The sequence below is a fragment of the Empedobacter sp. UBA5924 genome, assembly GCF_002431085.1.
Classification (GTDB): Bacteria; Bacteroidota; Bacteroidia; order Flavobacteriales; family Weeksellaceae; genus Empedobacter; species Empedobacter falsenii_B.
Map to the genome: position 1 here is coordinate 1 of NZ_DJDM01000033.1, position 57671 is coordinate 57671.

Annotated in this window: 50 protein-coding genes, 1 pseudogene and 1 riboswitch (1 of these 52 running past the window's edge); of the genes and pseudogenes, 24 read left to right on the top strand and 27 right to left on the bottom strand. The window is 31.1% G+C overall.

The features are described from left to right. The first annotated feature begins 27 nt into the window (after positions 1–27). Positions 28–96: riboswitch (Fluoride riboswitch) on the top strand. 29 nt (positions 97–125) lie between these two features. Both B3792_RS09085 and B3792_RS09090 read left to right on the top strand, forming a co-directional pair. Beyond that, complete coding sequence (locus tag B3792_RS09085) at positions 126–1433, top strand: voltage-gated chloride channel family protein (protein WP_291069419.1); 1308 nt, start codon at positions 126–128, stop codon at positions 1431–1433. A 10-nt stretch (positions 1434–1443) separates the two neighbouring features. Beyond that, entirely contained in the window at positions 1444–1797 is a 354-nt protein-coding gene (locus B3792_RS09090) for a DUF190 domain-containing protein (RefSeq protein ID WP_291048897.1), read from the top strand. Positions 1798–2022: 225 nt separating this feature from the next. Here B3792_RS09090 and B3792_RS09095 read toward each other — a convergent pair. Beyond that, positions 2023–2283: pseudogene (locus B3792_RS09095) on the bottom strand (transposase); the annotation flags it as partial. Positions 2284–2501: 218 nt separating this feature from the next. Here B3792_RS09095 and B3792_RS09100 point away from each other — a divergent pair. Further along, a complete protein-coding gene (locus tag B3792_RS09100; protein WP_291069421.1) occupies positions 2502–3317 on the top strand; it encodes an HAD family hydrolase in 816 nt (271 codons plus the stop codon). Positions 3318–3396: 79 nt separating this feature from the next. Further along, on the top strand, positions 3397–4302 hold the full coding sequence (locus tag B3792_RS09105; RefSeq protein ID WP_291069423.1) for a polysaccharide deacetylase family protein: 906 nt from the start codon (positions 3397–3399) through the stop codon (positions 4300–4302). A 50-nt stretch (positions 4303–4352) separates the two neighbouring features. Here the strand turns inward: B3792_RS09105 and B3792_RS09110 are convergent, their stop codons facing one another. The 4 genes from B3792_RS09110 to porU all read right to left on the bottom strand — a co-directional run bounded on the left by B3792_RS09110 (position 4353) and on the right by porU (position 10885). Then, positions 4353–4754, bottom strand: a complete 402-nt coding sequence (locus B3792_RS09110) for an OsmC family protein (RefSeq protein WP_221855955.1) — start codon at positions 4752–4754, stop codon at positions 4353–4355. 7 nt (positions 4755–4761) lie between these two features. Then, positions 4762–5667 carry a pirin family protein gene (locus tag B3792_RS09115; protein WP_291069425.1) on the bottom strand — a complete coding sequence of 302 codons (906 nt, stop codon included), beginning with the start codon at positions 5665–5667 and terminating at the stop codon, positions 4762–4764. Positions 5668–5793: 126 nt separating this feature from the next. After that, entirely contained in the window at positions 5794–6984 is a 1191-nt protein-coding gene (porV, locus tag B3792_RS09120; protein WP_286495786.1) for a type IX secretion system outer membrane channel protein PorV, read from the bottom strand. A 37-nt stretch (positions 6985–7021) separates the two neighbouring features. Continuing rightward, the gene (gene porU / locus B3792_RS09125; protein WP_291048908.1) at positions 7022–10885 is read right to left on the bottom strand and encodes a type IX secretion system sortase PorU; all 3864 of its coding nucleotides are present in this window, start codon (positions 10883–10885) and stop codon (positions 7022–7024) included. Between the two features lie 164 nt (positions 10886–11049). Here porU and gldJ point away from each other — a divergent pair, with 164 nt between their 5' ends. Continuing rightward, positions 11050–12678, top strand: coding sequence for a gliding motility lipoprotein GldJ (gldJ, locus tag B3792_RS09130; RefSeq protein WP_291048993.1), 1629 nt, complete (start codon positions 11050–11052; stop codon positions 12676–12678). Positions 12679–12752: 74 nt separating this feature from the next. On the opposite strand, the gene B3792_RS09135 is transcribed toward gldJ, so the two are convergent. After that, positions 12753–13280 carry a GNAT family N-acetyltransferase gene (locus tag B3792_RS09135; RefSeq protein ID WP_291069427.1) on the bottom strand — a complete coding sequence of 176 codons (528 nt, stop codon included), beginning with the start codon at positions 13278–13280 and terminating at the stop codon, positions 12753–12755. Between the two features lie 221 nt (positions 13281–13501). Here B3792_RS09135 and B3792_RS09140 point away from each other — a divergent pair, with 221 nt between their 5' ends. The 3 genes from B3792_RS09140 (at position 13502) to B3792_RS09150 (ending at position 16523) form a co-directional block, all read left to right on the top strand. Then, on the top strand, positions 13502–14782 hold the full coding sequence (locus B3792_RS09140; RefSeq protein ID WP_291048912.1) for a UDP-N-acetylmuramoyl-tripeptide--D-alanyl-D-alanine ligase: 1281 nt from the start codon (positions 13502–13504) through the stop codon (positions 14780–14782). A gap of 111 nt (positions 14783–14893) precedes the next feature. Then, positions 14894–15328: a hypothetical protein gene (locus B3792_RS09145; protein WP_291048915.1), complete on the top strand. Its 435-nt coding sequence runs from the start codon at positions 14894–14896 to the stop codon at positions 15326–15328. 85 nt (positions 15329–15413) lie between these two features. Continuing rightward, the gene (locus B3792_RS09150; protein WP_291052384.1) at positions 15414–16523 is read left to right on the top strand and encodes an endonuclease; all 1110 of its coding nucleotides are present in this window, start codon (positions 15414–15416) and stop codon (positions 16521–16523) included. 386 nt (positions 16524–16909) lie between these two features. Here B3792_RS09150 and fsa read toward each other — a convergent pair whose 3' ends face one another. Together fsa and B3792_RS09160 are read right to left on the bottom strand one after the other, a co-directional pair. Then, positions 16910–17566 (bottom strand): fructose-6-phosphate aldolase, encoded by a 657-nt coding sequence (gene fsa / locus B3792_RS09155; RefSeq protein ID WP_291069429.1) that lies wholly within the window; start codon positions 17564–17566, stop codon positions 16910–16912. A gap of 83 nt (positions 17567–17649) precedes the next feature. Next, positions 17650–18402 (bottom strand): SDR family NAD(P)-dependent oxidoreductase, encoded by a 753-nt coding sequence (locus B3792_RS09160; RefSeq protein WP_125349843.1) that lies wholly within the window; start codon positions 18400–18402, stop codon positions 17650–17652. A 188-nt stretch (positions 18403–18590) separates the two neighbouring features. On the opposite strand from B3792_RS09160, the gene B3792_RS09165 reads away from it, so the two are divergent. Genes B3792_RS09165 through B3792_RS09175 form a run of 3 tightly spaced genes read left to right on the top strand, consistent with a single transcriptional unit; the run spans position 18591 to position 22197 of the window. Next, on the top strand, positions 18591–19349 hold the full coding sequence (locus B3792_RS09165) for a hypothetical protein (protein WP_291069431.1): 759 nt from the start codon (positions 18591–18593) through the stop codon (positions 19347–19349). 7 nt (positions 19350–19356) lie between these two features. Further along, positions 19357–20118, top strand: a complete 762-nt coding sequence (locus B3792_RS09170) for a hypothetical protein (protein ID WP_291069433.1) — start codon at positions 19357–19359, stop codon at positions 20116–20118. 36 nt (positions 20119–20154) lie between these two features. Continuing rightward, the gene (locus B3792_RS09175) at positions 20155–22197 is read left to right on the top strand and encodes a S9 family peptidase (protein ID WP_291069435.1); all 2043 of its coding nucleotides are present in this window, start codon (positions 20155–20157) and stop codon (positions 22195–22197) included. A gap of 95 nt (positions 22198–22292) precedes the next feature. On the opposite strand, the gene B3792_RS09180 is transcribed toward B3792_RS09175, so the two are convergent. Together B3792_RS09180 and B3792_RS09185 are read right to left on the bottom strand one after the other, a co-directional pair. Beyond that, positions 22293–22598 carry a hypothetical protein gene (locus B3792_RS09180; protein WP_291048935.1) on the bottom strand — a complete coding sequence of 102 codons (306 nt, stop codon included), beginning with the start codon at positions 22596–22598 and terminating at the stop codon, positions 22293–22295. After that, complete coding sequence (locus B3792_RS09185; RefSeq protein WP_291048938.1) at positions 22576–23124, bottom strand: hypothetical protein; 549 nt, start codon at positions 23122–23124, stop codon at positions 22576–22578. Before B3792_RS09185 ends, B3792_RS09180 begins: the two co-directional genes overlap by 23 nt. A 20-nt stretch (positions 23125–23144) precedes the next feature. Between B3792_RS09185 and B3792_RS09190 the strand changes: the two genes are divergently transcribed. The 3 genes from B3792_RS09190 to B3792_RS09200 all read left to right on the top strand — a co-directional run bounded on the left by B3792_RS09190 (position 23145) and on the right by B3792_RS09200 (position 26419). Beyond that, positions 23145–25055 carry a RecQ family ATP-dependent DNA helicase gene (locus B3792_RS09190; protein ID WP_291069437.1) on the top strand — a complete coding sequence of 637 codons (1911 nt, stop codon included), beginning with the start codon at positions 23145–23147 and terminating at the stop codon, positions 25053–25055. 2 nt (positions 25056–25057) lie between these two features. After that, a complete protein-coding gene (gene fmt, locus B3792_RS09195) occupies positions 25058–25999 on the top strand; it encodes a methionyl-tRNA formyltransferase (RefSeq protein ID WP_257468211.1) in 942 nt (313 codons plus the stop codon). Between the two features lie 132 nt (positions 26000–26131). Beyond that, the gene (locus tag B3792_RS09200) at positions 26132–26419 is read left to right on the top strand and encodes an HU family DNA-binding protein (protein ID WP_019975917.1); all 288 of its coding nucleotides are present in this window, start codon (positions 26132–26134) and stop codon (positions 26417–26419) included. 125 nt (positions 26420–26544) lie between these two features. Here the strand turns inward: B3792_RS09200 and B3792_RS09205 are convergent, their stop codons facing one another. The 3 genes from B3792_RS09205 to B3792_RS09215 are packed head-to-tail and all read right to left on the bottom strand — an operon-like array spanning position 26545 to position 29268. Then, positions 26545–27927: an MFS transporter gene (locus B3792_RS09205; protein ID WP_291061634.1), complete on the bottom strand. Its 1383-nt coding sequence runs from the start codon at positions 27925–27927 to the stop codon at positions 26545–26547. A 15-nt stretch (positions 27928–27942) separates the two neighbouring features. Beyond that, positions 27943–28776, bottom strand: coding sequence for a hypothetical protein (locus B3792_RS09210; RefSeq protein ID WP_291069439.1), 834 nt, complete (start codon positions 28774–28776; stop codon positions 27943–27945). 45 nt (positions 28777–28821) lie between these two features. Further along, a complete protein-coding gene (locus B3792_RS09215) occupies positions 28822–29268 on the bottom strand; it encodes a hypothetical protein (RefSeq protein WP_291069441.1) in 447 nt (148 codons plus the stop codon). A 589-nt stretch (positions 29269–29857) separates the two neighbouring features. On the opposite strand from B3792_RS09215, the gene B3792_RS09220 reads away from it, so the two are divergent. Further along, complete coding sequence (locus B3792_RS09220; RefSeq protein ID WP_291061630.1) at positions 29858–30697, top strand: GNAT family N-acetyltransferase; 840 nt, start codon at positions 29858–29860, stop codon at positions 30695–30697. A 51-nt stretch (positions 30698–30748) separates the two neighbouring features. Here the strand turns inward: B3792_RS09220 and B3792_RS09225 are convergent, their stop codons facing one another. Continuing rightward, positions 30749–32557, bottom strand: coding sequence for a chloride channel protein (locus B3792_RS09225; RefSeq protein WP_125349835.1), 1809 nt, complete (start codon positions 32555–32557; stop codon positions 30749–30751). Between the two features lie 163 nt (positions 32558–32720). Between B3792_RS09225 and B3792_RS09230 the strand changes: the two genes are divergently transcribed. Continuing rightward, the gene (locus B3792_RS09230; RefSeq protein WP_291069443.1) at positions 32721–33188 is read left to right on the top strand and encodes a DUF6265 family protein; all 468 of its coding nucleotides are present in this window, start codon (positions 32721–32723) and stop codon (positions 33186–33188) included. Here the strand turns inward: B3792_RS09230 and B3792_RS09235 are convergent, their stop codons facing one another. Further along, positions 33189–34382 (bottom strand): Pycsar system effector family protein, encoded by a 1194-nt coding sequence (locus B3792_RS09235; protein ID WP_280062169.1) that lies wholly within the window; start codon positions 34380–34382, stop codon positions 33189–33191. It lies immediately after the preceding gene. 24 nt (positions 34383–34406) lie between these two features. On the opposite strand from B3792_RS09235, the gene B3792_RS09240 reads away from it, so the two are divergent. Then, positions 34407–38129, top strand: a complete 3723-nt coding sequence (locus B3792_RS09240; protein WP_291069445.1) for a metallophosphoesterase — start codon at positions 34407–34409, stop codon at positions 38127–38129. A 33-nt stretch (positions 38130–38162) separates the two neighbouring features. Here the strand turns inward: B3792_RS09240 and B3792_RS09245 are convergent, their stop codons facing one another. From B3792_RS09245 to B3792_RS09290, 10 genes are all read right to left on the bottom strand, one after another. Next, on the bottom strand, positions 38163–38576 hold the full coding sequence (locus B3792_RS09245) for an SRPBCC family protein (RefSeq protein WP_286495774.1): 414 nt from the start codon (positions 38574–38576) through the stop codon (positions 38163–38165). 3 nt (positions 38577–38579) lie between these two features. Further along, the gene (locus B3792_RS09250) at positions 38580–40898 is read right to left on the bottom strand and encodes a hypothetical protein (protein WP_291069447.1); all 2319 of its coding nucleotides are present in this window, start codon (positions 40896–40898) and stop codon (positions 38580–38582) included. Between the two features lie 65 nt (positions 40899–40963). Beyond that, positions 40964–41719, bottom strand: a complete 756-nt coding sequence (yaaA, locus tag B3792_RS09255) for a peroxide stress protein YaaA (RefSeq protein ID WP_291069449.1) — start codon at positions 41717–41719, stop codon at positions 40964–40966. Positions 41720–41987: 268 nt separating this feature from the next. Then, positions 41988–42407, bottom strand: a complete 420-nt coding sequence (locus tag B3792_RS09260; protein WP_291067515.1) for a GLPGLI family protein — start codon at positions 42405–42407, stop codon at positions 41988–41990. A gap of 21 nt (positions 42408–42428) precedes the next feature. Further along, the gene (locus B3792_RS09265; protein WP_291067517.1) at positions 42429–42737 is read right to left on the bottom strand and encodes a hypothetical protein; all 309 of its coding nucleotides are present in this window, start codon (positions 42735–42737) and stop codon (positions 42429–42431) included. Between the two features lie 14 nt (positions 42738–42751). Further along, the gene (locus B3792_RS09270; protein WP_291048960.1) at positions 42752–43477 is read right to left on the bottom strand and encodes a GLPGLI family protein; all 726 of its coding nucleotides are present in this window, start codon (positions 43475–43477) and stop codon (positions 42752–42754) included. A gap of 6 nt (positions 43478–43483) precedes the next feature. Continuing rightward, on the bottom strand, positions 43484–44236 hold the full coding sequence (locus B3792_RS09275; RefSeq protein ID WP_291048962.1) for a GLPGLI family protein: 753 nt from the start codon (positions 44234–44236) through the stop codon (positions 43484–43486). Between the two features lie 144 nt (positions 44237–44380). Continuing rightward, complete coding sequence (locus tag B3792_RS09280; RefSeq protein WP_291048964.1) at positions 44381–45160, bottom strand: HAD family hydrolase; 780 nt, start codon at positions 45158–45160, stop codon at positions 44381–44383. Positions 45161–45220: 60 nt separating this feature from the next. Beyond that, positions 45221–46510, bottom strand: coding sequence for an L-lysine 6-transaminase (lat, locus tag B3792_RS09285; protein WP_291052399.1), 1290 nt, complete (start codon positions 46508–46510; stop codon positions 45221–45223). 12 nt (positions 46511–46522) lie between these two features. After that, on the bottom strand, positions 46523–48052 hold the full coding sequence (locus tag B3792_RS09290; protein WP_115000947.1) for an aldehyde dehydrogenase family protein: 1530 nt from the start codon (positions 48050–48052) through the stop codon (positions 46523–46525). A 141-nt stretch (positions 48053–48193) separates the two neighbouring features. Between B3792_RS09290 and B3792_RS09295 the strand changes: the two genes are divergently transcribed. Both B3792_RS09295 and B3792_RS09300 read left to right on the top strand, forming a co-directional pair. Then, positions 48194–49360, top strand: a complete 1167-nt coding sequence (locus B3792_RS09295; RefSeq protein WP_291069451.1) for an acyl-CoA dehydrogenase family protein — start codon at positions 48194–48196, stop codon at positions 49358–49360. Between the two features lie 72 nt (positions 49361–49432). Continuing rightward, complete coding sequence (locus tag B3792_RS09300; protein ID WP_291069454.1) at positions 49433–51109, top strand: PNGase F N-terminal domain-containing protein; 1677 nt, start codon at positions 49433–49435, stop codon at positions 51107–51109. Between the two features lie 24 nt (positions 51110–51133). Here the strand turns inward: B3792_RS09300 and B3792_RS09305 are convergent, their stop codons facing one another. Both B3792_RS09305 and B3792_RS09310 read right to left on the bottom strand, forming a co-directional pair. Further along, the gene (locus tag B3792_RS09305) at positions 51134–52060 is read right to left on the bottom strand and encodes an alpha/beta hydrolase (protein ID WP_219034906.1); all 927 of its coding nucleotides are present in this window, start codon (positions 52058–52060) and stop codon (positions 51134–51136) included. 188 nt (positions 52061–52248) lie between these two features. After that, positions 52249–53580, bottom strand: coding sequence for a metal-dependent hydrolase family protein (locus B3792_RS09310; RefSeq protein ID WP_125349824.1), 1332 nt, complete (start codon positions 53578–53580; stop codon positions 52249–52251). Positions 53581–53940: 360 nt separating this feature from the next. Here B3792_RS09310 and B3792_RS09315 point away from each other — a divergent pair, with 360 nt between their 5' ends. The 5 genes in view from B3792_RS09315 to B3792_RS09335 are tightly spaced (at most 54 nt apart) and all read left to right on the top strand, a layout consistent with a single transcriptional unit that may run on beyond the window. Next, positions 53941–54678, top strand: a complete 738-nt coding sequence (locus B3792_RS09315; RefSeq protein ID WP_038336666.1) for a DUF4290 domain-containing protein — start codon at positions 53941–53943, stop codon at positions 54676–54678. Between the two features lie 24 nt (positions 54679–54702). After that, complete coding sequence (gene murA, locus B3792_RS09320; protein WP_115000020.1) at positions 54703–56013, top strand: UDP-N-acetylglucosamine 1-carboxyvinyltransferase; 1311 nt, start codon at positions 54703–54705, stop codon at positions 56011–56013. 10 nt (positions 56014–56023) lie between these two features. Further along, positions 56024–56701, top strand: coding sequence for a VTT domain-containing protein (locus B3792_RS09325; protein ID WP_291048985.1), 678 nt, complete (start codon positions 56024–56026; stop codon positions 56699–56701). Further along, positions 56698–57435 carry a shikimate dehydrogenase family protein gene (locus tag B3792_RS09330; protein WP_219034901.1) on the top strand — a complete coding sequence of 246 codons (738 nt, stop codon included), beginning with the start codon at positions 56698–56700 and terminating at the stop codon, positions 57433–57435. Before B3792_RS09325 ends, B3792_RS09330 begins: the two co-directional genes overlap by 4 nt. A 54-nt stretch (positions 57436–57489) precedes the next feature. Next, a protein-coding gene (locus B3792_RS09335) for a DUF349 domain-containing protein (protein ID WP_286495758.1) crosses the window boundary here: on the top strand, positions 57490–57671 show its 5' portion. It continues 1681 nt past the right edge of the window; only the first 182 of its 1863 coding nucleotides appear in the window; it begins with the start codon at positions 57490–57492; its stop codon lies beyond the right edge, outside the window.

Consider the following 57671-nt stretch of genomic DNA (forward strand, 5'->3'; position numbering starts at 1 on the left):
CGAGGATATGACGTACCCACAGTAGCAGACGAAAAAGGAAATGGTGTTCTTCCTTACCCAACCGCTATAAAAAAAGCTGATGACGCCTGATTAAGTTAAGTGTTTAACATTTAATCAGGTAGTTTATGCAGACAAAACAAAAAAAATCATTCAGCAAAAAAATCAATTTACAACTTTGGTCGTTGTTTAGACGTTATCCAACTATTCCTTACATCCTCAAATGGACATTCATTTGCTTATTTATCGGACTTTGTGTTGGTAGTGCTTCCGCAGGTTTTCTTCAATCATTGGATTGGGTTACGAATTATCGGGAAAATCATTTATGGTTAATTGCATTGTTGCCTATTGGTGGTTTTTTCATTGGCTTACTTTATTATTATTTGGGCAAAGACATTAAACCAGGAAACAATTTACTTCTTGATACCATTCACGACCCTAAACAAATTATTCCCTTCCGTATGGCTCCGTTTGTTTATATCGGAACCGTGGTAACACATTTATTCGGTGGTTCGGCAGGGCGTGAGGGAACAGCTCTACAAATGGCGGGTGCAATTGCCGACCAATTCAGTAAACCTTTCCGACTTTCTGAAAGCGAGCGAAAAATTTTAATCATTTCAGCCATTTCCGCAGGTTTTGGGTCTGTATTTGGTACACCATTGGCAGGTGCAATTTTCGGTTTAGAAGTGTTTTTAATCGGACGATTAAAATACGATGCTATTTTTCCCGCATTTGCAGCCGCTATTTTCGCAGACTTAGTTACGAAACTTTGGCAAACACACCATACTCATTACTACATCAATTTTGTTCCCGACATCTCTTTTTTAAATATCATTTACGCAATCATTGCAGGAATTATTTTTGGATTATGCTCAGCAACATTTAGTAAAACAATACATAAGGCAAGTTCTATTTTCAAATCAAAAATTGAGTATCCACCTTTCCGACCTTTGATAGGCGGTGTTATTGTTGCTCTTGCAGTTTGGGCAATAGGCACAACAAAATACATTGGCTTAGGTATTCCTACAATTGTTCAGTCCTTTGAAGAACAATTACCTATGTATGATTTTGCCTTGAAAATGATTTTTACCATCATCACATTGGCAGCAAGTTTTAAAGGTGGAGAAGTTACTCCACTGTTTTTCATTGGGGCAACTTTAGGTAACGCATTAAGTTATTTCATTCCATTGCCAACAGCACTTTTAGCAGGAATGGGATTTTTTGCCGTTTTTGCAGGAGCAACGAATACGCCATTAGCTTGTAGCATTATGGCAATTGAACTTTTTGGTGCTGATTGCGGAGTGTATGTTGCAATTGCTTGTGTAGTTGCATATTTAGTTTCAGGACATAACAGCATTTACAACAAACAAATGGTTGGCGAACCAAAGCACAAAAGATTTTCGAACCACGAAGGAAAAAGATTAAATGAACTTTAAAATTGTGAATATGAATACAAACAATATAAACGTAATGAGAATTTATTTTGGCTACGGACAAACAGTCAAAGGACAATCTTTATGGCAACGACTTTGGAGCAACAATTTGGGACAATTACTTTTAAAGAAAGCGAAAGAAATGAATATTGAACAAGCCAATATTTTTATTGCAAAAGCTGGTTATTTAGACAACGATAAGATAAGTTTCAATATTTCAGAAATTCCATCTAAAAAAAATCCAGTTTGCCTTGAACTTGTGGACACTGCCGAAAAATTAAAAAATTTTATAGGGCAAAATAGAAAAGAGCTAAACGAAACAAATGTTATTCTACTAAATAATGAATGTTTTAAGATTGACCAATAAAAAAAGGACTTATAAAGCCTGTTGAACCCTTTGATAAACTCAGGATAGGCTGAAAAAAATTGTATCAAGAATAGAATTTTATCTTCAAAAACCTTTTTCTCGATACAAAATTCTTTCAGAATTCCACTCGAAATGACAGGTTTATTGATAAAATTAAAACGGGTTCATAAATTATAAAATAACATTATAACATGTAAACAAACATTATTTAATACCCATCGAGCATTATTCGACAAGATTAATTTTTAGCTTATTACTATTTCTATTTCTATTAAACATAAATTATTTAGATATTGAATAGTGGTTAAAGTTGTAATTTTGGCTAAAATTATGGTTTTAAAACCACCGAAAGTTTTGGCACAATTTCGGTCTAATCATAAACTGATCACAGAGCTGAGAGAATAAGGTTTCGATTCTTTTTCTATATTTTTTGAACGCATAAAATTGTGGTTTATACTCTTTTTGATTAGCTTTTTTAGGTGTTTCTTTACATTAACTTCTTTTTTGTCACTCCTCTACACAAACTTATATTGAATAATACTTAAACTACTCGATAATATCATGGAGAAAAAGTTACACTATTGAACAATTTTCTTATTTTTTTATAAAATTCTAAGCACGTGAACAACGAAGAAGAACAAACCAAAAATTTATAACTAACTTTGAGGTCTCAATTATGAGACCTTTTTATTTAAGAAAAATCAATGCAAAATATAAAATTAATCGTGACAGATATGGACGGAACTCTGTTACGTTCTAATCATTCGTTAAGTCCAGAATTCAATAAAATTTACGAAGAATTAAAAGAAAACAACATCACATTTGTACCTGCAAGTGGTCGTCAATATTATAGTATCATTTCATATTTTGAAAATATAAAAGATGAATTGGCAATTATTGCTGAAAACGGAACTTATGTTACCTACAAAGGTGAGGAAGTTTTTATTGACGAATTGGATTGGTCTGTTGTAAAAGAAATCGTAGAAGAAGTACGTAAAATAGAAGGTGCAAATATTGTTTTGGCTGGCAAAAATGCCGCTTATGTGGAATCGAAAGATGAAACTTTTTTAGAATATTTTAAAAATTATTACGATAAAAATATTTGGGTTGATGATTTAAATAAAATCGAAAATGAACAATTCATTAAAATTGCAGTAAATCACGTTGGTGGAACAGAATTTAATGTATTTCCAAAATTAGTTGATTTTGAAAAATATGGATTAAAAGTTGTGGTTTCTGGCGAAGTTTGGTTAGATGTTATGAATAAAAAATCGAACAAAGGAGTTGCATTACAAGCTTTGATGAATAAATTGGATATTTCTTCTGAAGAAATCATTGTTTTTGGCGATTTTATGAATGATTTGGAGATGTTACACTTGGCAAAATATAGTTTTGCAATGGAAAATGCGCATCAAAATGTAAAAGAAGTAGCGAATTTTAAAGCGCCTTCTAATGATGAAGATGGTGTAATTCAAGTTATTAAGCAATATTTACAACAATTAAAAACCGTAAACACTTAATAATCTGACAAATAACATCAATCATTTAACATTTCAAATCAGATTAAATTATTAATTTCGCACAAAACCTAAACAATCAATGTTAGCTATCAACAAACATCTAAAAAGCTTTCTTGCAATTGGAACTTTACTTTTTGTTTTTTCTTGTAAAAACGAAAATAATCCTATTCAAAATCAAACAACAACTTCTTCTGAGCCAAAAGAAATTTTGCAGAATGATGTTGATTCTATTTATACAGTAAAAATTGACTCATCTACTTTGCAATTAGATACTATTGCAAAAGAAGAAAAGCAAAATCCTATTGATTCGACAAAACAATATGTTTACCTAACTTTTGACGATGGTCCATATAAAGGAAGTAAAAATATCAATAAAATATTAACCGAAGAAAATGTAAAAGGAACGGTTTTCTTAGTTGGTTTTAATGCTTTTACGAAAGATTTGAAACAACATGTAGAAGATTATAAAGCTAATCCAAATGTAGAAATTGCTAACCATACTTTTTCGCATGCGCGTAACAAATACAAAGCTTTTTACAGTGTTCCAGAAAATGTTTATGAAGATATTCGCAAAAATGAGGTGGTATTAGACATACATTCTCGTTGGGTTCGTTTACCTGCACGTAATACATGGCGTTTGAACAAACGCAAAAAAGACGATCCAGTAAAAAATGCAATTCCAGCAGCTGATTTATTGGCTAAAAATCAATACTATATCTATGGCTGGGATTATGAATGGGAAAGAAGTGGAAAAAAATCTGCAACACATCAGCTTTCTTCACCTGAAAAAATTTATGAAGGAATTGTACATCGTTTGGATCAAAATAAAACATTCGAAAAAAATCATTTGGTAATTTTAATGCACGATGATATGTTTAATGAAGATTATAATGCAGAAAAATTAAGACAATTAATTGTTTTATTGAAACGTAATCCGAAAATTGTTATTGAAGGAATTTCGGGATATCCAACCAGGATTAGCTAGATAAAATATTAAGATAAAAAAATCCACTTCATCTGAAGTGGTTTTTTTTATTAAATAAACTCTATCGTTGTTTCTATCTCGTGACCTTTTTCTAATACTTTGTGCACAGGACAAGAATTTGCAACTTTTAGTAATCTTGTTTGTTGTTTCTCATCGAAATCGCCTTCTATGATAACATGACGTTGAAAAGTGATTGGCTCAGTTGTAATCATATCAAAATTGACATCTACCTCAACTTTTTTGTAAGCAAATTCTTTGTGATTCATATACATTTGCAAAGTAATCGAAGTACAAGAAGCTAATGCAGCTCCCAATAATTCGCTTGGTTTTGCAGCCGTATCCAAACCTCCTTTATCTAAAGGTTCATCTACATTAAATTCGTGTTTTCCTGCTTTAATATTCGAAATATAGTTTTTATCTGTCGAAGTTGACGTTACATTAATATCACTCATTATCAATTTATTTTTCGTTTTCTTTTACTTTAGTTTTTTGTTGCGCTTGCGGAATCGGAACATAATCGTCATCACCAGGAACTTTAGGAAAACGATGATTAATCCAATTTTCCTTCGCCGTTTCAATCGTTTCTCTTGAAGAACTTACAAAATTCCAAAAGATAAAATGTTCTTCTGGTAATTCTTCACCTCCAAAAATATAAACGGTAGAACCAGCCGCAATTTCAAACTCACACAAAGTAGCTTCTTTCGCTACTAATAATTGTTTTGTTCCATACGTTTCTCCTCCATCTTTGATAGAACCTTCTAATACATACAAAGCAGATTCTCCATACAAATCCTTACCTAAAGAAACTTTGAAATCATTTTTAGCTTTAATTTCAATAAAATATAAAGGAGAATAAACAGGTACGCCAGAAGTATGTTCACCAAACTTACCAGCAATCAATCTATAATCAGCATTTTCGTCCGACCAATTTGGTAATTTATCTGCTTCAATATGAACAAAACTCGGCTCCATATTTTCTAATTCTTTTGGCAAAGCCACCCAAATTTGTAAACCATGTAATGTTTTTTCTGTTGTACGTAGATATTCTGGAGTTCGCTCAGAATGCACAACACCTTTACCAGCAGTCATCCAATTCACAGCTCCAGGCTGAATTTCTAATTCAGTTCCTAAACTATCGCGATGCATAATCGCTCCTTCAAATAAATAAGTCAAAGTTGATAAACCAATATGTGGGTGCGGTCCTACATCAAGATTTTGATAATCTTTCATTTTTGTTGGTCCCATATGATCGATAAATACAAATGGTCCGACATGTCTTTTTTGACGAAATGGTAATAATCTACCCACCAAAAAATTTCCTATATCAGCAGCTTTTTCTTCTAAAATTAATCCAACGTTAGACATAATTAGTTTAGTTTTTTAATTGATGTAAAATTAGTTTTAACTATTAATTTAAAACTTGATTTAAGTTAATAAATAAAAAAAGGCTAACCAAAAGGTTAGCCAATTATAACTTAATCTTAACGATTTCTAGTAATCGTAACTATTTTGTGTTTCTCCTCCAAAATTCCAAGCAATACCGAAACGTAATGTGTTTTCTAAAGCATTGTTTGTATCTGACATTGGAATTAAGTAAGAAGCATTAAAAGCAAACGCATTGTATTTTAGCCCTAAACCTAATGTCAAATGTTGACGATCACCTTTCATTGGACTTTCGTGAAAATAACCGGCACGGATAAACAAAGCATCATTATAAGAGTACTCTGCACCAACAGAATACATAATTTCTTTTAACTCCTCTTTTCCTCCCCCTGGAGCATCTCCAAATGAACTGAAAATTCCAGACATTACACCTTTATTAGGTATATAACGATTCGTTACATTCCCTTCTTCATCATATTCATATTGAGGTGTAGGAACTAACAATTTAGAAAATTCTGTTGTAATACCAACTTTATTGTAATCATCAAATTTGAAATCATATCCAACACCTAAACGTAATGTTGTTGGTAAATATGATGCATTATCTTCTGAGTTTGAATAATCTAATTTTGGACCAATATTAGAGATTTGGAAACCTCCACGTAATTTTCCTTCAAAATTATTTGTATTCATTGTTTCTGATTGATAATATCCAGCAATATCTACAGCAAAAGTGTTTGCTGGTTGAACTGTACCATCACTTACTCCATTGAATAAATCTGAACGAATGAAACGACCTGTCACCGCCATCGAGTAATTATCTGTTAAACGTAAACCATATGATAAATCGATTGAGAATTCATTTGGTTTGGCTACTCCGTCATTAATTATATCGCTTCCATCAATACCGCCTGCTCCAAGTCTATTTAACTGAATTTCGCCCATATTGAAATAATAGATACTTGCTCCTAATGTACTACGTTCATCTTGACCTAAAAACGTATAATAAGTAGCATTCAATAAAAATACATCATTCACCAAAGATCCCATATAAGGTGTATATGAAAAGGCTACACCTGAATAATCAGGAGCAAAAGAATACTTTGCCGCATTCCAAAATTGAGAATAATTATCCGCAGAAGTTGCAACTCCTTGATCTCCCAAACCACCTGCACGTGCATCTGGAGAAATTCTTAAAAATGGAGCTCCTGTCATTATCGGATTATTAACTTCATCTTTATTTTGAGCAAAAGTAAATCCTGATGCTAAAATCAATAAACTTGCTGTAATTTTTTTCATTCGTTATATTATTGATTATATTTTTTCTTTTTGTTTATTATTTTAATATGACAAGTTTTTCAACTGCGGTGGCTGATCCTTTACAAACCGTATCATCAACACCTTTCACATTGACCTTGTAAATATAAACACCTTTTCCTATTTTATCGCCAAAATCATCCAAACCATCCCATTCTATCGCATATTTACCTGTTCGATATCCTTCTCTAAAAGGTTCTGCTGAAACAGTTTTACGAATCGTTTTGACTAATTTTCCTGAAATTGTAAATATCTGAACCATTACATCTAACTCAGAATCACAATTATGTTCAAAATGGAAAAACGTATTCTTTGTAAATGGATTTGGCCAGTTTAACAATTTATCAATATGTAATTGTCCTGTTCCATTTTCCATTACTACAAAGTCTAACGTTACAGTATTCGAATTATTGTTGATATCCCAAAATTTTAAATTCACAGTATGTTGACCAAGTTCAAGATTTTTCAATTGATACATTACTTGTCCTTTCTGATAATCTTCAAAATTCTTATTGATACATGGGTTTGCATCACCTCCATCATAATATTCATTCAACACATAAGCATCTTGCACTTTTCCATCAAGCGTTGCAACAATATCGTGTCCAATACTCGATCCAGTTGCATTAATACCTGAATTATCAGTTAAACAACCAACCAAATAAGGCGAACGATCTGTAATTCCTCCATTCGCAAAATGAAGGTTATTCATATATAATTTTCCTTGCGGACGTTCATCATCATTCAATCCTTCTTCGTTAATTCCTTCAATCGTAATTGTTTTTAAAGTCGATGCGTCTTTACCATCTTTCTCATCCCAAGCATAAAATTTTATTTTACGATTTCCTAATTCATAATTAATATCTTTCGGAACATAAAATTGAATCGTAAATTCACCTTTTTCTACTTTTCCTATTCCTTTATAAATTGTTTTATTTTCTGTTTCGAAAGTTTTTCCAGCCCAATCAGACTCCGATAAAATGGTTTTCGTTTCAGGTTTTTCATACAAACTAATCGCAATTTTCCCATTGAAACTATTATCAATTGAAGTATTAGATAATTGATTTACTTTACCTGTAATCGTTATAAAATCTAATGCTTGCATTTTACCACCAGCAAGGGCATCTACATCTTTTTTATTTTTGATGCTTAATATTTCAATATCTTGTTGTGGACGATGAATTACTAACATCGGATCTCCAAGAATACTTACACTTTTGTTATTTTGATGTTTTGGAGAATAATTTAATTTTGCTTCATTAAGCGCTTTACCAATTGTTTGATTTTCTATTCCAACTTTCTTGAAAAACTGTTCGATCAAAAAATTATTCATCGAATCTCCGTAACCTGTTCCAATTGGACGATTGGTTGTTATCATAGACAAGGCTCCTCCATTTGCGTTTTTCAACATAGCTTCTCCGGCAGAATTATATTGCGGTAAATCCCAAATTGTAAAATCACAAGTCACAGTTGTTACGATAGGTAAACGTGAATAAGCTGCATTAAAATTGGATAAATTTGTTAATTCTTCTGCTGTAATAATTCGCTCTTGTGCCCAACTACGAGGACCTCCATGACCGTAATACATCAAGAAGTTTGAACCTAACTCGATTCCATTCAAAATTGCTTGATTTACGGTTGGATATCTAACTCCGGCAGAAGTACTTTCAGGTTGATGAGCTCCCGAATATATTTTATTAATCGTATAAATTTGATTCTCAGGTTTAGAAAATTCAGTATCAATTTTGGCATTTAAGCCTGGAGTATTTACATTATTATCATTATCAGTAACTGCAACAATTTTTGTTCGCCAATCGCCATAGGAAGTCCCTTTTCCTTGAACTTTATCGTAATATGAAACTATTTTATCAACCAAAATCTTTGCCTCAGTAGAATTAGAAGCAGAAATTCGTCCTACAGCTATTTCAAACCAATTGGCATCGTAACTATAAATTCCGTCTACGCTATTCGATAACATTTTTACATTATCATTTAACATTGCAAAATAATCATCCGTTGCAATCGCACCATCAATATCAAGAGAAGGTTCGTCTGTAAAAGTTGGAAGATAATTTGTAAAATCCTTTACTCTATTTTTTGGATCATAGGTTGTTGCTCCAAACAAAACACCATATTCTAAATTTGGACTTGATCTATCTTTTAAGAATTTAAAGAAATCACGAATCGCAATAGGATCTTGACTTCCAGAAGAAAAATCGTTGTAAACTTGTTCCGTTGTTACAACTGCAACATTTATCTTATCATGTTCTTTTCTAAAATTCGCCAAGCGAGTAGCTTGATCCAAATATTTTGGATGCGTGACAATTATATAATTAATATCGGTTAAACTACGAATATCTTGATTTGCTACTTTCCCTACATATTTTGCATCTGTAAAAGCATTTTCATCCTTGAATGCGACAAACTGATTCAGATGATTTGTGCTAAACTTATACAAATTACTTTGCGGAACAATTGAAGAAATTAAATGAATATCAGAAACATTCCAAACAGAAACATTTGCAGCATTATTCAATGAAAAAGCATTCACACTTCCATTATTAATATCTTCTAAAAACTGAAAAGTGAATTGCTCATTGCTATATGTTAAACCATCTTTGAAACGCAATTGTAAATAATCCAAATAAGCTAATCCAGAAGGATTGGTTCCGCTAGAAGAAACCGCAATATCGATAGAATTTGAACCTAATGAAACTGTTTTATCTTGAATATTTCTATCAAATAAAGAGTTTCCTAAAGAATGAGTAAAAGTTTGTCCATTTAAATTAACGCTATATGATGTATTGTTTGCATTTTTTCCAACCACCGCATAACGCAAATATGCTTCTCCACCATTTACAGCATTCGCTTTGAACGTTTTCTTGAAACCTCCATTTAAACCAATATTTTCTCCAACCCAAATTTGCCCAAGACCATTTAAGTTAATCGAATCTTTTTCATGAAATTGTAAATTATCAAAAGTAGAAAAAGTTTTTATAGGACTTGCTGTAAGCGCCTGTTCTCCTACTCTTTTGCCATCTTCTCCATTAAAACTGATAAAATAATAAGCAAAATCATCATACAAATTATAGCGAACTTTTGCATCTTTCAACGTTGTCGTATTATTTCTGTACCACTGATGCGGACCTTTCGCATAAAACAACGCGTAATCATTACTATCAAAACTTCCATCTTCACCTCCAACAAATTTTATTGGAATTTCATTCAAAGCTCCAGTTCTATCTTCCGTTAAATTCTCCATCAAACGCCCTTCTCCATTTCCATAGATTTTTAGCGATTTTGGGTTAAAATTGGTCGGAATTCCATTTTTAGTAAAGAAACTTTTATCTAATTTAAAAACTCCATCTTTCGAGACTTTTATTTTGTACCAATCTCCCGTTTTCAAAACACTTGTAGTCGAATTATCAATTAATTTTCGAGAAGATGTTTTTCGAGATTGAATTGATTTCGGTACAATTGAGAAAGATTCTATTTTTAAAATCTTATCATTTTGTTTGACAAATGGTACAACTTTAAAAATTAGTTTTTGCTGACCATTTTTATCAATAATATTATATGAAGAAAAATTAATTTTATCTGTAATCGAAGACGTATTCAAATCGGCCAATTCATCCTGTACTTCTCTAAATTGCACATTTGATAATTCAACTTCTTGATTTGTAGAATTTAACTCAACGACAAATTCTGGAAGAAAATATCCTCCAACAAAATAATTATCTTTATTCGAAAAAAACGGCACATTTACCTTATTTCCATTCGTTAAAGAAATTGTTTGATTATTCTCCCAATTTATTTTGTAATTTTGACTAAATAATTGAGGAAATTGAAGCAAAGTTGCAACTAAAATAAAATATTTCTTCATGTCTGAATAACGCTATTTTGACAAATATATTTTCAATCGTAAAATAAAAAAATAATTCTTACGTTTGATACAAGAAATAAAGCATTTTTTCGTTGTAAGATTAATGTCAAATGCTTTTATTTGCATTAAATTTAATTTTCGAAAACCAGAAATATTCTATGAAAATGAATAAAGGACGTATTTTTTCTCTTGCCCTTGCAGCTGTAACTATGAGTGTGTTCATGGGTTGTGCAAGCAGTTCAGGAAAGAAAAAAGGAGGTGGAACAAAAAATTTCACAAGCCGTACAGGATGGAAACCAAACGATAGTAAAGGTTGGTTTTTTTCAGGTAAAAAGAAAGAAAACATCAAAGCTTGGCCTGGAATGGTTTTCATCGAAGGTGGATCTTTTACGATGGGAATTACGAAAGACGACGTGTTACACGATTGGAATAATTCTCCTGTTCGTATGCAAGTAAAATCTTTCTTTATGGGTGAAACTGAGGTTACAAACTACGAATATAGAGAATATTTAACTTGGTTGAAAGTTGTTTTCCCACCAGAAGACACGCAATACAAGGATATTTATAATGGAGCATTACCAGATGAAACGGTTTTTAACAATCAATTATCTCGTGATGATTTCTCTACAGAAAATTATTTATTTTCTCCAGAATTCAGCTATTACCCAGTAGTTGGTATTTCTTGGTTACAAGCCGTTAACTATTGTGATTGGTTAACAGACCGTGCTCTTGAAAAATCTTTAATGAACAAAGGAATCTTATCAAAAGATTATTACAATAACGAGGAGTATAATTACGGAAATAAAACATTTAGTGCTGAACAATATAAGTTAGGCGATACAAATGTAAACGAAGCGATTGATTCGACTAAAATTATGAAAGCGAATCAAATTAAAACGCAAAATACACGTATCTTAAAAGCAAATCGTGCAACTGGTTCAGATGAAGTACAACCCTTCCGTTTACCTACAGAAGCTGAATGGGAATATGCAGCATTAGCTTTACCTGGAAATCGTGAATACAACGAATACAAAGGAAAAGATGTTGCTCAAAATAACTTGAGAGTTACAAAAGGAGCTCAAAGAGGACAATATTTAGACAACTTCAAACAAGGACGTGGAGATTACTCTGGTATTGGAGGATTTGGAAACGATGGTTCTGCAATTACAAGTGATGTGCGTAAATATCCATCAAATGATTTTGGTCTTTACGGAATGTTAGGAAACGTTGCTGAATGGGTTTCTGATGTTTATCGTCCAATTATTGATGAAGAAGCAAACGATTTCAACTACTACCGTGGAAATATTTTAAAAACAAAAATTGACAATGGCGCAGGTGGTTTTGAAAAATATGACGAAACAAATGTTGAATATGATACATTAGACAACGGACGTTTAGTTTATAGAGGATTACCAGGCGCTTACAAAAAACAAATAGAATACGATTTAACAAATTATCGTGATGGTGACCCTAATTCTTCTTTATCACCACGTACTGAGGAAGGTAAATCTGCTGATCAAGCAACAGAAGACATGTACAACGCTCCTCAACGTAAATTTAGAGTAGATGAAAAAGGTCGAGTAATCTTAGAAAAAGATTCTTCTAAACGTACTTCTGACATCTCTGATGAAACACGTGTTGTAAAAGGTGGTTCTTGGAAAGACCCTATTTACTGGATAGATCCAGGACAAAGACGTTACTTACACCAAGCAAGTGCAACAAACTGGATTGGTTTCCGTGTGGCACAAGAATACTCTGGTAGTTTCGAATCAAAACGTAAACGTAGAGGATAAAAATCTTTCTTAATAAAAAAAAACTCGGTACTATAGTATCGAGTTTTTATTTGTTAATTAAATTCTTTCTGTTCTCAAGATTGGATCAATGACCAATACACAAATTCTTTGTATTCAAAAATCTTTTCAAAACCAAGCTTTTTCAATAAATTAATCGATTTGACATTATCTGAAAAAGATTTGGCTGTTATTTCTTTTACTATTTCTTGAGAAAATGCCCATTTTATAAGACCTCTACACGCCTCTTCTGCAAATCCTTTTCTTCTTTCTTTACGGATGATTCCATAACCAATGTCTACACTTTGTTCCTCCGCATTATACCCTTTAAATCCTACATAACCTATTATTTCTTTCGTATCCTTTCTTATAATCATCCAGGATTCGAAGCCTGTCACGTAATTATGAATTAATAATTTCTGAATAATTTTAGGCACTGTATCCATCATATCTTTATCCGGCCAGTCTTTGCTTTTTACAAAACCTTTGTCATACAACATATTAAAATCATTATACAGCATATTTTCACAAATATCAATCGTAAAAGGAACAAGAATCAATCGTTCAGTTTCTAATTCGTTAATGGTAATTTCTTTTATTTTCATACTTTTATCAAAGTCCTAGAGATATTTTTTTAATATAATAAATAAAATAGAGAAACTTGTGCTACCAAGATTAATCTCATCTAATTTATTTGCAATTATCGTAAATTACTTCGTTAAATGTCAAAAATAGAATCATAAAATTTTATATTTGTACGAAATAAAAAGAATAATTTCTTTCTATTTTTTTTAAAACAGAATCTCATCTATTTTATTTAGATAACATGAATACAACAGAAATATTCGATCAATTTCTTAAATCGAAAATCGTTACGACTGATACACGCAACATCTCACAAAATTGTATCTTTTTTGCTTTAAAAGGAGCTAATTTTAATGGAAATACTTTCGCTCAAGAAGCGATCAATCAAGGAGCTGCAATGGCAATTGTTGACGAGAAAGAATTTGAAAATACATCTCAAAATATTTTTTTGGTTAATGATGCTTTAGAAACTTTACAAGATTTAGCGAGAACTTATCGTAATTATCTTAAAATACCATTTATTGGATTGACTGGTTCTAATGGGAAAACAACGACAAAAGAATTGATTTCAGCTGTTTTAAAAGAGAAATTCAAAACGCATTATACTTTCGGAAATCTGAATAATCACATTGGGGTTCCTTTAACTATACTATCTATTCCAGAAGATACAGAAATGGCTGTGATCGAAATGGGTGCGAATCATCAAAAAGAAATCGAGTTATTAGCTTCTATTTCTCAACCAGATTTTGGATATATCACTAATTTTGGTAAAGCTCATTTAGAAGGTTTCGGAGGAATTAAAGGTGTGATTAAAGGTAAATCTGAGTTATATGATTTTTTGAGAGCAAGTAACAGAACTGCTTTTGTTAATTTTAATGATCCAATTCAAGTTGAAAAAACTGAGGATATTAATCGAATTACATTTTCTGATCAACATAATGCTAATGTTCAAATCGAATTGATAGAAAATGAAACTGAATATTTGGCGGTTAAATACCAAGATTTAGAAATTCAATCACATTTAACAGGAAACTATAATTTTAGCAATATTTCGTGTGCAATTGCAATTGGACAACATTTCGGGATTGACGCTAAATCTATTCAAAACGGAATCGAAAATTATTTTCCATCAAATAATCGTTCACAAATTATCAATAAAGAAAATTACAAAATTGTGATGGATGCGTACAACGCAAACCCAAGTAGTATGGAAGCTTCGTTAAATAATTTTGCAAAATTTGAAGGTTCTAAAACAATTATTATTGGTGATATGTTTGAGCTTGGAGAAGAATCCAAAGCTGAGCATCAACGTATTTTAGATTTAGCTGAAAGTTTAGATTTTGATCAAATTTATATTCTAGGACATAATTTTGGTGAAACAATTACGAATAATCCGAAAGTACAAAAATTTGAAAACCGCGTTGCATTTGAAGAATGTTTAAAAGAAAATCCAATCAAAACTCGAAATATTTTGATAAAAGGTTCTCATGGCATGAGACTTGATTTGTTAGAAAATATTTAAAATCAACACCTTGATTATCTGATGAATAAATCAATATTTTTTTTTATTATAATTACTCTTTTCACTTCTCATTCTCTTCAGGCTCAATCTGTAATTGAATGGAAAAAAGATATGAAACTTAATTACGAAAACTTTAAAAAGAAACCTATTCAAACAAAGGTTCCTCAAGGATTTTTAGATTCAAAATTAGGTTGGCAAATTGCAGAATCTACTGGAGAACTTCCTGAACTTTGGGTTACCAATAAATTTGATGAAAGTAATTCGTGGCTATCTATGCAACATGCAGAAATTTTAAAAGAAATGCAGTTGCAATTTGACTTATCTGAATTATATGCACGAAAAATCAGAAAAGATTTTAAAGATTTACAAGCCAAAAAAGTCATGGATAAAGATTCTTATCGAGCAAAATTTTTGTCAGGTTCTAAGAATTTTCAGAAAAAATTGAAATCGATAGCTGGAGTTTCATTAAATCAACCAGATTTATATAAATTATTAAATAAACAAATTCAAGATTCATTGGTGATTTATCAAAATTACAGTAAGTAATTTAACAATTAGTAAACTTTAAATTTCATAAATTTATACAAAATAAAAGCTGTGAAAATCACAGCTTTTTTTAACTAAATTGTTTATGAAAAAAATCTTATACACTTTATCCATATTTACAGTAAGTATTTTAGCCTCAGCTCAAGCTCCAAGTAACTATTACGAAAATGCAACTGGTAGCAGCTTTACCTTAAAAACACAGCTATATGAAATAATAAAAAACCACACAGATTTAACGTATGGAGGATTATGGACGCTTTATAATAGAACAGATTCTGATAATGGTTTTTTAGATAAATATGATGAAAAAGATAATTCTATTTATGATATTTATTCAGAGATACCGAAAAAAATTGATCCTTATAATTTTATAAAATCTTCAGATCAATGTGGCAGTTCTGGTTATAAAAATGAAGGAGACTGCTACAACAGAGAGCATATTATTCCTCAAAGTGTTTTTAATAAAAACTCTCCTATGGTTGCAGATGCATTCCATATCTGGCCAACTGATGGTTATGTTAATAATAAAAGAGATAATTTTCCTTATGGAGTTGTTGAAAGTGCAACATACACTTCTTTAAATGGCTCTAAATTAGGAAGTAATAAAAACTCTGGATACTCTGCGGGATTTTCTGGAACAGTTTTCGAACCAATTGATGAGTTTAAAGGTGATATAGCTCGTGCTTATTTTTATTTTGCTACTCGTTATCAAGAAAATGGTATTCAGAGTTGGTCTTATGCTATGTTTAATAAAACAAAAGATAAAGTTTTTACAGATACTTTCTTGAAAATATTAATGACTTGGCATTTAAATGATCCTGTTTCTGATCGTGAAAAAGATATTAATAATTTAGTCTACAGATACCAAAAAAACAGAAACCCATTTATTGATCATCCTGAATATGCAGAAAAAATTTGGGGTTCGAATTTAGGAACTGGAGATTTCGAATATCAAAAGCGTGATGATATTTCAGTTTACAATGTAACAAATCGTTCGATTAAAATTAAACTTGAAAATAATTCGAAATCAATTCAGAAAGTTTCTGTTTTTAATTTCAATGGACAATTAATTAATGAAGTTTCAAATTCGTCAAATCAAAAAGAAGTTGAAGTTAATTTCAAAAACCCAGGTATTTATATCATCAAAGTTGTTGGAAAACAAATGGAAATCAACAAAAGAGTTGTAATAAAATAATCATTAATCAAACCATCATAAAAAAATCCTTCGCTCATACAAGTGAAGGATTTTTTAATTTAGTAAATGGAAAAAATTATTAGTCATTATTGATATTTTTCTTAAAAAATGTGCTTCCATAAAGAAACATGATTAATACAAAAGGGATACCAAGCGTGACTGATAATAAAATAAATGTTTTTAACATACTAATAAAAAATATTTTAGTTTCTAATACTTTTATCAATTTACAATTAATAATTTTATATTATTCATAATAAAACATCTTTTTTTATTTATTAACACTATTTTTATCAACTTGATAATTAAAAGCTTTTCATTAATATAAATTCATAAAAAAAGTCGCTTAAAATTAAGCGACTCATATATAGAAAATTCTATTCAATTTATTGACTTCCTTTAGCGTAATCAGCTAAGAATTGTGCTAATCCAGAATCTGTTAATGGGTGTTTTAACAATCCTAAGATTGATGATAAAGGTCCTGTCATAACATCAGCACCAATTTTTGCACAATTAACAATATGCATTGTATTACGAACTGAAGCTGCTAAAATTTGAGTTTCGTACAAATAGTTATCATAAACCAAACGAATTTCTTCGATTAAGTTTAAACCATCTGTCGAAATATCGTCTAAACGTCCGATGAATGGAGAAACGTAAGTTGCACCAGCTTTTGCAGCTAATAATGCTTGTCCTACAGAGAAAACTAAAGTAACGTTAGTTCTGATTCCTTTTGTAGAAAAGTATTTACACGCTTTTACACCATCTTTCGTCATAGGAATTTTAACTACGATTTGAGGATTTAAAGCTGCTAAAGCTTCACCTTCTTTTACCATTCCTTCGAAATCAGTAGAAATTACCTCAGCAGAAACATCTCCGTCAACTAATTCGCAAATTGCTTTGTAGTGATTCAAAATATTTTCTTGACCTGTAATTCCTTCTTTTGCCATTAAAGATGGATTTGTTGTTACACCATCTAAAACTCCTAAATCTTGGGCTTCTTTAATGTCAGCTAAGTTAGCTGTATCGATAAAAAATTTCATTGTTTGTTTGTATTTCGTTCAGGCAAAATTAAGGATTAAATTATAGAAAACCATTTAATCTTAAAGATTCGATCAAAAATATTTTAAACCGCTGTATATCCTCCATCAACAAGGTAATAACCACCTGTCATAAAGGATGCTTTGTCCGAACTTAAGAATAAAACCAACTCCGCAACTTCTTCTGGCTGTCCCAAACGACCCATTGGATGTTTTGTAACAAGCAATTCTAAATGATCTGCACTCAAATTATTCGACAACAAAGGCGTCATAATATAACCTGGTCCAACTGCATTACAACGAATATTTTTTGGTCCGTATTCCGCTCCAATGTTTTTCGTCAAACCTACAACTCCATGCTTTGCAGAAGTATAAGCCGAACTCATTGGCGCAGCGACAGTACCATGAATAGAAGCCATATTAACAATAGAACCTCCTCCATTCTTTTCCATTGCTTGTAATTGATATTTACATCCGTAAAAAACACCATTAAAATTGATATCTATTACTTTTTTCCAACCATCTAGTGGATAATTTTCAGTCAGCTCAGCAGGACCACCAATTCCAGCATTGTTACAAGCTATATCAAGTTTTCCATAAACTTCAAGCGTTTTATTTACTAATGCTTCATTATCTTCTGGCGAAGAAGTATCAGCTTTGAAAAATATCGCTTCTCCTCCATTCTTTTTGATAATTTCTACTACTTCATTTCCACCTTCTTCATTAATATCCGAAACCACAACTTTCGCACCCTCTTTGGCATATAATTCAGCAACAGCTTTCCCAATTCCAGAGCTAGCTCCAGTTACAATCGCAACTTTATCTTTTAAACTTGACATAATTTTATGATTTTAATTTAAATAAAGTTAATCATTTATAATCAGATCTATAAATCATTTCTTACAAATAATATTATTTGAAATGATTCAATTTTATTAACTATTTTGAAATGAAAAATTCAGCATAACAAATATATTTAGGATAAAACAATTCTATTTTTTTATATTTGATACAAATAACTTTTTAAATGAAAAATTTAATAGCTGCTATACTTTTATGTAGTTTTTCTACTATAAATGCACAAGAAACAAGTGATTATAAGTACATCAATATTCCTGAAAAATTTTCTAGTTTTGATAAAGATGAATATCAATTAAGTAATCGATTAAGATATATATTAACGCAGAAAAAATATGAAGTTTTACCTTCTGATAAATCTTCTTGGCCACAAGAAGTTGTGCAAAATCCTTGTTTAGCTTTGAATGCGGATATTTTAAAAGTTAAAAGTTTTTTAAATAATAAATTAGAGGTAAGTTTTACGGATTGTTCTAATAAAAATATTGAAAAATTTGAAGGAACTTCTAAGATTAAAGAATATGACAAAGGTTACCAAGAAGCTATAAAACTAGCTTTAAATCCTTTAAAATCCCAAAATGCGAAAGCTTCTGTTCAGATGGTAAAATTAGATAAAGCCCAAACAGAAACAACAACTTCATATATACCAGAACCAAAAGGAACTCAGGTAACAGCTACTAATTTGTTGACAGATGGAACAACTACGTATCAAAAAATAGAACTGCAAAATGGTGGTTTTATGTTGATGTCCGAAAATGGAAATCAAGTTGTTGCAAAATTTGAACCGACCCTAAAAAATGGAATTTACAGAGTAATTGTTACTAAAGGAAATTCGAATTATTTTTCGGTAGGATACATCAGTGGAAATACAATTTCGTACGAGGTTTCTGAAAATAATAGTTGGAAAGAAGTTAAATTATCGGCTAAATAATCTTGCTATGAAAATTATATTATCAAGTTTATTTCTTATTGCTTTATCGTCATTACAAGCACAAAATGTAGCTGATTATAAATATGTTATAGTTCCTCAACTCTTTAAAGATTTCGTAAAAGAAGATTATCAATTGAATACAGGATTGAAAACTGCTTTGAGAAAAAAAGAATATGAAGTAATAAATGAAAATTCTATTCCGTTAGATGTGCAAATCAATCCTTGTTTAGCGACAAAAGCAAATATTGAAAATACTTCTGTTGCTTTTAAAAATAAATTAAAAGTAACGTTTACAGACTGTAATAATAATGTGATTTCAACTTATGAAGGTTCTTCAAAAGAAAAAGATTTTACAAAAGGTTATCAAGAAGCCTTAACATTTGCTATGAATCAGGTTGGAAAACAAAATGCGAAAGATTTACCTGTAACTAAAACAGAAAATACAACCACTACAACCGTTAAAGAAACAACGAATAAAGTCGTTACGCAAGTGTCAAATAAAACTGTAGAAAACAAAAACGTTTACAAATCGAACGGAAAAAATTACATGACAGCAAGTACAAATAAAAACGAATTTGTATTAATCGACCAAGAAAATTCAAAAGTTATTGCACAATTTTATCCAGCTACTCAACAAAATGTTTTCCATGTAACAGTGATTTCTCAAAACGGAAATTATCAAACAATTGGTTATTTAAATGGAAATAATATCATCATCGAATATAAAACAGGTGATAAATCTTGGTCAACTACAACTTATTCAAAGTAAGTTTTTATAGTACATTTGCACCTTAAATTTTAGAAAATGCAAGCACCTATTGCGAAAAAAATAGAACAAAAATTAGAAAAACACGGAGATATCCGCATCGATAATTATTATTGGTTGAATGATCGTGAAAACTCTGAAGTTATCGATTATTTGAACCAAGAAAACGAATATACAAAAGCTATTCTACAACCAACAGAAGCTTTACAAGCCAAGCTTTTTGAGGAAATGAAAGCACGAATCAAAGAAGATGATTCGTCTGTTCCTTACAAATTGAATGGTTATTGGTATTTGACAGAATATCAAAAAGGGAAAGAATATCCAATTCATAAACGTCGTAAAGATAGTTTAGAGAATCCAGATGAAATTCTTTTTGATGTCAACACAATGGCAGAAGGTCATTCGTATTATCAATTGGGCGGAATTTCGATGGCGCCAAATAATCAATTGGTTTCCTTTGGAGTTGACAATGTTTCGCGAAGAATTTATACGATTCAAATCAAAGATTTAACAACTGGAGAAATTCTTTCTGATAAAATAGAAAACACAACTGGAGGTTCTGTTTGGGCCGCTGATAATCAGACTTTGTTTTATACAAGAAAAGATGAAACATTGCGTGCTTATCAAATTTGGAAACACAAATTAGGTACAAAACAAGAAGATGATATTTTAGTTTTTGAAGAAGTAGATGATACGTTTAATGCGTTTGTTTACAAATCAAAATCTAGAGATTACATCATTATTGGATCTTCAAGTACTGTTTCTGACGAGTTTAGATATATTCCTTCTAATCAACCAGATGCTGAGTTTAAAATCTTTCAAAAAAGAGAACGTGATTTAGAATATTCAATCGAACATTTTGGTGATTCATTTTATATTCAAACCAATAAAGATGATGCATTTAACTTCAAATTAATGAAAACTTCTGTCGAAAAAACAGAACAAGAAAATTGGATTGATGTAATTCCTCATCGCGAAGAAACATTGATTGAAGGTTTCGAAATTTTCAAGAATTATTTGGTTATCGAAGAGCGTACAAATGGTTTATTGCAGATGAATATCAAAGCGTGGGACAATTCAACTGATTATTATTTGCCATTTAATGAAGAAACCTATACAGCAAATGTTGGAACAAATCCAGATTTTGATACTGACATATTGCGTTACGGATATACATCATTGACAACTCCTTCTTCTGTGATTGATTTTAACATGAATGATAAAACATTCGAAATCAAAAAAGAGCAAGTTGTTATAGGTGATTTTGATAAAGAAAATTATATTTCTGAACGTATTTGGGCAGAAGCTCGCGATGGCGAAATGGTTCCAATCTCATTAGTTCGTCGAAAAGATACGCCTCTTTCTGCCGAAACCCCTCTTCTACTTTACGCCTATGGTTCATATGGTTACACGATCGAGCCTTATTTTAGTTCGGTTCGATTAAGTCTTTTGGATAGAGGTTTTATCTATGCGATTGCGCATATTCGTGGTGGCCAATATCTTGGTCGCGAATGGTATGAAGATGGAAAAATGTTAGAAAAGAAAAATACATTTTTTGATTATATTGATGCAGCAAAATATTTGATTCAACAAAATTATACTTCATCAAAACACTTGTACGCGATGGGTGGTTCTGCTGGTGGATTGTTGATGGGAGCTGTGATTAATTACGAGCCAACATTATTCAATGGGGTAATTGCGCAAGTTCCTTTTGTGGATGTTGTGACAACAATGTTAGACGATTCTATTCCATTGACAACAGGGGAATATGATGAATGGGGAAATCCGAACGAAAAAGAATATTACGATTACATGAAATCGTATTCGCCATACGATAAGGTGGAAGCAAAAGCTTATCCAAACCTTTATGTTTCGACAGGTTTGCACGATTCTCAAGTACAATATTGGGAACCTGCAAAATGGGTAGCGAAATTAAGAGATTTAAAAACAGATAATAACATTCTACTTTTAGATACAAATATGGATACAGGACACGGTGGTGCTTCTGGCCGATTTGAATCGTTGAAAGAAGATGCAAAAGAAGATGCTTTCTTATTTATGTTAGAAGGGATTACAGAATAAATTTCAATACAAAAAGTCAACAAATTTGTTGGCTTTTTGTATTTTTTAATGAATGAAATTCCACTTTTTGTAAAATACAGAAAAGGTATAATCGACTAAGGTGAAATTACTTTTCCTGGTGCATAATATTTCTCTTTTTCAATAAATTCTCCATTTGGCGAATATTTATAAAGATATTTTTCGCCATCAATATTCTTAATTACTTCTTTTCTTATAAACTTATCATGATCATAAACAAGCGTTATCTCTTCCTTATCTTTCGTTTCATATTGTTTAGACGATAGTTTTCCTTTGTAATAATTCTCAATATAAAAAACACCTTCTTTCCTATATTGTTTTGTTTCTAAAGTTCCATCTTCATTATATTTCTCATAACTTTTACCATAAACTTCCATTTTCATAGTATCTCGTATTTATTCCTAAAATTGAATTCTCCACAGAAGCTAATACTCCACTTTTATAATACGATTTTGTAATTCCTTTTTTATAATGCGCTTGGCGATTCAAAGAAACAAAACCTTCATTGGTAAGTCTATTTTGATCATTATAACTCTTGAAATTTAATTTATCATTTGCTCTAAATGTATCAGTTTCTAACAAATCATTATGATATATTTTTAATGTTATAATTTTAGAATTCTGAATCGCATACTCTTTTCTATAACTTTCTCCTTCATACAAAACAATATCTCCATTAATTAATTCATTTTTTATTTCAAATTTTCCTTTCTGAAAAGAATTTTCAAGAATATAAAATCCATCTTTAAGCATTTTTCTTTGTTGAGATTCAAGGTCTTTTACATAAACATTCTCAAAAAAATCTTTTGAATTTCCAATAGAAAGTTCAATATTATTAATTTTTTCTTGTGCAAAAATCAATGATGAAACCATCAACAATATAAATAAAATTAGATTTTTTGACTTCATAGGTTTTAAATATATAATTTTTGAAGAATAACACTATTTTACTTAAATTTACAACAAAGCTTTGTAATTTGACACCAAAAGAAATTCTTTTTAAGTATTGGAATTATTCTTCTTTCAAAACGCCGCAAGAGGAAATCATCGCAAGTGTTTTGGAAGGGAAAGATACATTAGCAATTTTGCCGACTGGTGGCGGAAAATCTATCTGTTATCAAGTTCCTGCGATTATTTTTGATGGATTAACATTGGTCATTTCGCCGCTTATTGCGTTGATGAAAGATCAAGTTCAGAATTTACAATCAAAAGGAATTTCTACGGCATATATCACCAATGAAATTGATCAAAATACAATTGGGAAAATTTTGGACGATTGTCAAAACAACAAAATCAAATTATTATATGTTTCACCAGAGCGTTTGCAAAGTAGAATTTTTGTTGAACGATTGAAACAAATCAATATTAGTTTGCTTGCAGTTGACGAAGCGCATTGTGTTTCCGAATGGGGACATGATTTTCGACCTGCATATCATCGAATTTCGAGGTTAAAAACTATTCTTCCTAAAGTTCCAATCCTAGCGTTGACTGCAACAGCGACAGAAAAAATTCAGCAAGAAATTGTAGAAAAATTAGAGTTAGATAATCCCGAAGTATTTAAATCTTCTTTAAAAAGGGAAAATCTTTCGTACAATGTTTTTCTTTCAGCTGATAAGAAAAATGATTTGATTTATTATTTAAAAAAATATCCTGGTTCGAGTATTATTTTTGTTCGAAATCGAAAATTAACCTACGAAATTGCAAGTTTTTTAAGTCAAAATGGATTTGATGCCGATTTTTTTCACGCCAAATTAACCAAAGACGAAAAAGAGCAAAAACAGCAAGATTGGATGTTAAGTAATTCGCGAATTATGGTTTCGACAAATGCGTTTGGAATGGGAATAGACAAACCAAATGTTCGTACCGTTTTTCATATCGATTTGCCACAAGGAATAGAAGCGTATTACCAAGAAGTTGGGCGCGCTGGACGTGATGAACAGGAATCGTATGGAATTTATTTGTACAATCCTGATGATCGAATTCAAGCAGAAAATATTTTCAAAGCGAATTTACCTTCGCAACAAGATTTTATCAAAATTGGGAATTGTTTGTTTAGTCAATTGCAATTAGCGGAAGGCGAATTAACGGAAATGAATTATCAATTGGATCTTCCAAAATTTGCCGAAAAATTTGGTTTAAATCTTAAAATGGTTCTTCAATTTTTAGAGTTTTTAAATACGAAAGAAATCATTCAGCAAAAAAATTATTCACAAAATAGTAGCATTCAAATTTTGGCGTCACCACATTCGATTAATTTGAATGAAAACCGAATTTTTGATTATTTACAACGTCATTACCCTGGAATTTACACTTATAATAGAGAAATTTCGGAAAGTAAAATGGCGTTTGAATTGCATATGAGTATTGGCGACATTAGGAATAGCTTACACGAATATGCAAAAAATGGTTCTATTGATTATTCGGATCGATTTTTAGCGCGATTTAGATTTCTTGTTCCGCGCGATTCTAATGCGTTTAAAAATAAATTGTGGAAAGATTTCGAAGCAATTCAAGTGAATAATTGGAAACGTTTGCAAGCTATGGCTTATTATGCCGAACAAAATACAATTTGTAGAGAACGTTTATTATTTGGATATTTTAATCAAAAATCTGATCAAAATTGTGGTAAATGCGATGTTTGTCAATCCAAAAAACAAAATGAAAACTTTAATTCAACCGATTTAATTGAATATTTGAAAGAAGGTACAAAAACGCAAGCCGAAATCCTTTCAAAATTCATAAATTCGCCAAAAGATAAAATCGTCGAAGAATTGCAATATTTGATAGACGAAATGCGAGTTCAACCAATTGGATTCGATTCTTATAAACTAATAGAATAAAAATGCGAGTAGTCTTTATGGGTACGCCCGAATTTGCGGCGACATCTTTGAATGAAATCAATACAAATAGTCATCACGAAATAGTTGGAGTTGTTACTGTTCCAGATAAACCGTCTGGTAGAGGACAAAAAATGAATATTTCTGATGTCAAAAAATATGCAGTTGAACATAATTTGCCTTTGGCTCAACCAGAAAAATTACGAGACGAAGCTTTTATCGAAACATTAAAAAGCTGGAATGCTGATGTTTTTGTTGTTGTAGCTTTTCGTATGTTGCCACAAGTTGTTTGGTCAATTCCGTCGAAAGGAACATTCAATTTACACGGTTCACTTCTTCCTCAGTATCGCGGAGCTGCACCAATTAATTGGGCTGTGATGAATGGTGATCAGGAAACTGGAGTAACAACTTTCTTAATTGATGAAAAAATTGATACCGGAAATATCTTAATTTCTGATAAAGTAGAAATTGGAGAAAATGATAATGTTGGTAAAATTCATGACGAATTGATGCATATCGGTGCGAAATTAGTCGTGAAAACGTTGGATGGTTTAGAAAATGATTCATTAAAACCTCATCCGCAAGATGAAACAACAGAATTAAAACATGCTCCAAAAATCTTTAAGGAAGATTGTAAAATAGATTGGAACGATTCAATCAATACTATTCACAATAAGATTAGAGGACTTTCTCCTTATCCATGTGCATGGACAACTTTTGGAAATGGCGAAAATTATAAATCGTTAAAAATATATGCAGGTCTAAAAACGGATATTGTTGTTGAAGGAGAAGATTATCAATTAATTTTACAAAAAAATAACCTTTATATCAATCTACCTCAAGGAGTTTACGAAATTTTAGAACTTCAACCGGAAGGAAAGCGTCGTATGACAGCCAAAGATTTCATCAATGGACATCAAAACGAGGATACCTTATTCGTAAAATAAGTACTTATTTACTGATTTTTGACACAGATTTCATAAAATTTTGCATTTTTCTTGAAATTTTTTGCGTTGAAACTTGCACAAATAAAGGGAAAGAGTATATTTGTGTATAAATTAATTTAAAAAGTTACAACTATGAACAAATCAGAACTTATCGATGCGATTGCAGCTGACGCTGGAATTTCTAAAGAAGCTGCTAAAAAAGCCTTAAACTCATTTACAGAAAATGTAACTAAAGCTTTAGCAAAAGGAGACAAAGTTGCTTTAGTAGGATTCGGTACTTTCTCAACTTCTGAGAGAGCTGCAAGAACAGGTATCAACCCACAAACTAAAAAAGAAATTAAAATTGCTGCTAAAACAGTAGCTAAATTTAAAGCTGGATCTGAATTATCAGGAGCAGTTGATACAAAAAAGAAAAAATAATATTTCTGATACAATAAAAAAATCCATTCGTTTGAGTGGATTTTTTTTGCATTGAAATTTAATTCCTCTAAAAAAATCCTCCAAGAATTGCTTGAAGGATTTTTACATTTTGTCTATTATTGATTTTAATTATCTTCTGTTAAATCTGTTTTGTATGTTTCTGGAATTGTAAAGTAATTCACTAAAATCGCAATAAAGATTAATATCAATGGATAAGCTAATCCGATATAAGGCGACATAGCAGCCGTAACGATAATCGTACTTTTGATTAATTCCGTTACAAAAGTCGTTGCTCCACCAATAAATCCATTTCCCATATTTTGTGCAAATCCCATACTTGTATAACGGATTTTAGTTGGGAAAATTTCTAACATAAATGCGCCAAGTGGTCCGTAAGTTGCTGCTCCTGCAATTGAAGTAATTAAACTTACAATAACAATTCCGAAAACTGCTAAATTCGAAATATCATGAACTTCTTTCAATCCTTCTGGATTTCCTAATTTCATGTACAAGAAAAATGATAATGGAATTAAGATAAAACTACAAATCATTCCGCCTAACATAACTGGTTTACGCCCGATTTTATCGCTTAATGCACCAAACCATTGATAGAAAAATGAACTAAATAATGTAGAACATAAAACAACAATTAAAACTGTTTCGTAAGGTAAATTAACCGCTCTTTGCAAGAAGAAAAGTGTTACGAATAATGTTGTTTGCATAATTGTACTTTGCGCAGCATTTCCTCCAAAAATAGCCTTTAACATTAACTTTACATTTCCTGGAGTTGTAAAAGCATCTTTAATTGGAGTTTTAGATGTTTTTCCTTCTTTTTTTAGTTGTTCAAAAATTGGACTTTCATGTAAACGTTGACGAATAAAGTAACTCAAAATCACTAATATTCCACTAAATAAGAATGGAATTCTCCATCCGAAACTTGCAAAAGCCTCTTCTGATAAAAATGATTGTGTTAAGAAAACAATTGTTAAACATAATAATAATCCAATTGGAACAGTTGCTTGAATAAACCCTGTATAAAATCCTCGTTTCTCTGCTGGAGCATGTTCTGCTACATAAATTACCGCACCTGCATATTCTCCACTAATTGCAAGTCCTTGCATAATGCGGCAAAACAATAATAAAACAGGAGCAAACCAACCTACACTATCAAAAGTTGGAATACAACCAATCAAGAATGTAGCTGCTCCCATCATAATTAAAGAAACTAAGAATGAATATTTTCTACCAATACGATCTCCAATACTTCCAAAAATTAATGAACCAATCGGACGAAACATAAATGATGAAACCACTACTGCAAGTGTTTCTAAGAAATGTGACGAACCATCGTTAGGAAATAATTGTGTTGATAATACACTAGCTAAGATGATTGCCAAGAACATATCGTACCATTCGATTAAGGTTCCGACAGATGATGCTAAAATAATTTGGAAAATATTATCCTTCTTCGCTACTGTTTGCGAAGTATCTAAAGTATTTGTACTCATGTTTTTTGTGTGATATTAGAAGTTAAATAATGTGGTAAGTTGAAATCTATTGTTATTTGCTAAATATTTGTTTTCGGTTCCCGTACCTTTTATCGTCGCATCTGCCCATTGTGCTGTACTACGATCATATTCGAATCTAAATTTTAAGGCTTTGCTTAAGGTAAGATCTAAACGAGGAACTACTTTGTACAAATAATTTACAGTTCGTGTACCTGGAGTTGCCGAAATTGCGCCCCAATTTGTCGTTACACCATAAGATGTTGATGCAATTGCTTCTTCTACAGGATCTTTAACACCATTATTTCTAACATAACCTGCAAATAATCCGAACGAAAATTTTCCTGTTGAGTTTTGTTGCAAATCAATCCACATACTATGTGTATTCATCGGTTTGTATGTTTCAACAGCTATCGGACTTGTTTGATAACCTACAATTCCACCAAGTTGTACAAAAGACGACGCATCTTGCATCAAATATCCAGCAAAAGTTACTTGTAAAGGTTTTGTATTTAACTTTGAATAAGCCATAAACGAAACATTTTCAACTCGTTCATTAGACTTAACAGGTGGATTTCCTGAAGATAATTTTGGCTTCAAGTTTTCATATTGAGCACCAATTCCGGCAGTAAAAACTTGTGATTTATATTGAAATTGAAGATGAGCCGCTGGCATTCCACTATTTCGGAAAGGCTCTGTATTTGGAGTAAAATCTCTTTGAGAATGTAAAGCAGCAATAACTTTAAATTTGTCAGTAAATTTATGCGTTAAACGAACTTGAGGATTACGATTTAAAGCATAAACAGGCGCACCAGTTCCATAATTTGCAACATTTGGCAAAGCTTCTAACACAACGAAAGGATGCCAATATTGTCCAATCCATAATTGCGTTTTCTCTCAATCCAACATCACATATGCGTGACGCAAACGAAACTCGTTGATTCCTCCTTCTGTTGCTCCAAAAAATTCTCCCTCTAAAATACCAGAAGTTTTAGCTCCAAGTAATTCTGGACCTTTCAAATTAACACCAGCTCTCGAAACAATCGATAACATGTGAAATTTAGAAGCTGCATTGATATCAGCACCGTTTACATCCGATAAACGATCTTTTGGATAAAGCGGCACCAAAGCCTCTCCTGCTCCAATCATTTGACGCGTATCCATAAAAATATCATTCCTGATAAATCCATAAAACTGCACATCAACTTTGTCTTTGTTTTCTCTTGGTTGTATTAATTCTACTTTTTCTACAACCACACTATCTGTCGTTTTCTGTTGAGCAGAGACATAGCTATAGCTGCAAAATATAGCTAGACAAGCCAATTTTGTTAAATTTTTACTCATTTTTTTTGTGATAATTTGAACGACTAAAATAATCAAAAGAAAAAAACTAACAAATGTTCGTTAATCATTTTTTAATAATTTTTCAAAGCTTTATTAAATTCATCATATGTTTAAATATTTTTTGAGAAATAGATATTTTGAAATAAGTTTTGGAAAGAAATTTTGAGAATTTGGCAATTTAATTAGTGTACGAAATACACTTTACTAGATTTCTTTAGGGAGTATTTTTTTAAAAAATCGAGAGAAGAATAGTTGTTTCAACAAATGAGGAGAAAGTTAGACTTCTCTCGTAGTTTTAGTTTTAAAAATGTATGCAAATTTATTGATTACAGAATTTTCTTCAGTATAATTAACAATAAGCTTATGTTAAATTATAAAAAAAAGAATTTTTCTTAATTATATTTGCTATCCTCTACACTATTTTTAAATTTAATGTAGAATTATTCAGTCAATCATATTAAATAAATTATATTTTTATCAAAATCGGATTACATTGTTCAAATAAAATTTAATTTTTTAAGATTTTTTAAGATTTTTTTTTAGAAAAATCTTAAATGTTGGGGCTATTTTTGCTTTGCAAATTACAGCTATGCAAACAAACATTAAAATACACTCATTAACTTATGTTGATTTGGAAGAATTATCATCTTTATATAATCTTTCTTATCAAAATTATTACGTTTCTATCAACCTTTCGACTGAACAATTTCAGGGAAAATTAAAAATGGAAGATATCAATCTTGATTATTCTATAGGTGCTAGTATTGATGGAAAATTAATTGGCTTTTTACTTTACGGAATTCGAAATTATAACGATGTAAAAACAGCCTATATTGGTGGAACAGGAGTTTCTCCTGAACATCGCGGAAAAAAAATAACACAACAAATGTTAGATTTTAGTTTTCCCAAATTGAAAGAACATCAAGTGAAAAACATATTTTTAGAGGTAAATACTAAAAATGATTTTGCAATTAACGCTTACGAAGCTTGTGGTTTTGAAAAAACAAGAACCTTAAATAGTTACAAAGGAATTCCTATTTTGGTCGTAAATCCGTTACATGAAATTGTAGAATTTAGTGATTTAGATTTGATTACAAGTGAAAACTTTTGGGACATAAAACCTACTTGGAAAAATGATATTCAAAGTGTAAAAAATATCATCGAAGATTGTCAAATAAATGGAATTTATGAAGATGGAATTTTAGTTGCTTACAAAATTATCAACAAAAATAATACACGTATTTATCAATTTGGTGTTCATCACGATTATAGAAATCGTTATTTAGCTTCCATCCTTTTCAGCGATTTGAAGAACAAAGAAATTAAAATGATTAATGTTGACGAAAGAGAAATCTCTACAAATGATTTTATTCAATCAATGGGATTAGAATTGTACGACAAACAATACGAAATGAAAAAAGAATTATAAATCAAAGCCTCTATTTTAGAGGCTTTTTTTGTATATTATATTCAAATATTTCTACTCAATTCTCAACTTATTCAAATTACTTCGATAACTTTCTAATAATAAACTTTCGGTTACATAACCTTCAAATTTACCTTTTTTAGTGAGTAAAATATAATCTATTTTTTTTGCTTCCATCATTTTCATCACGTTAGCAGCATTCGTAAAAATAGATGTCGAAGTTGCTTCTGTTATACATTCTAAGTAACTTTTATCAATATTATCATTAAAAATAAATGATCGAATATTATCTAAAACTATAATTCCATGAATCGATTTATCTTCATTGAGGACTGGAATAAAATCTTGTGTTGTAGTAGAAAAAATTTCTTTTATATCTTCAATTGAATTGTAAACCGTCAATGTTTTGATATTCTTGATATAAATCGAAAACAAATCAATTTTATTAAACAAATTTCGGTCTTTATCAGATGTAAAAACAATTCCTTTTTCTGCTATTGCGTATATATCCATCGAATATTTGTCGTATCGTTTTGAAATTGCAAAACTTATCGAAGAAACAATCATTAAGGGAATAATTAATCCATAACCTCCCGTAATTTCGGCAATTAGGAAAATTGCTGTTAATGGCGCATGAAATAACCCACTTAAAACAGCTGCCATTCCAACAACAGTAAAATTACCGACTGGAACTTCTTTGAAACCGATTAAATTAAAGAATTTTGCAACGAAAAAACCAAGATATGACCCAACAAATAACGAAGGCGCGAAGTTTCCTCCGTTTCCTCCACTTCCTAAAGTTAAACCTGTTGCAATAGATTTGATTAAAATTGTGACAAAAACAAATCCTAAAACTATCCATTGATTCGTTCTAAAACTCTCTAACAATGAATTATTTAAAATAAAACCAGCTTCATCATTTGCTAAATATTTTATACTCTCATAACCTTCACCAAATAATGTTGGGAAAAAGAAAATCAATATTGCTAAACTTCCCGCTCCAACAATCGCTCGCCAATATACATTATCCGAATAATTCCCTATCAAATGTTCAACTTTACGAAATAATCGAGCATGGTAAACTGAAACAAACCCCGCTAAAACACCCAAAATCACATAGAAAATAACATTATGATAATCAAATCCTAACGCATAACGAAAGGATAATAACATATTGCTTTTTAATGTTAAATTGGCAATTAAAGCTCCTGTTGCAGAAGATAACAATAAAGGAATAAAAGCAGTAACACTCATATCCGCTAATACAATCTCTATCGCGAACAAAACACCTGCAATTGGTGCATTGAATGCAGTCGCAATACCAGCTGCAACACCACAAGCCAACAAAAGTGTTCTTTCTTTGTATTTGAATCTGTAATATTGTGCATAATTAGAACCAAAAGCTGCACCAGTAATTGTAATTGGAGATTCTAAACCAGCCGAACCACCCATACCAACTGTTAAGGAACTCGTTAAAATCTGAGCATACATCTGTTTTTTAGGCATTATTCCAGACTTTTTAGCTACAGCAATCATAATTTGAGAAGTTCCCTTTTCTATCGAACCATCCAAAAATTTCTGCACAACAAAAACCGTCAACAAAATACCTATAATTGGCAATATACTATTGATATAAGGTAGTTTGACTAAATTATTAATATAAATAGTAAATTGAAAAACATTGTGCGCAAAAGTTTTTAGCACAATCACTGCAAAAGCAGATGAAATAGCTACTAAAATACACGATAAATACAAAAATTGTCGCTCTGATAAAACCAATTTTAACAGGTTCAACAAGTTTTGAAAAAAATTAAATGATTTTTTAATGTATTGAAAAAACTTTTGTTTTGTAGAAAGTCGCATACTTCAAAAATAGTGTACCTTTTGTTTATTGCCTAATTTAACTGCCACGAATTACACAAAAAGTAAACCAATAATACATAAAAGAATAAAATTTTTGAGAAAAAATCATTTCTATCATTTTAACTATTTCAAATTGATTATTTTTACTATTAAGCACACTAATATGAAACTATTTACTTTTCTTCTTTTATTTATTTTTTTGTTGAATTCTTGCGAATCAACTAAAACTTCTGCTGATAAACCAAGTTTTGATTTTTTGGTTGGAGAATGGATTAGAACAAATGAAAAATCGGATCGAAAAACGTATGAAAACTGGAAAAAAGTTGATAAAAACACTTTTTTAGGTTGTGGTTTTACTATCAAAAATAATGATACAATTTCGCAGGAACATCTTACTATCACAAAGATTGATGATAAATGGATATTGAAAGTTAACTTGGACAAAACTAAAAATGAGACAACTGATTTTGATTTGATCAATTCTGATAGAAATTCATTTACATTAGAAAATCTAGAGAATGATTTTCCTAAACTTATCAAATATTGGAAAGTTGGAAATCAGTTAAAAGCTGAGATTAGTAATGATGAATCAAGTAAAATTGCGTTCGATTTCGAAAAAGTAAAGAAATAATTAAGCAACATTTGTGATCATCGCGTAAGCAAACGTTAGAACGGATAAAATTGTTCCGATCATAAAAATTGTGTACGTGATGCTTAACAAACGATATTTTCTTTCCAAAACTTTTCCTAAATAATACAAATCTCTTGTCATAGAATTATATAAATAATCGCGGTCTTTCATAAGTTCTTGCATCGCTTCTTCGTAGGCATCAAGCGACATTTGATAAAAATTTCCGAAGAAAAGTAAATTCACTTTTTTGTTTTTTACATCTTCTTCGTTAAAACTTTCGTACGTTACATTTGGTTTAGTTGCTAAAATTGCAAAAATAATTGAAACAACGCTTGATAAAAGCATTACAATTGAAGGTAAAAGTAAATATTCATTCTTTGGACTTCCTAATTTTGGAACCAAAGTAGAAAGTGCAATCGAAATCACGATAGCATTTACAGACAATAAGATATTGGCTTTACTATCCGCAATATCGCTTAAACGAGTATGATTATTTAACGTCACACGAAAAAGTGTATCAACTCCACGTTCTGGTTGCTGAATTTTATCGTTTTTCTTTTTCTTAATTTCATACTTATTAGGAATATCACCAATCAACTCTATCTCTTTGATTTTGTTTTGTGTATAAATTAAGTTTTCTTCTTTTCCTTTTTGCCAATGTTTTTTTGCGGCATCTGTATAAAAATGATGAACATTTAGAAAGAAATTTCTATTTTCTAGATGCCATTCGTAGTCCGAAAATTCTTTGTGACAAATTTTGGCAATTTCATCACGTAACAACTCAGAAATCTTAGGATATTCGGTTTGTCCTAAATGATAGTTATCTGCATCTTTTACAATTGCTTCACCTATATTTTTCGGAACACTATTTAATGTTGTGATTAAAATATAATCTTGGACTTCGTTGATGTAATTTTCGTCGAAATTATGCTCGCTCAAATACTGTTTTGCAATATTTGCACTTTCTTTTTCATGACCTTGCACGGTTTTTGTATATCCCGTATCATGAAACCAACCAGCAATTAATAATTTCTCTTGTAAATCTGTAGAGATTTGTTCCTCCGCGCTCAAAGTTTTTATAGCTTCTACAACTTTTACAGTATGCATAAAATTATGATACGTAAAATCTAAAGAAAGATTATCTTTGAACAGATTGAAAACATAGTTTTCTATATCTAATAACAATTGGTTCATCACAAGTTTTTAACGCTTAAATGTATGAAATTATTACCAACACTGAACAACAAAAAATTGAATTATCCTTTTTTGGCTTTAGTAGGTTCTTGCCTTTATATGACATCTTGCGCTACGCAACATCCTCAATATGGGAGAAACATTAAGACAGAAAAAGTACAAAATGTAGAAGGAAATAAAATTCAATCTATCTATTTAATTGGCGATGCAGGAGATCTTGATCAACCAAAAAATAAACAAAATTTAGAAATTCTAAAAAATCAATTGGCGAAAGCTGACTCTTCTTCTTACCTTTTCTTTTTAGGTGATAATGTTTACGAAAATGGAATTGTAACAGATTCTACAAAAGCTGAATATACAACAAGTAGAGAAAAACTTCAATTTCAGATTGATTTAGCGAAAGAATTTAAAGGAAAAACTCTTTTTATTCCAGGAAATCATGATTGGCGAAATGGTGTAAAAGGATTAAAAGAACAAGAAAAATTAGTCAAAAATCAATTGGGTAATAAAAAAGCTTTTTTACCAAAAGATGCGTGTCCAATTGATAAAATAAATGTAAATGATAGCATCGGAATTATTGCGATAGATTCTGAATGGTATTTGCAAGATTGGGATAAACATCCTGGCCTGAATGAAAAATGTGATATCAAATCACGCGAAGCTTTCTTCGAAGAACTAGAATCGCAATTGAACAAATATCAAAACAGAACAACTGTTATCACAATGCATCATCCGTTATATTCGAACGGAACACATGGTGGACAATTTGATTTCAAAAAACAGTTTTATCCATTAGGAGATAATTTCAAAGTTCCATTACCTGTAATCGGATCTTTTATCAATTTATTGAGAAGCACAACAGGTCTTAGCCCTCAGGATGTTAATAATTTCAAATACAGAGAGATGTCTTCTCGTATTGCAACACTTATCGAAAATAGAAATAATGTAATTGTTGTTTCTGGACACGATCACAACTTGCAATACATTCAGCAAAACAATGTCAAACAAATTATCAGTGGTTCTGGTTCTAAAAAAGAATCGGCAAAAGCGGTTGGTAAAAACGATTTTTCTTACGGAGATAATGGTTTTGTTGTCTTAGATTTGTATGATAATGGTGCTTCTAAAGCTAATTTCTATGGTTTTAAAGACGGTGGAATCGAATTATTATTAGCAAAACAAATTACAGAAAAGAAAAAGGAATATTTGGCTCAAGTTTATGATGATAAAAAAATGCCGAAAACGAAAGAAACAAGTGTATATCCATTAGAAGATACACGTAAATCTGATCCGTATAAATTCTTTTTTGGTCGCCATTATCGTCGAACATATGGACAAACAATTACTGCTAATACCGTTAATTTAAGTCAGCTAAATGGAGGTTTAACCCCAGTTAGAATGGGTGGTGGACATCAAACGCAAAGTTTGCGATTGGCAAATGCAAAAGGTGAAGAATACAATATGCGATCGGTAAAGAAAAGTGCCACGCAATTTATTCAGCAAGTAGCGTTTAAAAATAAATATGTTGCAGATGAATTTGAAGATTCGTTCACAGAGAAATTTTTGATGGATTTCTATACAACCAATCATCCATATTATCCATTAACAGTTGCTAATTTGATGAAACCGATCAATATTATGCATTCTACGCCAAAATTATATTATGTTCCAAAACAAGAAGCCTTGAAAGCATATAATGAAAATTTTGGTGATGAATTATACATGATAGAAGAACGACCAATGTCCGGATATCAAGACGGTGTTTTCGGAAAACCAAAAGATATTGTTAGCACAGATGATATGTTGGCTGCGATTCACAAAAACAAAGATGTTGTCGTGGATAAGCAAGCCTATATTCGTGCACGACTTTTTGATATGTTAGTTGGAGATTGGGATCGACATTCTGACCAATGGCGTTGGGGCGTTTACAAAGAAAATAAACAAACTATTTATAAACCAATTCCACGCGATAGAGATCAAGCATTTCCACGTTATGATGGACTTTTCTTTCATTTAATTATGAAAATTCCTCCTTTGAGACATATGCAAGATTATAAAGATGATATCAAAAATGTAAAATGGTTCAATAGAGAACCTTATCCGTTGGATTTAGCCATTTTAGAATCATCCGATCTTGAATTATGGATAAAAGAAGCAAAATATATTCAAGATAATTTGAGTGATGATTATATCAAACAATCATTTGAATTAATTCCTGAAGAAACAAAACAAGAATACGATCAAGAAGTAATCAATAATCTTATTGCCCGAAAATCTAAATTAGAAAAATTTGCAGAAGAATATAATAAAGTTCTTCGCAAATTAATCATTCTGAAAGGAACAAACGAAGATGAAGATTTTGTGATCACTCGTTTACCAAAGGGAAAAACAAATGTAAAAATCTATTCAGGACAAGATCGAACTTTAATTCTTGATGAAGATTTTGATAAAAAAGAAACGAAAGAAATTCGTTTATATGGATTAAACGGAAAAGATAAATTCAAGGTTGAAGGAAAGCCAAATAACGCTATTTTAGTTCGTATTATTGGTGGAATAGATGACGATATATACGAAGTAAAGCGTTCTGCAAAAGTAAAAGTATATGATTACGCAAACGGAAGCGATGCATCTGAATCTACCTTTTTAACATCGAAAAATTTTGTCAACGATTACGAGGTTAATACATACGATTACAAACAACCGATGTATAATTTCTTTACTATGTTACCTAATATTGGCTACAATCCTGATGACGGAATAAAAATTGGTTTATCGCCAACCTACACTGTCAACGGTTTTGATCGTAAACCATATTCGCAACGTCACAATTTGCAATTAAGTTATTATTTTGCGACAGGCGGTTGGGATGCCAAATATAAAGGAACGTTTACAAAAGCGTTGGGTAAGTGGAATTTAGATCTTAATGCAGCTTACACGAGCCCGACTTATAGTACAAATTTCTTTGGTTTAGGAAACGAGACCGTGAATAATCAAGAAGAAATTGGAATGGATTATAACCGTGTTCGATTAGAAAGTTATAGCATTGGACCGTCTATTTTCAAGATTATGAATAACAATGGTCGTTTAGATTTTTCTGCAATTTATAGTTACAAAAAGATTGAAGAGAATAAAGATCGTATCGTCGAAGATTTCCCATCAATTAATAGAGACGTTTTCAAAGGACAACATTTCGGAGAAATTGGAGCTAAATATTTGTTCAAAAATTACGATAACGAATCATTGCCAAAATTAGGCATGACATTTTTAGCAAATGCAAAGTGGATTTCTAATTTGACAGATTTTGAACGTAATCATTTTTATACCGAACTTAATTTAGGTTTCACACATAAAATTTCTGCAAATGGAAGATTAACAGTTGCTTCTATGCTAAAAGGTAAAGCAGTTTGGGGTAATTTTATGGAATTCTATCAAATGGCTAATTTAGGTGGAGATCAGGATTTACGTGGTTATCGATTAGGTCGTTTTGCAGGAGACAAAGTTTTCTTACAAACATCTGATTTACGATTTGATGCTTTACGTTTCAAAGCTGTTGTTCCACTTCGATTAGGTCTTTTTGTTGGAGCTGATTATGGACGAGTTTGGTTAAACGGAGAAGACTCAAATAAATGGCATTCATCTATGGGTGGTGGACTTTGGATAAACGGAGCACAATCTATTACCGCAACAGTTTCATACTTTAAAGGTGAAGATCCAGGGCGAATCGTTTTTGGTTTGAATTTCGGATTTTAACATATAAAAAAATAACCTTCAAAAATTTGAAGGTTATTTTTTTTGTACATATTTCTTGATTGCTTGCATCATATTTATCCACGCATTCTCTGAATGTGAGCGTTCAAAATCATCCGCAAAATCTTTTCCTTCAATTGATAGATAAGTAAAATTACCTGAAGATTTTAGATTAAAAATTACTTCAATCTCATGGTCTGTATTTTGTTTTTTATAATTATATCGCAAACGTTCATTCTCCATAATAGATGTAATCAAGGCTTCATCTACCAACGTTTCATTATTTTTTTGCGTTACAAACTTTATCCTCTCTCCTACTTTCCATTCGTTACAAGTCATTTTTATGTTTTCAAAACATTCATTAAACGCTTGTTCATCTGTCAAAACTTTCCAAATATTTTCGGCAGTACTATCTATCGAAATATTAAGCAATACATCATCTTTTTCCATTCTTTATTCTTCTATTTTAGTATATTTTTCGAGTTTATTTTTATAATTAATCGAAACTCTAATTGCTTGCAAACCGCTTATACCCTGCAAATCATCAATTTCCAAATATTCAACATCTTTTTTCAAAAATTTCTTATCAATTAATAAATTGATATAATTTGAGTATTCTTCTTTTAGGATATCTTCGGTATAAATAATACAAATTTTGTGTGGCAAATTGATTCGTTCATTTGTTCCTTTCACAAAAGCTTTACTCAATCTTTTCTTAATTATTTCATATTTTGCATTGTTGTATCCATTAACATCAAAACGTTTCTCATCTAATTTGAACAAAATATCTATAGTGGTATTCGTTGCAAAAATCAACGAAGCAACCTCTACTTTTAGCGGTGTTTTTTTCTGAATTTCTTTATACGATTGCTCCATCGAAATCATCGCCTGTAATTGCCAATATCTAATTTCACGAATATTTTGATAGGAGAATTTTTTGAACGGCGCAATACTTCGTCCAACATACAAATTATAATCAATTCCATCTGTCTTGAAACGTTCGTAATAATGCGGAAATACACCTTGAGCATCTTTCTGAAAAGTATCTAATTTGTTCGACAAAAGTGAATTTGTCATTACAATTGTTTGGTCAAATTTTTTGCGATCTACATAAAATAATCCCGTTGTAGAATCTAATTTTTTTAGATATTCTTCAATAATTGATTTCTCATTGTCCTTTACATATTTGGGAATTTCAGGATGAATATGCAACGTAATGTAATCAAATAATTCGCTTTCGAAATAGATTTTATCTACATTATCTATTCGTTGCAAAAAATCAGTCAAATCGTCAATATAATCCAAAAATTTATTCTTTTTTGTACGATTATATAACTCGTTACAAATCAAAATCAAGTAATTAATCTGATTAGTATAATCCATTTTTAAACATTGATTTCGAATCACTGACGAATTTCTCACATCCAATTCACCATAAATTGGATATACATTTTGAAAAGAGATCTGCAATTTTTGTTTTGTATTTCCCGGATGCAATATATGTTCGCGAGCTTTTTCTCTAAATTTCCAATCTACACTTGGATGCAACGACGTATATTCGGTTTGTATATAAGCATTGATTTGATTCTCAAACTCTACCGTATAGCGATAAATAGATTCTTCTAAAAGAGGCGTGATTTCGCGCAAAAGGTTTGCATTAATTCGATTGAAAACTCCAGCTTCTTTCGAGCCTATTTCTAAAATACCTAAATGAGATTTTCCGTTTTTCAATGGATAAAGAATCAAACTTTTCAGACCAGATTCATTTGCCATTCTCAACATTTTATCTTGCGGAAACTTCTCCAAAGCTGCGTCAATATTAGAAACAACATAATAATCTGATTTCGATATTTTGTTCTCTAAATCAGCACAAAAAATTTCATTCAGTTTTATTTTTTTATGATTATCAATCAATAAACTATCATTCAATTGTAATAAATGACTAATTTCCAATTGATTTTTATCCGAATTATAAGCCGAAAAACCAACTTCTAAATTATTGATTCTAAAAATAGATTTTAATGCAGAAATAATATCATTTCGAACAATATTAAAAGGTTCTCCATAAGATAATAATTTAGATTTTAAGTTAGAAAGTGCAATTTCAGTCGTATTATCAAAAAATGAAACAAGATTAAACCCTTTTGCAATCCAAGATCCAATTGGAATTTTTCTCATCCACAAAGCTGTATCTTCATAATTATTCAACAACTCTTCAATTTCATCTTCGGTTAATTTAAATTTATCTTCGGATGGATAAATACGAAAATAGTCATGGTTTATATCAGTACCAAGATAAGTTCTGTAACCATTTTGATTGTCTATCACCAACTGATTTGATAAATTAAAATCTAAATTTTTATGATAATATTTTGATAAGATGAAGCAACAACAAAACTTATATAATGTATCATAATCTAAATCTTCAAAATTGAATTTTAATCGCGATTCATTATTATTAATCAACTCTTTAAGTCGATCCGTTGCAAAAATAAATTTATCTGAAAAGGGAAAAGTTATCGCTTTTAAATTATATTTTACAAATGGTTTTGGAATAATTTTCTCAATAATAGGCTCAACATCTTTGATAATTTTCTGAAAATCTTCAAATGTTTCAACACCATCAATCAACTCTGGTCGAGTAGCTTTCAGGTATTCTAGAAAAGCTTTAAACTCTCCAAAATTGTATTCAGATCGTTCTAATTCTTCAATCAGAGATTGGAACGAGTAAATAATTTTGATGGGTAATTTATCGATAAAATTTTCTTTCATATATTATTTAAAAATAACAAAAGACTACTAATAAAGCAGTCTTCAAGTTATTATTTTTTTAGTCATTATCTTGTAAATACCAAAATTTCTTCGGTAGAAAGGTTCTCATCAAAACGATAACCATCCACGTCAAATGCTTTCACTTGATCCAAAGTTTCAACTTTATTTTCTGCACAATAACGCGCCATTGCACCACGAGCATGTTTAAAATACATCATGATTTTTTTCAATTCACCGTTCTTGTAATCTTGAAACTCTACATCAATCATCGGAACTTTTAACGATTTTTTATCCAAAACTTTAGCATATTCATTACTTGCTAAATTTAAGATAAATTCTCCTTTTTTTAGTTTCGAATTTAGAAAAGGTGTCAAAATTTCTTTCCAAAAACCATACAAATTTTTCGAACCATGAACATCTAATTTCGAACCCATTTCCAAGCGATACAACATTACTTTATCCGAAGGACGCAACATTCCATAAAGCCCAGATAACAAAAATGCATGTTTATTGAAATAATCAAGTGCTTCGTCGTTTAACGTCTCAGCATTCAAACCTCTATACACTTCACCTTTGAAAGCTAAAGCTGCTGGAATAGCTTGTTTCGCAGTAGGTTTAACATTCCAAACCTGATTACGCTCCACATTCATTTCTGCAATATCTTTCGAAATTTTCATTAATTTTTCAAGATCAGTTGTACTCATCTCTTTCATAACATCCATAATTTTTTGCGAATGTTCTAAAAATTGAGGTGTTGTTGCTCTCCATTTAGCATTCGTTTCCAAATTCATCATCTTCGCTGGCGAAAGTAATATTTTCATGTATCAAAAAATCTTAATTAATAAAAAAAGTATTCTGTTAGAATAAAATCTAATTCAACTCTTCTTTAACAAAGATAAGAATTGTTTGCTTTAGAAAAAGTGTAATTATATTGATTAAAAATATTCACAGATTATAAATAACTATTAATTAATATCAAAAAGGATTTAATTAAATTTTCGGTTTTCTTCGTCAATCATTTTTTCGAAATCTGACTGACTTATCTGTTTTCCTTTGGTTGATTTATTTATTGTTCTCTATACTATAAACTTAATCTTTATCTACTCCTTGGCTATTCATTTCTTGTTGTTTCTTAAAAAAAGCATCCATTTCTGCTTTATACGTTTTGAAATCAACAATTTTCCCTTTCTTTGGTTGATTTATTGTTACATTTTTCTTAGCTTCTTTTACAGATGTTGCATTATAAGTAATAACCATATCAGCATCGTCGTTCGTTTTTCTTTCTAATTCTAAAATCAAACCAGGTAATCCCATATACTTATCAGGTCCCGAAGGAAAAGACAAAGAAGTAGCAAACCAAGCTGTAAACTCTTCTTTATTGATTTTTGCAGTTGCTTTACGAACATCAAAGCCTAAGACTTTTCTCTTGTCGCGCGTTATAGTCCAATTAATTTTAGGAATAGAATCTTTGATAATTCGATCCATCCCAAAGCCAACCGATTCGTGCATATAAAAGTTTTCAAGTAAGTTTTAGTAATATAATCCATTTCCTTGATTACTACTGTAGCTTACTGAATTTCCACTATTTAGTGTTGGTTTTTGATTATAATTAGAAGCCGTTTTATTTGTTATTAAAATATAAGGTTTAGGAATTTTCATTTGTTCAGTAAAGTATCTAATCGTTTCATCTCTACTTAATTTTCGGTTGTCAATTGTAACTGAACCTTGAGTTTTACTTGCGTCATATACTGTATATACATCATATTCTACCTCTAAAACATCTTGCGCATTTGCAAAATAACATAAGCTGCTTAATACAATCAATAATAATTTTTTCATAATTTTTATTTAGGTTAATCTTTATCTACACCTTGGTGTTCATTCGAACTTTGTTGGTTATAATCAGCTTTCAGCTTTTCAAATTCGGCTTTAGAAATTTCCTTAGCCTTGAATAATTTCTTAAATTCTAAATGATCTTTTGTTGTAACAGAAGTTGCTTTCAAAGAATAAGATGGATCAATAATTCCATTTCGAATAGATTCTATTTTTAATACCAGACCTGGAAGATTAATAAATTCTTTTGGACCAAAACGTTTGGGTAAACTTGGTGCGTACCAAATGATTGATTTATTATTGTCATTATATTTTACAACTGCTTGTTTAACATCAAAACCCAAATAAGTCGATTTTTCTTGCGTTAATTCGTATTTATAATGTGTCGAAATGGTATCAGTTACAAGGTATTTTTTATTCTCTATCATCCATTCTTGTTTCATTTTATTTTGATTGAAATCTTGTTCAAAATTATACGAAAAAATACCATACATCGTAACTAACGCATTCCCTTGAGAATTATTAATTTTCTCAATCTTAGAAAAAACACTTTTTCCTTTTTCTATTTGTAGTACATAATTTTTTGGAACAGAAAGTGCTTTTATAAAATCATCACCCAATTTTTCTTCCTTTCCATCCTTCCCAAAAAGACGAGGAATAGAAACCTCCTCGTATTCAATTTCTAATGCATCTTGTGCTTGTAACACAATAGAAAAAAGGCTTATAAAAATTACTAAATATTTCATTCAAAATTATTTTTTATCCACTCCTATTGAAAAAGATTCTCTCATTTTTTGACGAGATTCATCTTGCAATTTTTTAAAATCTTCTTGTGTTATTTCTTCACCTTTCATAGGTTTAGTTTTAGACATTTTCTTAGGATTTAAGGTAATTTTATCCGCTTCATAAGTCATAATCGAACCAAATTTACCACCCGTTTCGCTCACCGTTTTCAGAATCAAACCTGGCAATCCATTCACTTGATTTGGTCCTGCATCAACCTTAATATCTGGTGCAAACCAAGCTGCTATTTGCTTGCCTTTATCATTACCAATAGCTTTTTTTACTTTGTGACCCAAAATCGTATCTTCAATATCTGTAATTTTCCATTCATAGTCTTTATATGGCGTAACCACAATAAAATTCTGTTTATCTAAAACGACTTCTTGACGAAACTCTTTCTTACTTGTTTCATTAATCAAAGCTTTATATTCTCCTCCAATATTAATTGAAAAAGCCCCCATAGAGCTACCATTTTGATCATTATTAATGGTTTCTATTTTTTTGTAAACGGACTGATGATCACTATATTCTAATTGATAATAAATATTTGGAGACCCTCCAATTTTTATTGTACCTCCTCCTTTTTGTGCTTGCTCTCTTTCAAACTCCTTTATTTTTTCTTCATCATGCTTTATATCATATTTATAATCGACAATAAGCTTTTCTTGCCCAAAACCAAAATTCGAAAAAAGTAAAAATCCAGCTAGTAATAATTGTTTCATTATATTGTAGTTTTTAATTAATACTCTAAAATAATTTTTATTTTTTAATTCTACAACAATAGAATGCGTAATTAACACAACATTGTGAAAAGAAAAAAAATCCAACTTAGGCTGGATTTTTTTTCTAAAAATTAAAATAAGTTTCTAAATTACCTCAAAATGTTTCAGTGCATTCCATATTCCGTGATTATCTGCAGAAGTTGTATAATAATCAGCCGCTTCACGAACATTCTCTTTCGCATCGCCCATTGCTACGCCTATTTTACAACCTTTCAACATACTAATATCGTTACCACCATCACCAAAAGCCATTGTTTTAGTTAAATCTAAATTATCGCGTTCAGCCATTCGCTCTATTCCACGCATTTTACTAATATTTTTCGGATTTATATCAGCAAAATATTCTATCCAACGTGTTCCTACACTGTTTGTCAACACATTTTTCATCAAATAATCTTCTTGTTCTTCGTTCACAAAAAAATTCATTTGCATAATATTATCTTTCGGCAAAGTTCGAGGATCAACCACTTCTGGAAGTTCCATTCCAAAATAAGCAAACGATTTTTCTACATTCTCATTCACACGATTGATACTAAACGCTTCTTTCGTCATATACGAAAATGAGAAAGGATTTTCATCATCATATTGTAACAAAGCCTCTATATCATTAGGGTTGATGTAATCTACAAAAAATGATTGACGGTTTTCGTCGGAGCACATTCCTCCATTATTATTGATGTAACCATCAAAACCATAATCAAAAATATGCTCAGGCATATCCACCATATTTCGTCCTGTTGCGATGTATATTTTTTTGTTTTTTTGTTTCAATAATTTCAACGCTTCGATTGTCGAATCACTGATTTCATGGTTTTCAAAACCTTGTAATGTTCCGTCAAAATCGAAGAAAAAAGAATCTATCATACTTTAGTTTTATCTTTTACAAAATTAAAAAAGCAACCTTTGTTTGGTTGCTTTTGCTGTTTATTTTAATGCTAATTTAATAATTTCTATTGCTTTATTGGTATCTTCTTCGGAAATATTGAGATGAGGACGCATTCGCACCGAGTTTTCACCACAAGGAAGAATAATCATATGATTTTCGAAACATGTTTTGATGAATTCTGAACGATCCAAATCTGATGAAAAATCAAACGCAATGAACAATCCTAATCCACGAATCGAATGAATTTTCTTCGTTTCTTTTGCGATTTCATTCAATTTTGATAAAATATATTTTCCTTTCTCTTCCGCATTTTCAACTAATTTTTCTTGTTCAATCACTTCTAAAATTAATTTGAAACGCAACATATCGATATAATTTCCACCAAAAGTCGAATTAATACGGCTTGATTCCTTGAAAACATTATTCGGAATTTGATCTAACTTTTCTTTATTCGCTAAAATTCCACAAACTTGTGTTTTCTTTCCAAACGAAATCACATCAGGAATCACATCATAATGCTGAAAAGCCCACATTTTACCAGTCATTCCCATTCCTGTTTGTACCTCATCAAAAATCAATAAAATCTCTTCTCTATCACAAATTTCTCTCAATTTCTGAAAGAATTCTTTTCGAAAATAATTATCTCCTCCTTCACCTTGAATCGGCTCAATAATAATACAAGCAACTTTATTTTTGCGTGTTTCTAAAGCATTTTCAATTTGTTCAATCGCACGTTTTTCAGCCTCAACAACCTTGCATAAATTATCTTCTGTAACAGGATAAATTCGTTTTGGATTTTCAATTCTTGGCCAATCAAACTTTGGAAAATATTCGTATTTACGAGGATCTTTCGTATTCGTTAGCGATAATGTATAACCAGAACGCCCATGAAAAGCTTGTTTAAAATGAATAACATCACTTGCTTCTTTCTCAATTCCTCTCGAAAAGTTTAATCTTGTTTTCCAATCAAAAGCCGTTTTCAATGCATTTTCTACTGCCAATGTTCCACCAGAAATAAAAAATAAATATTGCAATTCTTTCGGCATCGCTACACGCTCAAATGTATCAATTAAATCGGCGTAATCTTTTGTATAAATGTCTGACATCGCAGGTTTATTGACTGCATTTCGACCTAAAAAATCTATTTTCGCCATCAAATGTGGATGATTATAACCAATCGCAGTCGAAGCAAACATTGAAAATAAATCCAAATATTCAATGCCATTTTCGTCTACAACATAGGATCCATGCGACTTATCCATATCCATTACAATCGGATATCCATCTGCCAATATATGTTTTGCTAATCTTTCGTGTACTGTACTCATCTCTGTAAATTTTTAAAAATCAAACTTAATTCCTTGCGCCAATGGCACTTCTGTCGAATAATTAATTGTATTCGTTTGTCGTCGCATATACGCTTTCCAAGCATCCGAACCTGACTCACGCCCACCTCCAGTTTCCTTTTCTCCACCGAAAGCGCCGCCAATTTCAGCTCCAGAAGTTCCGATATTTACATTTGCAATTCCACAATCAGAGCCTTGCTGACTCAAGAATAATTCAGCTTCACGAAGATTATTTGTCATAATAGAAGACGATAAACCTTGTGCCACATTATTCTGAATTTCAATTGCATTTAACACATCTCCAAAATATTTGATTAAATATAAAATTGGAGCAAAAGTTTCATGTTGAACAATATCAAAATGATTCTCAACCTCAGCAATAACAGGCTTTACATAGCAACCGCTTTCAAAACCATTTCCTTCTAAAATTCCTCCTTCAACGATAATCTTTCCTCCTTCTTCATTAATTTTTTCTAATGCTTTTGAATACATTTCAACCGCATGTTTATCAATCAACGGTCCAACATGATTTGCTATATCCAACGGATTACCTATTTTTATCTGTTTGTAAGCATTTACTAACGATTCTTTTACTTTATCATAAATCGATTCATGAACAATCAAACGCCTTGTTGTTGTACAACGCTGTCCAGCCGTACCAACTGCACCAAAAACAGCCGAAGTCAACATAATTTTTAGATCAGCATCTGGTGTAACAATAATCGCATTATTTCCACCTAATTCTAAAATTGTTTTACCCAAACGAGCTGCAACAACTTTATTCACTTCAATTCCCATTCGCGTAGAACCTGTTGCAGAAACCAAAGCCACACGGGAATCTTGTGCAATCAATTCTCCAATTGTTTTATCGCCCATCACCAAAGAAGAAACTCCTTCTGAAATATTATTTGCTTTTAAAACTTCTGCTAAAATATGCTGACATGCAACTGCACATAAAGGCGTTTTTTCACTTGGTTTCCAAACAACAACATCACCGCAAACCATCGCTAAACACGTATTCCAAGACCAAACAGCAACTGGAAAGTTGAAGGCAGAAATAACGCCGACAACTCCAAGCGGATGATATTGATCGTACATGCGATGCAAAGGTCTTTCCGAATGAATTGTCGAACCATATAATTGACGCGATAATCCAACTGCAAAATCACAGATGTCAATCATTTCTTGCACTTCACCCAAACCTTCTTGATAGGATTTTCCCATTTCGTACGAAACCAATTTTCCCAAGGAAGCTTTTTTCTCACGAAGTTTATCTCCAAATTGACGCACAATTTCTCCACGTTTCGGAGCAGGAACCATTCGCCATTCTTTGAAAGCAACTTGTGCCTCTTTTATCACTTCTTCATAATCATCTTTTGTTGATGATTTTACTTTTCCAATCAATTTTCCATCTACTGGCGAGTAAGAAGAAAGCTCTTCACCTTTTCCAAACCAAGTATTTCCTGTTGATGTTCCAAGATTTTCGGAAGAAATACCTAATTCTTTTAATTCGTTTTCTATCATTTTTTTGTGTTATTTTGTGTTTTTAACTTTTACCTAAATTAGTCAAAAGTTTCATAAATTAAAATTTTTAATAAATATTATTCAGAATAATTTTTAATTTAATGAATAATCGTTATATTTAATAAAATAAAACCGCATAAAATGAATTCAACTACAGATTATTTTAAGATTGATGATTTATTAACCGAAGAACATAAATTAATTCGTCAATCTGTTCGAGATTTTGTGGATAACGAAATAAAACCTGTGATAGATGATGCCGCGCAACATCATAAAGATATTCCAGATTTAATGAAAAAATTAGGTGCAATTGGTGCTTTAGGACCTTATATTCCTGAAGAATATGGAGGTGCAGGCTTGGATCAAATGTCGTACGGATTAATCATGCAAGAATTAGAACGCGGCGATTCGGCTGTTCGTTCTGCTGCATCAGTACAATCTTCGTTAGTGATGTATCCAATTTTTTCTTTTGGATCAGAAGAACAAAAACGCAAATATTTACCAAAATTAGCTTCAGGAGAATTCGTTGGAAGTTTTGGATTAACTGAACCAAATCATGGTTCAAATCCAGGCGGAATGGAAACTCGTTTAACTAAAAATGGTGATCATTATATCTTAAATGGAGCAAAAATGTGGATTACAAATTCACCAATTTGTGATATTGCAGTTGTTTGGGCAAGAGATGAAGAAGGAAAAATTCGTGGTGTTATTGTAGAACGTGGAATGCAAGGTTTTACAACACCAGAAACTTTGAATAAATGGTCATTAAGAGCTTCAAAAACAGGTGAATTAGTTTTCGAAAATGTAAAAATTGAAGCATCTCAAATTTTACCAGAAGTGAGTAGTTTACGGGGACCACTATCTTGTTTAAATTCGGCTCGATACGGAATTTCTTGGGGTGTAATTGGTACTGCAATTGATTGTTACGAATCAGCTTTGAAATATTCATTAGAACGAACACAATTTGGAAAACCGATTGCTTCTTATCAATTACAGCAGAAAAAATTAGCTGAATTTATTACAGAAATTACGAAAGCTCAGTTGTTATGTTGGCGATTAGGAACGTTGAAAAACGAAAATAAAGCAACTCCTGAACAAATTTCTATGGCAAAACGCAACAATGTAAAAATAGCTATTGATATTGCGAGAGAATCTCGTCAAATTATTGGAGCAATGGGAATTGTAGGCGATTTCCCTATGATGCGACATGCTGCAAATCTTGAATCTGTAATTACATACGAAGGAACGCATGATGTCCATTTATTGATTACTGGAGCAGATGTGACAGGTATTAATGCTTTTGTATAAGATATTTTTTCATACAATCAGATATTTTTATAGGTTTACAATTCGTTTGTAAACCTTTTTTATTTATCACACATGAAATTGAAATCAATTCTACTTATAATTTTTTGTATTCAGGCTATTGTTCTTGATGCACAGGAAACCTACAAAATTACGTATGAACGCTTTTCGAACGGAAAGAAAGTCGAAGAAAATAACCCCATACAAGTTATTGCGAATACAAAAGAAACAATTATTGGAAAGCAACAAAGCTTTAATTTTTCGACAAATTATCCTGATGAAATGTTTTATTATTCCAAAACAAATCCATCAATCATCTCAATGATTACGCAATTTGACCCGACTAATTCTATTATTACAAATGATTCTGTCTCGTTTAATAAATCTGTTTTCACGATTTCTAAAGATACAAAACGAATTTTAGGTTTACGTTGTAAAAAAGCGACGACAAATATCAATTCGAATACAATAGACGTTTGGTTTGTTGACAATATGGAGTTGAATGCTTCTCCAACAATGATTGGAATGAATTTAGGTTTTGTCTTAGAATTTACTCGAAATAATAATTCAACTATTCGAGCTTCAAAAATAGAACGTGAAAAAGATTTGATTCCAAGTCAATTTATTCAAAAAGAATTGCATCAAAATCGAGTTGATTTATTGACATATAAAGATATTATTTGGAAAAGTAAATTTGTCGATATTCCGCTTTTATCACATCAACAAGTTAATTTTAGTAAAGATTTTTCGTCAAATGATTCAATTTATCGCTTTGCAAATGGAACTGTTGTAATTCGAAAAATTAAAATTCCTCAAATTAAAGTAGGAAGCCAAGTTTTCTTAAATGTTTCGCAACAATCAAATGGTGATGCTTACGATAGAACAGGTTCTGTATTTTTGATTCCACGTGATTCTAAAATTACATTTATGGATGGTTTACAAAAAGGAATCAATCAATTACCAATTTATACATCAGCAAATAATAAAAAATATCAAGGTTATTTTTTAACTGAAAATTATTCACCAACGATAGAATTAATGCGATTTTTCACACCTTTTGGAATCAAAAAATTCAATCATATTCAATTAAAAAATCAAACTTGGGAAACCGAAGCAAAATATCGTCAAGAAATCACAGAATTCCAAGGTTTATTATCTAATCAAGAGGTTTTAATCGGTTTCTTTATTGGAAATTATGATCAAGGCGGACATATTATTTCTGCCAATATTTCTGTTCATCCATCAGGTTCTACAACAATGCCAATTAAAAAGGCTTTACCAATTTTCAACACTGCAAATGTGATGGAAATGGCTGGACAAGAATACCCTACTTTATTCGAAAATCCGAATGGTTTTACGGTAGAATTCACGCTGAAAGAAGATTACAACAATGCTAAATTAAGATTTACAACAACTGGACATGGCGGTTGGGAAAATGGAGATGAGTTTGTTCCAAAAGAAAATAGTATTTTTCTTGATGGACAAAAAGTATTTAATATAGTTCCTTGGAGACAAGATTGTGGTTCGTATCGCGCTTATAATCCTGCTTCTGGTAATTTTGATAATGGTTTATCATCATCAGATTATAGCCGTTCTAATTGGTGTCCTGGAACAATCACAAATCCATACTTCATAGATTTAGGCAATTTAAAAGCCGGAAAACATAGTATACAAGTAAAAATACCGCAAGGAAAACCTGAAGGAAATAGTTTCAGTTATTGGAATGTTTCTGGTGTTCTTTTAGGAGAATAGTTTTTTTTAGAGCAAAAAGATTTATTAAACGTCTTTTTGCTCTATTTTTTTATGATTTATCAAAACCGTTAACCAATCTACAATATCTTGATAAACTTGCTCTTTAATAGATTCATTCAATATTTCATGTCTCAAGTTTGGATATAATTTTATTGAAACTTTTTCAAAACCATTTTGCTCTAAATCTTTATACGATTGCAAAACTCCTTTACCAAAATCACCAATTGGATCATCTGCTCCACTCACAAAATAAATAGGTAAAGATTGCGGTATAGCTTTTGTCCAATTCTTTTTTGTTGCTTGTATATTTAAATTAATCAAAGTATAAAAACCATTAACAGTAAAAGGTATTCCACAAAGAGGATCTTTCAGAAAATTTAAACGATTTAACTCATCTAAACTAAGCCAATTAGTTTCATAAAAATTTTCTTCATTTTTAAAATATTTATTATTTGATTTTAAAAAAATAATATTAAGTAATTTACTTCTTTTATGAGGAATCAATTTATTTAGAAGACTTAAAAAACTACTCAATAATTTAATTCCAGGAATTCTACCTCCTGTTCCCATAATTATAGCACCATCAAAATGATTTCCATATTCTTGAAGTAGGCAACGTGTTATAAACGATCCCATTGAATGCCCCAAAATAAAATGTGGTAATAAAGGATATTGATCTTCTAACCATTTTACCATAATTTTAGTATTTTCAATCAGTTTTTCTGTTGGACTATCTAAACTAAAAAAACTATAATCTTCTTCTATTTTCGCTGTTTTTCCATGTCCTAAATGATCATATAACAAAACTAGAATTCCTTTGTCCGTCAAATACTTTGCAAAATTCTCATATCGCCCACTATGTTCTTGCATACCATGGACAATTATCAGTGTTGCTTTAATCTCATCTTCTGGAAGAATTACTCTATAATAAATATTTTCTAGTATTGACATTTTTATTAAGATTTAATTATTAATTTACAGTTTTACTCATTCAAAATCAATATTTTTTATAAATAAACCATTGACTTTTTCAACAAATTTCAAGCTAATAAATAAGATCTAAAATTTCTAATTTTTACAACTAAAAAAACGAGGTAAAATAAAAATTAACCTCGTTTTTTTTATGATGTACGATAATTTTACTTTTTAGTTTTAATTGTATTCTTATAGATCTGTCCATCTTTAATAATCACTAAAAAATTTTTATCAGGATTAGCAATTAATGATAAATCTTTCAACGGATTTCCATCAACCAAAATCAAATCGGCTAAAGCTTGTTCTTCAACAACGCCTAATTTCCCTGGATATGGACTTCTTAAACCAGATAATTGCAACAATTCTCCATTATCTTGCGTAACCATCTTTAAAATTTCGGCATTTGTAAACCATTTTTGAAGACGTAATATGTAACTATTTTGATCATCATTCAACTCAGGTTCAAACAAGAAATCCGTTCCCCATGCAAGCTTCACACCAAGTTTTTTTGCTAAAGGCCAAACTTTATCTTGACCATCCAAAACTGGTTTACGTTTTTCTTTTCGCTGCTCGTCCATGTTTTCATTATTATCCATCAAATTTTGAAGGCTTAACCAAACTCCTTTTTTGGCAAGAATTTTTAATGTTTCTTCATCTAACATTTGACCATGCTCAATTGACTTCACTCCTGCTTCCACAGCACGTTGCACAGCTCTCGGCGTATAGGCATGTACCATTACATACGTTCCCCAATCTTCAGCAGCATCAACTGCAGCTTTCATTTCGTCAAAAGTATATTGTGTAACATCAATCGGATCATAAGCAGAAGACGTTCCTCCACCTGCCATTAATTTGATTTGACTCGCACCAAAACGTAAATTCTCTCTTGTTGCAGTCAAAACTTCATCTCTTCCATCAGCAATAAAAGTAGCTCCTAATTCCTCTGCACGAGATGCTTTACCAAAAAAACGACGCGAACGTTCATCAGGAGTTCTAAAATCTCCGTGACCAGCTGTTTGACTAATCGTTGCACCCGAAGGCCAAATTCTAGGCCCTGCAACTTTACCTTTATCGATGGCTAATTTCAAGGGAAAAATTGGCCCACCAGCATCACGAACACTCGTAAAACCACGCATCAACATTTTGTGGGAAGCTTCGCCAACCTTATTCATTAACATTTCTTCGGACATATCTGGCGACATCATTTGCGCCATCGTCAATGAACCAAATACCATGTGTACATGAACATCTATCAAACCTGGCATCAACGTTTTTCCTCCTCCATTAATTTTTACAACGTCTTGATTAGGTGAAGAAATTTTTGCAGAACTAATTTTTTCAATTTTTTGCCCAGAAACCAAAACATTCATCGGCGATGTTAATGCTTGAGTTTGATGATCTAAAATTCTAACATTTTCAATTAAAATCTGTTTTGTTTGAGCAAAAGTAAAAGTGGTAGCGAGAAAAAAAAGTGCTATTATCGACTTTATTTTCATAATTTATTGTTTAATTGCCCTAAAGATACGTTGAATGCGTGTAATTTGAGGATAAAGTTTAAATTAAAAATATATTCATTTAAATCATTCAAACAAAAACCAAAAATTCTAAATTATTAAAAGAAAATACTATATTTGTTGACAACCAAAAGGTTTTAACTTAATTTTCCTTGGTGATAAAGATTTTCAACTATTTTGAATTGAATAGACAAAATCTTGTTTTACGGTTTATCTTCTTCCGACTATAACCGTTTTTTTGAGGAATAAAATTTAATAAAAAATTAGCAATCAATACACCTTTTCTACCCAAATAATCGGATAGAATTTTGTAAATTTGTAACCAATACATTAGAAAATTTAATGGAATATAATACACTTCGTTCGCAATTGATTATTCCAGAATATGGTCGTCATATTCAAGAAATGGTAAATCATTGTAAAACAATAACAGACGAAACAGAACGCAACGGATTTGCCGAAATTATAATTGAAGTAATGGGAGAATTAAATCCTCACTTGCGCGATGTACCAGATTTTCAACATAAACTTTGGGATCAACTTTTTATCATGGCAGAATTTGATTTGGATGTAAAATCTCCTTATCCAATTCCGACAAAAAAAGATACGGTAAATAGTAAACCAAATAAAGTAGAATATCCAAAAAGCATCTATAAATACAGATATTACGGAAACAATATTCGTAAAATGATTGATGTTGCTGTAACGTGGGAAGAAGGCGAAAAACGCGAAGGTTTGTACTTTGCGATTGCCAATCACATGAAAAAATGTTATTTACTTTGGAATAAAGATACTGTTGATGATCAAGTTATTTTTAATCATTTGTACGAATTATCTGATGGTAAAATTGATTTGAGAAAAGTTGATGATCATTTGGTTTCTCCTGATCGTTTAAATTCGAATAATAATCATTCAAACAACAATCAAAACAATAGAAGTTACCAAAACAATAATCGTAATCATCAAAATAACAACAATCGAAATAATAACCAAAATTCGAATAATCGTCAAAACAACAATAACCGAAATAATCAAAATAACAACAATCGAAACCAAAACGTTCGAAACAATAAAGGTTAAATCAAAACTATTTAATACAACTAAATGGCTACATTTCAAATAAAGGGAGGGAAACCTTTGAAAGGAGAAATTACTCCGCAAGGTGCTAAAAATGAAGTACTACAAATTTTATGTGCGGTTTTATTAACCAATGAACAAGTTCGTGTTAAAAATATTCCAGACATCCGAGATGTCAATCGTTTGATTGAAATTTTGGGTGATTTAGGCGTAAAAACACAAAAAAATGGAAAAGGAGATTTTACTTTCCAAGCCGACGAATTACGATTAGATTATTTAAAAGGAAAACAATTTCGTAAAGATGGTGCTGCATTACGTGGATCAATCATGTTAATGGGACCACTTTTAGCTCGTTTCGGAGAAGCTTTTATGCCAAAACCAGGAGGAGATAAAATTGGGCGTCGTCGTTTAGATACGCACTTCGAAGGTTTCTTTGCGTTAGGAGCAAAATATCGCTTCAATCCAGACGAAGATTTCTACGGTGTAGAAGTAGACGAAAACGGATTGCAAGGTTCTTATATGTTATTGGAAGAAGCTTCTGTAACAGGAACTGCAAATATTATTATGGCTGCAGTTTTAGCAAAAGGAACAACAACTATTTACAACGCTGCATGTGAGCCTTACATTCAACAATTGTGTAAAATGTTGAACCGAATGGGTGCTAAAATTTCTGGAATATCTTCGAATCTTTTAACGATTGAAGGAGTTGAGAAGTTAGGCGGAACTGAACATACATGTTTACCAGATATGATCGAAATTGGATCATGGATTGGTTTAGCTGCCATGACAAAATCTGAATTAACAATCAAAAATGTTTCGTGGGAAAATTTAGGTGTTATTCCAGATGTGTTCAAAAAATTAGGAATCAAATTAGAGCGTCGTGATGACGACATCTATATTCCAGCACAAGAACATTACGAAATCGAGCGTTTTATTGACGGTTCTATCTTAACAATTTCTGATGCGCCTTGGCCAGGATTTACACCAGATTTATTATCAATTATCTTGGTAATTGCCACTCAAGCAAAAGGAAGCGTTTTGATCCACCAAAAAATGTTCGAGTCTCGTTTATTCTTCGTGGATAAATTAATTGATATGGGAGCGCAAATTATTTTATGTGATCCACATCGCGCAACTGTTATTGGTCTTAATCACGAAACTCCTTTAAAAGGAGCCGAATTAACTTCTCCAGATATTCGTGCTGGTATGTCTTTATTGATAGCTGCCCTTTCTGCAAAAGGAAAAACTGTTATTCATAATATCGATCAAATTGACCGTGGTTATGAAGATATCGATGTACGTTTACGTGCTATTGGAGCTGATATAATTAGAGCTTAAAAAATAAAAAATGCAATCTATTATTGAGTTTATCACTAATTTTGTTCAACGCCCAGACAAGGTATTAATGGACATTATCAATAATTACGGTTATTGGATATATGCTATTTTATTCTTGATAATTTTTGCTGAAACAGGCTTAATTATCATGTCATTTTTAATGCCTTTTTTACCTGGAGATGCACTAATCTTTTCGATTGGAATGATTGCAGCAAGCGATGATCAAAACCATTTGCATATCGAATATATTATTCCATTACTGATGGTTGCAGCAATTCTTGGTGATAACGTAAATTATTATGTTGGACGAAAATTTGGTGGCTGGATTTTAGGACGAAAAGACTCGTGGTTTCTTAAAAAGAAACATATCGAAAAAGCAACAGAATTTTTTAACGAAAATGGTAAAAAAGCAATTATTATCGCTCGTTTTATGCCTGTTGTTCGTACAATAATTCCATTTATTTGCGGTATTACAAACCTTAATTATCGCACATTTATTACCTATAGTTTTATAGGCGCGGTACTTTGGGTTGGTGTTATTTCTCTTTTGGGACACACATTAGGTCAGTTTGACATTGTAAAAAATAATTTAGAGAAATTCATTTTCGGAATTATATTATTGGCGAATATGCCGTTGATTATCCGAATTGTGAAAGCTCAATTCAATAAAAATAAAACAGAAGAATGAGACAATTTGGATTAATCGGAAGAAATATTTCCTATTCATTTTCTAAATCTTATTTTGCTGAAAAATTTAAAAACGAAAACATTGTAGACGCTGTCTACAATGTTTTTGATTTACAGCAAATCGATGAAGTAGAAAAAGTATTCGAAACCGAAGGTTTAGTGGGCTTTAATGTTACAATTCCTTACAAACAAGAAATCATTCCATTTTTGGACGAATTATCACCAGAAGCTAAAGCAATTGGTGCGGTTAATACAGTTTTGATACAAGATGGAAAACGAATCGGGCATAATACAGATTGTTATGGTTTTCATCATTCGATAGAACCTATTTTAGAACCTCATCATAAAAAAGCATTGGTGTTAGGAAATGGAGGTGCTGCAAAAGCGGTTTTTTATATTCTTGATTTATTGAAAATTGAATATAAAATAGTTTCAAGAACAAAAACTGAAAATCATTATTCATATGATGAATTAAATAAAGAAATCATTCATAATCATCAAATTATTGTGAATTGTTCGCCAGCTGGTACTTTTCCAAATACTGAAATCGCTCCACTTCTACCCTACCAATTTATCAACGAAAATCATTTATTGTACGACTTGATTTACAATCCACCATTGACAAAATTTTTAGAAAATGGTCAACAAAATGGAGCCAAAATAAAAAATGGTCACGAAATGTTGGTTCTACAAGCCGAAAAAGCTTGGGAAATTTGGAATAATCGTACAAAATAGACTTGATATTGTCCTCAAATTTTATTAGATTTGAGAAACAAAACTTAATTTCTTATGAATACTGAAATGGATAACCTGCAAAATGCAGACGGAGAACAATTACCTAAACCTGCAAATACAAACGACTCTAACACGGAATCTTACAAAACGGTAGAGTTAACGAACCAAGAAAAAATAAGCGATATTTCGTTCAAAGATTACGAAAAATTTAGTTTTGATGTTTTGATTAACGAAGC

What these genes read in the sequence shown, in the direction of transcription:
- B3792_RS09085 (WP_291069419.1), top strand. Translation starts at nt 126, where the DNA reads ATGCAGACAAAACAAAAAAAATCATTCAGCAAAAAAATCAATTTACAA.
- B3792_RS09090 (WP_291048897.1), top strand. Translation starts at nt 1,444, where the DNA reads ATGAATACAAACAATATAAACGTAATGAGAATTTATTTTGGCTACGGA.
- B3792_RS09100 (WP_291069421.1), top strand. Translation starts at nt 2,502, where the DNA reads ATGCAAAATATAAAATTAATCGTGACAGATATGGACGGAACTCTGTTA.
- B3792_RS09105 (WP_291069423.1), top strand. Translation starts at nt 3,397, where the DNA reads ATGTTAGCTATCAACAAACATCTAAAAAGCTTTCTTGCAATTGGAACT.
- B3792_RS09110 (WP_221855955.1), bottom strand. Translation starts at nt 4,754, where the DNA reads ATGAGTGATATTAATGTAACGTCAACTTCGACAGATAAAAACTATATT.
- B3792_RS09115 (WP_291069425.1), bottom strand. Translation starts at nt 5,667, where the DNA reads ATGTCTAACGTTGGATTAATTTTAGAAGAAAAAGCTGCTGATATAGGA.
- porV (WP_286495786.1), bottom strand. Translation starts at nt 6,984, where the DNA reads ATGAAAAAAATTACAGCAAGTTTATTGATTTTAGCATCAGGATTTACT.
- porU (WP_291048908.1), bottom strand. Translation starts at nt 10,885, where the DNA reads ATGAAGAAATATTTTATTTTAGTTGCAACTTTGCTTCAATTTCCTCAA.
- gldJ (WP_291048993.1), top strand. Translation starts at nt 11,050, where the DNA reads ATGAATAAAGGACGTATTTTTTCTCTTGCCCTTGCAGCTGTAACTATG.
- B3792_RS09135 (WP_291069427.1), bottom strand. Translation starts at nt 13,280, where the DNA reads ATGAAAATAAAAGAAATTACCATTAACGAATTAGAAACTGAACGATTG.
- B3792_RS09140 (WP_291048912.1), top strand. Translation starts at nt 13,502, where the DNA reads ATGAATACAACAGAAATATTCGATCAATTTCTTAAATCGAAAATCGTT.
- B3792_RS09145 (WP_291048915.1), top strand. Translation starts at nt 14,894, where the DNA reads ATGAAACTTAATTACGAAAACTTTAAAAAGAAACCTATTCAAACAAAG.
- B3792_RS09150 (WP_291052384.1), top strand. Translation starts at nt 15,414, where the DNA reads ATGAAAAAAATCTTATACACTTTATCCATATTTACAGTAAGTATTTTA.
- fsa (WP_291069429.1), bottom strand. Translation starts at nt 17,566, where the DNA reads ATGAAATTTTTTATCGATACAGCTAACTTAGCTGACATTAAAGAAGCC.
- B3792_RS09160 (WP_125349843.1), bottom strand. Translation starts at nt 18,402, where the DNA reads ATGTCAAGTTTAAAAGATAAAGTTGCGATTGTAACTGGAGCTAGCTCT.
- B3792_RS09165 (WP_291069431.1), top strand. Translation starts at nt 18,591, where the DNA reads ATGAAAAATTTAATAGCTGCTATACTTTTATGTAGTTTTTCTACTATA.
- B3792_RS09170 (WP_291069433.1), top strand. Translation starts at nt 19,357, where the DNA reads ATGAAAATTATATTATCAAGTTTATTTCTTATTGCTTTATCGTCATTA.
- B3792_RS09175 (WP_291069435.1), top strand. Translation starts at nt 20,155, where the DNA reads ATGCAAGCACCTATTGCGAAAAAAATAGAACAAAAATTAGAAAAACAC.
- B3792_RS09180 (WP_291048935.1), bottom strand. Translation starts at nt 22,598, where the DNA reads ATGAAAATGGAAGTTTATGGTAAAAGTTATGAGAAATATAATGAAGAT.
- B3792_RS09185 (WP_291048938.1), bottom strand. Translation starts at nt 23,124, where the DNA reads ATGAAGTCAAAAAATCTAATTTTATTTATATTGTTGATGGTTTCATCA.
- fmt (WP_257468211.1), top strand. Translation starts at nt 25,058, where the DNA reads ATGCGAGTAGTCTTTATGGGTACGCCCGAATTTGCGGCGACATCTTTG.
- B3792_RS09200 (WP_019975917.1), top strand. Translation starts at nt 26,132, where the DNA reads ATGAACAAATCAGAACTTATCGATGCGATTGCAGCTGACGCTGGAATT.
- B3792_RS09205 (WP_291061634.1), bottom strand. Translation starts at nt 27,927, where the DNA reads ATGAGTACAAATACTTTAGATACTTCGCAAACAGTAGCGAAGAAGGAT.
- B3792_RS09215 (WP_291069441.1), bottom strand. Translation starts at nt 29,268, where the DNA reads ATGAGTAAAAATTTAACAAAATTGGCTTGTCTAGCTATATTTTGCAGC.
- B3792_RS09220 (WP_291061630.1), top strand. Translation starts at nt 29,858, where the DNA reads ATGCAAACAAACATTAAAATACACTCATTAACTTATGTTGATTTGGAA.
- B3792_RS09225 (WP_125349835.1), bottom strand. Translation starts at nt 32,557, where the DNA reads ATGCGACTTTCTACAAAACAAAAGTTTTTTCAATACATTAAAAAATCA.
- B3792_RS09230 (WP_291069443.1), top strand. Translation starts at nt 32,721, where the DNA reads ATGAAACTATTTACTTTTCTTCTTTTATTTATTTTTTTGTTGAATTCT.
- B3792_RS09235 (WP_280062169.1), bottom strand. Translation starts at nt 34,382, where the DNA reads ATGAACCAATTGTTATTAGATATAGAAAACTATGTTTTCAATCTGTTC.
- B3792_RS09240 (WP_291069445.1), top strand. Translation starts at nt 34,407, where the DNA reads ATGAAATTATTACCAACACTGAACAACAAAAAATTGAATTATCCTTTT.
- B3792_RS09245 (WP_286495774.1), bottom strand. Translation starts at nt 38,576, where the DNA reads ATGGAAAAAGATGATGTATTGCTTAATATTTCGATAGATAGTACTGCC.
- B3792_RS09250 (WP_291069447.1), bottom strand. Translation starts at nt 40,898, where the DNA reads ATGAAAGAAAATTTTATCGATAAATTACCCATCAAAATTATTTACTCG.
- yaaA (WP_291069449.1), bottom strand. Translation starts at nt 41,719, where the DNA reads ATGAAAATATTACTTTCGCCAGCGAAGATGATGAATTTGGAAACGAAT.
- B3792_RS09260 (WP_291067515.1), bottom strand. Translation starts at nt 42,407, where the DNA reads ATGCACGAATCGGTTGGCTTTGGGATGGATCGAATTATCAAAGATTCT.
- B3792_RS09265 (WP_291067517.1), bottom strand. Translation starts at nt 42,737, where the DNA reads ATGAAAAAATTATTATTGATTGTATTAAGCAGCTTATGTTATTTTGCA.
- B3792_RS09270 (WP_291048960.1), bottom strand. Translation starts at nt 43,477, where the DNA reads ATGAAATATTTAGTAATTTTTATAAGCCTTTTTTCTATTGTGTTACAA.
- B3792_RS09275 (WP_291048962.1), bottom strand. Translation starts at nt 44,236, where the DNA reads ATGAAACAATTATTACTAGCTGGATTTTTACTTTTTTCGAATTTTGGT.
- B3792_RS09280 (WP_291048964.1), bottom strand. Translation starts at nt 45,160, where the DNA reads ATGATAGATTCTTTTTTCTTCGATTTTGACGGAACATTACAAGGTTTT.
- lat (WP_291052399.1), bottom strand. Translation starts at nt 46,510, where the DNA reads ATGAGTACAGTACACGAAAGATTAGCAAAACATATATTGGCAGATGGA.
- B3792_RS09290 (WP_115000947.1), bottom strand. Translation starts at nt 48,052, where the DNA reads ATGATAGAAAACGAATTAAAAGAATTAGGTATTTCTTCCGAAAATCTT.
- B3792_RS09295 (WP_291069451.1), top strand. Translation starts at nt 48,194, where the DNA reads ATGAATTCAACTACAGATTATTTTAAGATTGATGATTTATTAACCGAA.
- B3792_RS09300 (WP_291069454.1), top strand. Translation starts at nt 49,433, where the DNA reads ATGAAATTGAAATCAATTCTACTTATAATTTTTTGTATTCAGGCTATT.
- B3792_RS09305 (WP_219034906.1), bottom strand. Translation starts at nt 52,060, where the DNA reads ATGTCAATACTAGAAAATATTTATTATAGAGTAATTCTTCCAGAAGAT.
- B3792_RS09310 (WP_125349824.1), bottom strand. Translation starts at nt 53,580, where the DNA reads ATGAAAATAAAGTCGATAATAGCACTTTTTTTTCTCGCTACCACTTTT.
- B3792_RS09315 (WP_038336666.1), top strand. Translation starts at nt 53,941, where the DNA reads ATGGAATATAATACACTTCGTTCGCAATTGATTATTCCAGAATATGGT.
- murA (WP_115000020.1), top strand. Translation starts at nt 54,703, where the DNA reads ATGGCTACATTTCAAATAAAGGGAGGGAAACCTTTGAAAGGAGAAATT.
- B3792_RS09325 (WP_291048985.1), top strand. Translation starts at nt 56,024, where the DNA reads ATGCAATCTATTATTGAGTTTATCACTAATTTTGTTCAACGCCCAGAC.
- B3792_RS09330 (WP_219034901.1), top strand. Translation starts at nt 56,698, where the DNA reads ATGAGACAATTTGGATTAATCGGAAGAAATATTTCCTATTCATTTTCT.